This window comes from Streptomyces durhamensis (assembly GCF_000725475.1).
GTDB classification, from domain to species: Bacteria; Actinomycetota; Actinomycetes; order Streptomycetales; family Streptomycetaceae; genus Streptomyces; species Streptomyces filipinensis.
Window position 1 is genome coordinate 1 of the sequence record NZ_JNXR01000016.1, and the last position, 57,671, is coordinate 57,671.

42 protein-coding genes and 2 pseudogenes (1 of these 44 running past the window's edge) are annotated in these 57,671 nt (G+C 72.8%); 17 read left to right on the top strand and 27 right to left on the bottom strand.

Going from position 1 to position 57,671, the window contains the following annotated elements; translation table 11 throughout:
• Positions 1-263: 263 nt before the first annotated feature.
• From IO33_RS0124400 to IO33_RS0124410, 3 genes are all read left to right on the top strand, one after another.
• On the top strand, positions 264-701 hold the full coding sequence (locus tag IO33_RS0124400; protein WP_031168561.1) for a Fur family transcriptional regulator: 438 nt from the start codon (positions 264-266) through the stop codon (positions 699-701).
• Between the two features lie 33 nt (positions 702-734).
• Positions 735-2,960, top strand: coding sequence for a catalase/peroxidase HPI (gene katG, locus IO33_RS0124405; RefSeq protein ID WP_031168563.1), 2,226 nt, complete (start codon positions 735-737; stop codon positions 2,958-2,960).
• A 243-nt stretch (positions 2,961-3,203) separates the two neighbouring features.
• Positions 3,204-3,935: a DUF4232 domain-containing protein gene (locus tag IO33_RS0124410; RefSeq protein ID WP_031168566.1), complete on the top strand. Its 732-nt coding sequence runs from the start codon at positions 3,204-3,206 to the stop codon at positions 3,933-3,935.
• A gap of 205 nt (positions 3,936-4,140) precedes the next feature.
• Here the strand turns inward: IO33_RS0124410 and IO33_RS0124415 are convergent, their stop codons facing one another.
• Positions 4,141-4,623 (bottom strand): GlcG/HbpS family heme-binding protein, encoded by a 483-nt coding sequence (locus IO33_RS0124415; RefSeq protein ID WP_078963888.1) that lies wholly within the window; start codon positions 4,621-4,623, stop codon positions 4,141-4,143.
• Here IO33_RS0124415 and IO33_RS0124420 point away from each other — a divergent pair.
• Positions 4,582-4,881 (top strand): annotated as a pseudogene (locus IO33_RS0124420) (response regulator transcription factor); the annotation flags it as partial. The gene IO33_RS0124415 and the pseudogene IO33_RS0124420 sit on opposite strands and share 42 nt — an antisense overlap.
• Before the next feature lie 162 nt (positions 4,882-5,043).
• Here the strand turns inward: IO33_RS0124420 and IO33_RS0124425 are convergent.
• Together IO33_RS0124425 and IO33_RS0124430 are read right to left on the bottom strand one after the other, a co-directional pair.
• Positions 5,044-5,979 carry a serine hydrolase gene (locus IO33_RS0124425; protein ID WP_031168571.1) on the bottom strand — a complete coding sequence of 312 codons (936 nt, stop codon included), beginning with the start codon at positions 5,977-5,979 and terminating at the stop codon, positions 5,044-5,046.
• Complete coding sequence (locus IO33_RS0124430; protein WP_031168573.1) at positions 5,976-6,959, bottom strand: LysR family transcriptional regulator; 984 nt, start codon at positions 6,957-6,959, stop codon at positions 5,976-5,978. The genes IO33_RS0124425 and IO33_RS0124430 overlap by 4 nt, the downstream gene beginning before the upstream one ends.
• Positions 6,960-7,122: 163 nt before the next feature.
• On the opposite strand from IO33_RS0124430, the gene bla reads away from it, so the two are divergent.
• A complete protein-coding gene (gene bla / locus IO33_RS0124435) occupies positions 7,123-8,016 on the top strand; it encodes a class A beta-lactamase (RefSeq protein WP_063765781.1) in 894 nt (297 codons plus the stop codon).
• 149 nt (positions 8,017-8,165) lie between these two features.
• On the opposite strand, the pseudogene IO33_RS44445 reads toward bla, so the two are convergent.
• Together IO33_RS44445 and IO33_RS0124445 are read right to left on the bottom strand one after the other, a co-directional pair.
• A pseudogene (locus IO33_RS44445) lies at positions 8,166-9,736 on the bottom strand (amidohydrolase).
• Positions 9,737-9,771: 35 nt separating this feature from the next.
• Complete coding sequence (locus IO33_RS0124445; RefSeq protein ID WP_051926927.1) at positions 9,772-11,286, bottom strand: APC family permease; 1,515 nt, start codon at positions 11,284-11,286, stop codon at positions 9,772-9,774.
• Positions 11,287-11,510: 224 nt separating this feature from the next.
• Between IO33_RS0124445 and IO33_RS0124450 the strand changes: the two genes are divergently transcribed.
• The 3 genes from IO33_RS0124450 to IO33_RS0124460 all read left to right on the top strand — a co-directional run bounded on the left by IO33_RS0124450 (position 11,511) and on the right by IO33_RS0124460 (position 12,983).
• On the top strand, positions 11,511-12,137 hold the full coding sequence (locus tag IO33_RS0124450) for a TetR/AcrR family transcriptional regulator (RefSeq protein ID WP_031168579.1): 627 nt from the start codon (positions 11,511-11,513) through the stop codon (positions 12,135-12,137).
• A gap of 26 nt (positions 12,138-12,163) precedes the next feature.
• A complete protein-coding gene (locus tag IO33_RS0124455) occupies positions 12,164-12,691 on the top strand; it encodes a DinB family protein (RefSeq protein WP_031168581.1) in 528 nt (175 codons plus the stop codon).
• A gap of 109 nt (positions 12,692-12,800) precedes the next feature.
• Positions 12,801-12,983 (top strand): hypothetical protein, encoded by a 183-nt coding sequence (locus tag IO33_RS0124460; protein WP_031168583.1) that lies wholly within the window; start codon positions 12,801-12,803, stop codon positions 12,981-12,983.
• A 98-nt stretch (positions 12,984-13,081) separates the two neighbouring features.
• Here the strand turns inward: IO33_RS0124460 and IO33_RS0124465 are convergent, their stop codons facing one another.
• The 4 genes from IO33_RS0124465 to IO33_RS0124480 all read right to left on the bottom strand — a co-directional run bounded on the left by IO33_RS0124465 (position 13,082) and on the right by IO33_RS0124480 (position 18,267).
• A complete protein-coding gene (locus tag IO33_RS0124465; protein ID WP_245235872.1) occupies positions 13,082-14,641 on the bottom strand; it encodes a N,N-dimethylformamidase beta subunit family domain-containing protein in 1,560 nt (519 codons plus the stop codon).
• A 140-nt stretch (positions 14,642-14,781) separates the two neighbouring features.
• Positions 14,782-15,786: a hypothetical protein gene (locus tag IO33_RS49490; protein WP_078963877.1), complete on the bottom strand. Its 1,005-nt coding sequence runs from the start codon at positions 15,784-15,786 to the stop codon at positions 14,782-14,784.
• Between the two features lie 253 nt (positions 15,787-16,039).
• Positions 16,040-17,041, bottom strand: a complete 1,002-nt coding sequence (locus tag IO33_RS0124475; RefSeq protein WP_031168589.1) for an aminoglycoside phosphotransferase family protein — start codon at positions 17,039-17,041, stop codon at positions 16,040-16,042.
• A gap of 83 nt (positions 17,042-17,124) precedes the next feature.
• On the bottom strand, positions 17,125-18,267 hold the full coding sequence (locus tag IO33_RS0124480; protein WP_031168591.1) for an ROK family transcriptional regulator: 1,143 nt from the start codon (positions 18,265-18,267) through the stop codon (positions 17,125-17,127).
• Between the two features lie 89 nt (positions 18,268-18,356).
• Between IO33_RS0124480 and IO33_RS0124485 the strand changes: the two genes are divergently transcribed.
• A complete protein-coding gene (locus tag IO33_RS0124485; RefSeq protein WP_031168594.1) occupies positions 18,357-19,652 on the top strand; it encodes a DUF1479 domain-containing protein in 1,296 nt (431 codons plus the stop codon).
• A gap of 148 nt (positions 19,653-19,800) precedes the next feature.
• On the opposite strand, the gene IO33_RS0124490 is transcribed toward IO33_RS0124485, so the two are convergent.
• The 4 genes from IO33_RS0124490 to IO33_RS0124505 form a co-directional block, all read right to left on the bottom strand.
• Complete coding sequence (locus tag IO33_RS0124490) at positions 19,801-21,609, bottom strand: phospholipase C (protein ID WP_245235873.1); 1,809 nt, start codon at positions 21,607-21,609, stop codon at positions 19,801-19,803.
• 203 nt (positions 21,610-21,812) lie between these two features.
• Entirely contained in the window at positions 21,813-23,060 is a 1,248-nt protein-coding gene (efeB, locus tag IO33_RS0124495) for an iron uptake transporter deferrochelatase/peroxidase subunit (protein WP_107069378.1), read from the bottom strand.
• Positions 23,057-24,265 (bottom strand): EfeM/EfeO family lipoprotein, encoded by a 1,209-nt coding sequence (locus IO33_RS0124500; protein ID WP_031168601.1) that lies wholly within the window; start codon positions 24,263-24,265, stop codon positions 23,057-23,059. Before IO33_RS0124500 ends, efeB begins: the two co-directional genes overlap by 4 nt.
• Positions 24,266-24,422: 157 nt before the next feature.
• The gene (locus IO33_RS0124505; RefSeq protein ID WP_031168603.1) at positions 24,423-25,196 is read right to left on the bottom strand and encodes a polysaccharide deacetylase family protein; all 774 of its coding nucleotides are present in this window, start codon (positions 25,194-25,196) and stop codon (positions 24,423-24,425) included.
• A gap of 260 nt (positions 25,197-25,456) precedes the next feature.
• On the opposite strand from IO33_RS0124505, the gene IO33_RS0124510 reads away from it, so the two are divergent.
• The gene (locus IO33_RS0124510) at positions 25,457-26,167 is read left to right on the top strand and encodes an acetate uptake transporter family protein (RefSeq protein ID WP_051926957.1); all 711 of its coding nucleotides are present in this window, start codon (positions 25,457-25,459) and stop codon (positions 26,165-26,167) included.
• Positions 26,168-26,267: 100 nt separating this feature from the next.
• On the opposite strand, the gene IO33_RS0124515 is transcribed toward IO33_RS0124510, so the two are convergent.
• The gene (locus IO33_RS0124515; protein WP_031168607.1) at positions 26,268-27,683 is read right to left on the bottom strand and encodes a lipase/acyltransferase domain-containing protein; all 1,416 of its coding nucleotides are present in this window, start codon (positions 27,681-27,683) and stop codon (positions 26,268-26,270) included.
• Positions 27,684-27,770: 87 nt separating this feature from the next.
• Here IO33_RS0124515 and IO33_RS0124520 point away from each other — a divergent pair, with 87 nt between their 5' ends.
• A complete protein-coding gene (locus IO33_RS0124520; RefSeq protein ID WP_157857895.1) occupies positions 27,771-32,225 on the top strand; it encodes a hypothetical protein in 4,455 nt (1,484 codons plus the stop codon).
• Positions 32,222-32,653 (top strand): DUF4231 domain-containing protein, encoded by a 432-nt coding sequence (locus IO33_RS0124525; RefSeq protein ID WP_107069371.1) that lies wholly within the window; start codon positions 32,222-32,224, stop codon positions 32,651-32,653. The genes IO33_RS0124520 and IO33_RS0124525 overlap by 4 nt, the downstream gene beginning before the upstream one ends.
• Before the next feature lie 87 nt (positions 32,654-32,740).
• Here the strand turns inward: IO33_RS0124525 and IO33_RS0124530 are convergent, their stop codons facing one another.
• Complete coding sequence (locus IO33_RS0124530; RefSeq protein ID WP_031168614.1) at positions 32,741-33,340, bottom strand: TetR/AcrR family transcriptional regulator; 600 nt, start codon at positions 33,338-33,340, stop codon at positions 32,741-32,743.
• Positions 33,341-33,473: 133 nt separating this feature from the next.
• Here IO33_RS0124530 and IO33_RS0124535 point away from each other — a divergent pair, with 133 nt between their 5' ends.
• On the top strand, positions 33,474-34,322 hold the full coding sequence (locus tag IO33_RS0124535) for an alpha/beta fold hydrolase (RefSeq protein ID WP_031168616.1): 849 nt from the start codon (positions 33,474-33,476) through the stop codon (positions 34,320-34,322).
• Positions 34,323-34,367: 45 nt separating this feature from the next.
• Here the strand turns inward: IO33_RS0124535 and IO33_RS0124540 are convergent, their stop codons facing one another.
• Together IO33_RS0124540 and IO33_RS0124545 are read right to left on the bottom strand one after the other, a co-directional pair.
• On the bottom strand, positions 34,368-35,135 hold the full coding sequence (locus tag IO33_RS0124540) for a GNAT family N-acetyltransferase (protein ID WP_031168618.1): 768 nt from the start codon (positions 35,133-35,135) through the stop codon (positions 34,368-34,370).
• 430 nt (positions 35,136-35,565) lie between these two features.
• The gene (locus IO33_RS0124545; RefSeq protein WP_031168620.1) at positions 35,566-36,357 is read right to left on the bottom strand and encodes an SDR family NAD(P)-dependent oxidoreductase; all 792 of its coding nucleotides are present in this window, start codon (positions 36,355-36,357) and stop codon (positions 35,566-35,568) included.
• A 96-nt stretch (positions 36,358-36,453) separates the two neighbouring features.
• Here IO33_RS0124545 and IO33_RS0124550 point away from each other — a divergent pair, with 96 nt between their 5' ends.
• Positions 36,454-37,065: a TetR/AcrR family transcriptional regulator gene (locus IO33_RS0124550; RefSeq protein ID WP_037685918.1), complete on the top strand. Its 612-nt coding sequence runs from the start codon at positions 36,454-36,456 to the stop codon at positions 37,063-37,065.
• On the opposite strand, the gene IO33_RS0124555 is transcribed toward IO33_RS0124550, so the two are convergent.
• The gene (locus IO33_RS0124555; protein WP_031168626.1) at positions 37,042-38,961 is read right to left on the bottom strand and encodes a glycoside hydrolase family 5 protein; all 1,920 of its coding nucleotides are present in this window, start codon (positions 38,959-38,961) and stop codon (positions 37,042-37,044) included. The two genes, IO33_RS0124550 and IO33_RS0124555, sit on opposite strands and share 24 nt — an antisense overlap.
• Positions 38,962-39,055: 94 nt before the next feature.
• Positions 39,056-41,158, bottom strand: a complete 2,103-nt coding sequence (locus IO33_RS0124560) for a SpoIIE family protein phosphatase (protein WP_051926928.1) — start codon at positions 41,156-41,158, stop codon at positions 39,056-39,058.
• 164 nt (positions 41,159-41,322) lie between these two features.
• On the opposite strand from IO33_RS0124560, the gene IO33_RS0124565 reads away from it, so the two are divergent.
• Entirely contained in the window at positions 41,323-43,782 is a 2,460-nt protein-coding gene (locus tag IO33_RS0124565; protein ID WP_031168631.1) for a SpoIIE family protein phosphatase, read from the top strand.
• Positions 43,783-43,869: 87 nt separating this feature from the next.
• Positions 43,870-44,685: a maleylpyruvate isomerase family mycothiol-dependent enzyme gene (locus IO33_RS0124570; RefSeq protein WP_031168633.1), complete on the top strand. Its 816-nt coding sequence runs from the start codon at positions 43,870-43,872 to the stop codon at positions 44,683-44,685.
• A gap of 12 nt (positions 44,686-44,697) precedes the next feature.
• On the opposite strand, the gene IO33_RS0124575 is transcribed toward IO33_RS0124570, so the two are convergent.
• The 6 genes from IO33_RS0124575 to IO33_RS0124600 all read right to left on the bottom strand — a co-directional run bounded on the left by IO33_RS0124575 (position 44,698) and on the right by IO33_RS0124600 (position 54,063).
• Positions 44,698-45,870, bottom strand: coding sequence for a PP2C family protein-serine/threonine phosphatase (locus IO33_RS0124575; protein WP_245235874.1), 1,173 nt, complete (start codon positions 45,868-45,870; stop codon positions 44,698-44,700).
• Positions 45,871-45,955: 85 nt separating this feature from the next.
• On the bottom strand, positions 45,956-48,838 hold the full coding sequence (locus tag IO33_RS0124580; protein WP_078963889.1) for a lectin: 2,883 nt from the start codon (positions 48,836-48,838) through the stop codon (positions 45,956-45,958).
• Between the two features lie 233 nt (positions 48,839-49,071).
• Positions 49,072-50,475, bottom strand: coding sequence for a sensor histidine kinase (locus IO33_RS0124585; protein WP_031168640.1), 1,404 nt, complete (start codon positions 50,473-50,475; stop codon positions 49,072-49,074).
• Positions 50,472-51,191, bottom strand: a complete 720-nt coding sequence (locus tag IO33_RS0124590) for a response regulator transcription factor (RefSeq protein ID WP_051926930.1) — start codon at positions 51,189-51,191, stop codon at positions 50,472-50,474. The genes IO33_RS0124585 and IO33_RS0124590 overlap by 4 nt, the downstream gene beginning before the upstream one ends.
• Before the next feature lie 105 nt (positions 51,192-51,296).
• Positions 51,297-52,943 carry an APC family permease gene (locus tag IO33_RS0124595; RefSeq protein WP_031168642.1) on the bottom strand — a complete coding sequence of 549 codons (1,647 nt, stop codon included), beginning with the start codon at positions 52,941-52,943 and terminating at the stop codon, positions 51,297-51,299.
• A 130-nt stretch (positions 52,944-53,073) separates the two neighbouring features.
• Positions 53,074-54,063, bottom strand: a complete 990-nt coding sequence (locus IO33_RS0124600; RefSeq protein WP_037685893.1) for a trypsin-like serine peptidase — start codon at positions 54,061-54,063, stop codon at positions 53,074-53,076.
• 662 nt (positions 54,064-54,725) lie between these two features.
• Here IO33_RS0124600 and IO33_RS0124605 point away from each other — a divergent pair.
• Positions 54,726-55,034, top strand: a complete 309-nt coding sequence (locus tag IO33_RS0124605) for a hypothetical protein (protein WP_031168645.1) — start codon at positions 54,726-54,728, stop codon at positions 55,032-55,034.
• 40 nt (positions 55,035-55,074) lie between these two features.
• On the opposite strand, the gene IO33_RS0124610 is transcribed toward IO33_RS0124605, so the two are convergent.
• Positions 55,075-56,358 carry an alpha/beta hydrolase family protein gene (locus IO33_RS0124610; RefSeq protein WP_031168647.1) on the bottom strand — a complete coding sequence of 428 codons (1,284 nt, stop codon included), beginning with the start codon at positions 56,356-56,358 and terminating at the stop codon, positions 55,075-55,077.
• Between the two features lie 303 nt (positions 56,359-56,661).
• Positions 56,662-57,671, bottom strand: partial view of a glycoside hydrolase gene (locus IO33_RS0124615; RefSeq protein WP_245235875.1) — the 3' portion only. 985 nt of this gene lie beyond the right edge of the window; the window shows 1,010 of its 1,995 coding nt (coding positions 986-1,995); the start codon falls outside the window, past its right edge; the stop codon is at positions 56,662-56,664.

Here is a 57,671-nt window from a genome sequence, read left to right on the forward strand (position 1 = left end):
CGCCCACCCCCTCCGCGGCCGGCCGCCGTACCGCCCGCGCTCCCGCCACCTGTCAGCACCATGCGACGGCGCACCCCAGGCCGTGGGCGAAGAGCCGCAGGCCAGGCCGCGGGCGAAAGGGAACGCGAAGGCAAATGCGAAGGCAAACGTCCGGACGGGTACGGGTCAGGACGTGCGGATGGCCGGCGGGCGACGGCGCGCGCCCAAAATTGCATCGTTCGTTTTCTTGAAGCCTTCGTGTTTATGAGGGTAGGTTCGGCCGTATGACCGCCTCCCCGACCCCGACCACCGCGGAGGAGCTCCGCGGTGCCGGCCTGCGCGTGACGGCAGCCCGCGTCGCGCTGCTGGAGACCGTCCGGGCGGGCGACCACCTCGGCGTCGAGGCGATCGCCTCCGGGGTACGCGACCGCGTAGGCCACATCTCCCTGCAAGCCGTCTACGAGGCCCTTCACGCACTCACCGCGGCGGGCCTGGTCCGCCGTATCGAGCCGGCCGGTCACCCGGCCCGGTACGAGGGGCGCGTGGGGGACAACCACCACCACCTCGTGTGCCGGTCCTGCGGCGCCGTCGTCGACGTCGACTGCACGGTCGGCGACGCGCCGTGTCTGACCGCCTCCGACGACCGTGGCTTCGCCATCGACGAGGCCGAGGTCGTCTACTGGGGCATCTGCCCCGACTGTTCCACCGGCCGCAGTTCCTGAGCACCGAGTTCCGCACAGTTCGGAAGGATTGCCATGACTGAGAACCACGACGCGATCGTCACAGACGCGAAGGCGGAGGGGTCGAGCGGCGGCTGCCCCGTCGCCCACGACCGGGCCCTGCACCCGACCCAGGGCGGTGGCAACCGCCAGTGGTGGCCGGAGCGGCTCAACCTGCGGATCCTGGCCAAGAACCCGCCCGTGACGAACCCGCTCGGTGAGGAATTCGACTACGCCGAGGCCTTCCAGAGCCTCGACCTTCCGGCCGTGAAGCGGGACATCGCCGAGGTGCTCACCACATCCCAGGACTGGTGGCCGGCCGACTTCGGCCACTACGGCCCGCTGATCATCCGCATGGCCTGGCACAGCGCGGGCACCTACCGCATCAGCGACGGCCGCGGCGGTGCCGGCGCCGGCCAGCAGCGCTTCGCGCCGCTGAACAGCTGGCCGGACAACGCCAACCTGGACAAGGCCCGCCGCCTGCTGTGGCCGGTGAAGAAGAAGTACGGCCAGCGGATCTCCTGGGCCGACCTGATGATCCTCGCCGGCAACGTGGCCCTAGAGTCCATGGGCTTCTCCACCTTCGGCTTCGGCGGCGGCCGCGAGGACGTCTGGGAGGCGGAGGAGGACGTCTACTGGGGTCCCGAGACGACCTGGCTGGACGACAAGCGCTACACCGGCGACCGTGAGCTGGAGAACCCGCTCGGCGCCGTCCAGATGGGCCTGATCTACGTCAACCCCGAGGGCCCGAACGGCAACCCGGACCCGCTGGCCGCCGCCCGCGACATCCGCGAGACCTTCCGCCGCATGGCGATGAACGACGAGGAGACCGTCGCGCTGATCGCCGGCGGCCACACCTTCGGCAAGACCCACGGCGCCGGCCCCGCCGACGCGGTGGGCGCCGACCCCGAGGCCGCCGGCTTCGACGAGCAGGGACTCGGCTGGAAGAGCACCTACGGCACCGGCAAGGGCGCGGACGCCATCACCTCCGGTCTGGAGGTCACCTGGACCGCCACGCCGACCGAGTGGGACAACGGCTTCTTCGACATCCTCTTCGGCTACGAGTGGGAGCTGACCCAGTCCCCGGCCGGCGCCAACCAGTGGGTGGCCAAGGACGCCGAGGCTGTCATCCCCGACCCGCAGGACCCCACGAAGAAGCGTCTGCCCACGATGCTCACCACCGACCTGTCGCTGCGCTTCGACCCGATCTACGAGCCGATCTCCCGCCGGTTCCACGAGAACCCGCAGGAGTTCGCGGACGCCTTCGCCCGCGCCTGGTACAAGCTCACCCACCGTGACATGGGACCGAAGTCGCTGTACCTCGGCCCGGAGGTCCCCGGTGAGACCCTGATCTGGCAGGACCCGCTGCCGGAGCGCGAGGGCGAGCTGATCGACGACGCCGACATCGCGACGCTGAAGACCAAGCTGCTGGACTCCGGTCTCTCCGTCTCGCAGCTGGTCACCACCGCCTGGGCGTCCGCCTCCACCTTCCGCGGCAGCGACAAGCGCGGCGGCGCCAACGGCGCCCGCATCCGCCTGCAGCCGCAGCGCGGCTGGGAGGTCAACGAGCCCGACGAGCTGGCCCAGGTGCTGCGCGTCCTCGAGGGCGTCCGGCAGGACTTCAACGCCTCCTCCGGCGCCAAGAAGGTCTCTCTCGCCGACCTGATCGTGCTCGGCGGTGTCGCCGCGGTCGAGAAGGCCGCCAAGGAGGGCGGCTTCGAGGTGCGGGTCCCCTTCACGGCGGGCCGTGTGGACGCGACCGAGGAGCACACCGACGCCGAGTCCTTCGAGGCGCTGGAGCCGAGCGCGGACGGCTTCCGCAACTACCTCGGCAAGGGCAACCGCCTGCCGGCCGAGTACCTGCTCGTCGACAAGGCGAACCTGCTCAACCTGAGCGCCCCCGAGATGACGGTGCTCGTCGGTGGTCTGCGCGTGCTCGGCGCCAACCACCACCAGTCCCAGCTCGGCGTCCTCACCAAGACGCCCGGAGTCCTCACCCACGACTTCTTCGTCAACCTGCTCGACATGGGCACGGCGTGGAAGGCGACCTCCGAGGACCAGACCACGTTCGAGGGCCGGGACGCCGCCACGGGCGAGCTGAAGTGGGCCGGCAGCCGTGCCGACCTCGTCTTCGGCTCCAACTCCGAGCTGCGCGCGCTCGCCGAGGTCTACGCGAGCGACGACGCGAAGGAGAAGTTCGTCAAGGACTTCGTCGCCGCGTGGGACAAGGTCATGAACCTCGACCGGTTCGACCTGGTCTGAGCATCGCTTCGAGGGCGTCCGGGCCGACCTGCGCAGGTCGGCCCGGACGCCCTCGTCGTTCACCGGGACAGGGCCCTCCCCGTCGATCGCCCCCCACGGACCTGTGCCACAGAACCGTCACAGATGATCTACAACCGTCACAGGCGATCCACAGCGGAAACCCCGGGCCTCCCCGTCCTGTCTCCCCCGGTGAGCACCGGCGGGGAGCCGGTCGACCACATACACCGGACATCGGGGGACCCCATGCAGCACCGCAACACCATCCGCCTCGCCGCGTCGGCGACGGCCGTGATCGCCGCCGCGCTGTCGCTCACGGCCTGCGGGCCGGGAGGCGGCGACGGGGCGGGCGAGACGTCCTCCCCGGCCCCGGCCTCCGCCGCCCCCTCCCACGCCGCCTCCGCCCCCGCCACCCAGAACCCCGGCCCCGCGGCCTCGTCGGCCTCCTCGGGCTCGGGATCCTCCGGCGGCGGCACGGCGACCTCTTCCGGCGCGGCGTCCCCCTCTCCCGCGTCCGCCACCTCGGCCGCCACGACGCCGCAGTGCACGCTGTCGGCCGTCAAGGCGACGGCCTACCAGGCGGCCAACCGTCCGGTCGGCACCGGCACGGGCGCGGCGATCGTCGAGTTCACCAACGTCTCCGCCCATGCGTGCGCCCTCCACGGCCACCCGACCGTGGCCGCCGCGGGCAACGGTTCCCCCCAGCACAACATCCCGCTGACGGTGACCCCCACGGGCACGGCGTCGTCCGTGCGTCTCGCCCCGGGCGGCAAGGCATGGGTGAAGCTGACCTTCCACCAGGTCCAGGGCGAGGGCGACGGCTACTGCAAGTCCGGCGCGAAGCCCGCCGTCTACCCGACGCTCGTGGTCGGCCTGCCCGGCTCGGGTGCGCACCAGGTCGCGCTGACGGACGGTGAGTTCGCCGAGTGTGACAACACCGTCACCGCGACCGCGGTCACGTCGGTGAAGCCTGCCTGAGCGGCACTCCGTTCGGCGGCCGGCCCCGGAGCAGACGACGGCCCTGGGCATGGCGAGGCTACGCCGTGGGCGAGAGACCGGTGGCCACGGAGAGCTCTGCCGTGGGGGCGCGCGCCTTTCCGGCCGTGCTGGAAAGACGCGTAGGCACCCGTAGGGCCCTTCCCCGGTCCCCACGAGGGGCGCGGGGACCGGGGCGCTCCGCGGATCAGTGGTCCAGGGCCGCCGCCCCCGCCTGCGCGGAGCGCTCGTCCAGGTCGCCGGACGGGGCGCCCGCGACGCCGATGCCGGCGATGGGGGCGCCCTTGGCGGTCACCGGGGTGCCGCCCGCGAGGAACAGGGTGCCCTGGATGTCCTTCAGGGCCGGCGCCTGCTCCAGCCGCTTGGCCGGCTCCGAGGTGGGCGCGTTCCAGGACACCGCGGTGAACGCCTTGCGCTGCGCCGACTCGTACGACTGCGGGCCCGCCCCGTCCCCGCGCAGGGTGACCAGGGTGGTGCCGTTGCGGTCGACGACGGCCACGGAGACCTGCCGGCCCTCCTTCTCGGCGGCGACCACGGCGGCCCGCGCCGCCTTCTGCGCGGCGTCCAGCGTGAGATGCGTGCTCTGGGTGAGGTCACCGCCGTGGGCCGCGACCGCGACCGGGACCGGCGCGCGGAGGACCTCTTCACCGCGATCCACGCCGCCGCCCAGGGCCGCCCGGCCCTCTCCCCACCGGTCGCCGACCGCGTCATGTCCCGACTGCGCACCCCACGCCCCGCGCTCACCCCACGCGAACGCGACATCCTCGCCCACCTCTCCCAGGGCCTGCCCAACCACGCCATCGCCCGCGCCCTCCACATCAGCGAGGCCACGGTCAAGACCCACCTGCGCCGTATCTACGACAAGCTGGGAGTCGACACCCGGGCAGGGGCGGTGGCGGTGGCGAAGGAGCAACGACTGCTGCCCTGAGGGGTGCTTTCGCAGGCCGGCGAGCGGGCGCCGCGCGAGCAGCGAGCACAGCGCGCCCGCACCTGCACGACAGCCGTCAGCCGCGGAGCCTCACAGCCCGGCCATCGCCGGCCCCACGGCGCGACAGCCGTCAGCCTCACGCCGCCGACGCGAACGACGTCCTCACCTCCGCAGCGCTTCAAACGCCTCGCGCCCCGCGACCCCGATCGCGAGGTCGACATCCGGCGCCAGCCCCGCGCAGCGTCCCGCGCGCGTCAGCGCGGCCATCGCCACCCGGTCCCCCGACTCCGCCTCGACCACACCGATCTCGTGCCGCAGATGCAGGAAGGTCCCCGTCTTCCCGCTCCACCGCAGCGTGTCCGCCCGCAACTCGCTCGCCAGCCGGTGCGTGAAGACCTGCAGGCCCATCAGCCGCCGCAACTCGGCCGTCGCCCCGGGAACGGAGATCTCATCGCACCACACCCGCCGCACCAGTGCCACCAGCGCCGCGGCCGATCCCACGTTCGCGTACGCCGGATCCAGGGTCGCGATGGTGTGCCGCCCCGCCCGTTCGTCCCGCACGGCCAGCTCCAGAGCGAGCGAGAAGTCATGTGCCGCCGCACCGGCGGCGCACTCGTACATGTGGTTCAACCGGTGCCGCATCCGGATGTCCCCGCAGCCCCACGCACGCAGCCGCGCCTCCACGTCCGCCACCGGCACCAGATCCAGCAGTGCGTCCGCCGCCGCGTTGTCGCTCACCGCCAGCATCTGCAGGAGCAGGTCGCCGACGGCCACCGTGGCCGGGTACCGGAACGCCGCGAGCCCGGTGTGACCGACGCTGCTCCTCGCCGGGTCGAGCGTCACGGGGTGCGCCGGGTCGAGGGCCCCGGCCGCGATCCGGTCCAGTACGACGAGGGCGAGCGGGACCTTCACCACCGACGCGAGCGGCACCATCTCCTCGACGTCGAAACCGAGTTGTTCGCCCGTGTCGAGGTTCCGGGCGAGGAAGGAGCCGCGCACACCGAGGGCCGCCCAGTCCGCGGCGATCGCCTCGGCGACGTCCAGGAGGGCCCCGTCGCCGCCCACGTACACCGGGTGGCGCACCGGCGTCGCGCTCATCCGCGGGCCGCCAGACGCGCCGGGACGTCCCCGGCACCGCGGCGTGACGCGCCGGACCCGCGGACGACGGCTCCCACCGCCGACGCCAGCAGCGGCGCCAGCCAGTCCGGCACGACCGCCGCGCGGGCCCGGTCCGGGGCGGCGCTCACGTCGTACCCCCGATGCAGCGACCGGTCGCCCAGCGGCGTCCATCGTGCCCCGTGCTGCCGGGCGAACGGCTCGGCGCACAGCAGCAGCGCGCGCCCGGCCAGCGTCTCGGCGAGCGCGGTGGCCGCGGACCCGCCCGGCCGGAACCGGCCCGGGGGCAGCCCGGCCCGGGCTACGGCACGCTCCAGACGGTCCTCGCACACGGGCACGTGATCCTCCGGCAGGGTCAGCACCGTGACAGGGGAGGCGGGTTCGCCGGTGCGGCGACGACGGGGACGCAGGTCGTCCAGGTGGATCGCGCGCCGCGAGCCGCCCTGGCCCGAGAGCCGTTCGCCGTGGGCCGCCTCAGGCGCCGACGCGAGGCCCAGCGGCACCCGGAACGCGCCGCGCTCCGGCGGAACCCGCACCAGCGCGTAGGCGAGCGAACCGTCGGCCAGCCCGGAATCCCGTTCCAGAGGCGGCAGTTCACGTATGCCGAGGGTGATTCCGTGCTCGGTGCCGGCACGGATCGCGCGCGCCAGCGCCGCCGGGGCGCAGTGCGCCGGCACCCCGACGGCACGCACCCGCGACCGACCCGCGGCACCGGCGACCTGCCGCAGCCGCTGGGCCCGGTCCAGCACGTCCCGCGCGTACGGCAGGAGCAGCACCCCCAGCTCCGTGGTCGTGATCTGCCGCCGCGCACGGTCGAACAACGGGCCGCCGAAGTGCTCCTCCAGCGTCTTGATACGGCGGCTGAGCAGCGGCTGGGCGATGCCGAGCCGGTCGGCCGCCCGGGAGAAGCTCGCTTCGTCGGCCGTGGCGACGTACGCCTCAAGGTGGGCCAGGAGATCCATCCCGCACTCATATCAATAAGGCATGACACGTTCAAACTTCACTCTTGGACATGAGTGTGTTCCGCCTGTTTCCCTGGTCCCCGTCGAAGATCGACGACTCCGAACACGGACGACCAGGAGGACTGTTCCCATGACCGGCTCCCACCGCTCCGGCCCCCACCCGATGGCCCGCCGCGGACTGTTCAAGGCGGGCCTCGCGCTCACCACCGCGGCCGTGGCGGCCGGCGCGATCCCCGCGTCGGCGGCGGCTGACAGCGAACACCGCGGCGCCGAAGCCGAGTTGAGTGATCTGGAGCGCCGGCACGGTGCCCGGCTCGGCGTGTACGCGCGCAACCTCCGCACCGGCCGGACCGTGGCGCACCGGGCGGGAGAGCGGTTCGCGATGTGTTCGACCTTCAAGGCGTTCGCCGCGGCGGCGGTGCTGCGCGACCACGGCGACTGCGCGCCGCTGGACAAGGTCATCCACTATCCGCCGCACGACATCATCTCCAACTCGCAGCACACCGCGGAGCACGTGGACACCGGTATGACGGTGGCGGAGTTGTGTGCGGCGGCGATCCGGTACAGCGACAACGCGGCGGGCAACCTGCTGCTGCGTGAGATCGGCGGACCCGCCGGACTCACCCGCTTCTTCCGGTCGCTCGGCGACCAGGTGAGCCGGCTCGACCGGTGGGAGACGGACCTGGGCAGCGCGATCCCCGGAGACCTGCGCGACACCACGACCCCGCAGGCGCTCGGCCGCAGCTTCGAGCGGCTCACCCTGGGCCGGGCGCTCACCGGCGCCGACCGGGAACGGCTGGTCGGCTGGCTGAAGGGCAACACCACCAGCGCCGCACGGTTCCGCGCCGGCCTGCCGCGCGACTGGGTGCTGGCGGACAAGACCGGCACCGGTGACTACGGGTCCGCCAACGACATCGGCGTGGCCTGGACCACCCGGGGGACACCGGTCCTGCTGACCGTGCTGACGGCCAAGGGCGCCCAGCACGCACCGGCCGACGATGCGCTCGTCGAGGAGGCGGCGCGCCTCCTGGCCCGGGTCCTCGCACCAGGCGAGTAGCAACTCATTCACCCGTCTGAATATGAATCATGTCCCGCTCTTGACGTGTACATGCCCATCAGTGTGTCTGGACGGGATCCAGGGTGAGGTCCGCCCGGCGGCCGGGCTCGCGGGTGCGGTGCCGGTGCGGCCCGCACGGGTGATCGCCGTCAGGTGCCCCGGTGTGCCACGTGCCCGCCGGTGACCGTCAACGCGACCGGCGACGCGGCGAGTTCGTCCTCGGGTGCGTGCACGGGATCCACGGTCAGCGCGGTGAGGTCGGCCCGGTAGCCGGGCGCGATCCGGCCGGCGAAGCGGGACTCGCCGGCGGCGGCCGCCGCATGGCTGGTGCAGCCCTCCAGTGCCTGCAGCGGCGTCAGGCCCGGCCGGTGGGCCGCGGCGCCCTTCGGCCGGCGGGCCGTCGCCAGCACGGCCCGGACGTCGTGGTGCGCGATGGGCCAGTCCGAGCCCAGGGCGAGCGTGGCGCCCGCCTCCCGCAGATCGCGCAGCCGCCAGGCACGCGCGGCCCGGTCGCCGCCCAGCCGGCGGGACCACTCGTCGCTGCCGTCGTCGCGCGTGTAACCGGTGTGCGGTGGCTGCAGCGACGCCGCGACCCCCAACTTTGCAAAAGGGGCAGGAGTTCGTCCGGAGCGGTCTCGATGTGCTCGATCCGGTGGGCCCCGTGCCCGCTCGGCCCGAGGGAGGCGACGGTGTCCAGGACATGCCGTACGGCCGCGTCGCCGATGGCGTGCGTGGCGGTGCGGACCCCGGCCGCGTGCAGGGCGCGGACGGCCTCGGCGTAGGCGCGCGGGTCCGGCCAGAACGCGGCGGTGCCCTGACCATGGCAGTCGGGACGCTCCAGCCAGGCCGTGCCGCCCTCGACGGTGCCGTCCATGAAGAACTTGACCCCACCGACCAGCCAGTGCCGCCCGCCGCTGCCCTGGAGCCGCACCAGCTCCCGCAGCGCGTCCTCGTCGGCGCCCGGCATGCACCACGGCGCGAACCGCAGCCGCACCGGCAGGACCGTCTCCCGCGCCACCGCCGCCACCAGCTCCGGATCGCCGCCGTCCATCACATGGGCTCCGGTGAGCCCGGTCGCGGCCATGGCGGACAGCAGCCGAAGCAGCCGGCCGCGCCGTTCGGCGTACGACGGCCGGGGCGCGACGGCCGCCACCAGGTCCATCGCGGCGTGCTCGACCAGATGACCGGTGGGCCGGCCGGAGGCGTCGCACACCACCTCCGCGTGCTGGGCGAAGGCGCGCGGACCGGTCACTTCGGCGGCGGCCAGGGCGGCCGCGCTGGCGAGGGCGGAGTGGCCGTCGTACAGCCGCAGGAAGGCCGGGGTGTCGCCGAGCACGTCCGCCACCAGGTCGTGGTGGACGGGCCGGCCCCCGAACACGTTGTGGTCCAGGCCGTGGCCGACCACCCAGCCCTCGATCCGTTCGGCGCCGGCGAGCGCCGCACGCAGCCCGGCCGGATCGGTCACGCCCGACAGGTCGGTGCCCGTCGTCAGGTCCAGCCCCCACACCGGATGGCTGTGCGCGTCGACCAGGCCGGGCACGAGGTGCGCGCCGTGCAGGTCGAGGACCTCGGTGCCGGGGCCGCGCCAGCCCCGTACGTCGGCCGCCTCGCCGACCGCCGTGATCACCCCGTCGCGCACGGCGACGGCGCAGGCGGTGGGGCGGGCGGGGTCGAGGGTGCGGACCCGGGCGCCGGTGAGGACGAGGTCGGCAGCGGTCATGGGCTCAACTCCTGCACGTGGAGGTCCGGTTCGGATCAGTCGCCGGGTGCGGCGAGCGCGGCCGGTGCGGTGTCCTGGCCGCAAGGCGCCTGCGCACCGGCTTCGGTGGCGAACCCGGCGTAGACCTCCGGACGCGCACGGCGCAGCCACCACGCCAGCGGCAGGCCCAGCACGAAGACGGCCGGTGCCACGGCGACGAGGAGGACGTTCACGGCCGGGGAGGCGCCGGTGAACAGGTCGATGTGGGTCACGACCAGCGCGATCGCGGTCGTCAGCAGGACGGCGGCGAGCACCGGCGCCACCACGGTGCGCACCGCGCCCTCCGTGTGACGCACCCGCCGGAACCAGCACGGCACGGCGATCGCGGCGAGCAGCTGCAGCAGCAACAGGCCGATCATTCCCGGGGTGTTCACCCACAGCAGCAGCTGCTGGTACGGGTCCGCGCGTGCCGCCCAGAACGCGAGGACGACCACCGCGCCGAGGACGGTCTGGGCGGCGCCGGCGAGGTACGGGGAGCGGTGGCGCGGGTGGATCCGGCCGAGCCGGCGGGGCAGTACGCCCTCCTCGGCCAGGGCGAGGACGTAGCGGTTGATGGCGTTGTGGAAGGCCAGGAGGGAGGCGATGACGCTGGTCACGATGAAGAGGTGCATCAGATCGGCGGCCCAGCCGCCCACATAGGTGGCGATCGCCGTGAAGAACAGGCCGGCCGGGTCCGCGCCGGCCGCGCGTACGACCTGGTCGTCGCCGAAGGCCTGCACGGCGATCCACACGGTGAACGCGTAGAACACGCCGAGGAATCCGACGGCCAGATAGGTGGCGCGCGGGACGGTGCGCCCCGGATCGCGGGCCTCGCGGCGGTAGATGACGGTCGATTCGAAGCCGGTGAACGCCGCGAAGGCGAAGGACAGGACGGCCGCCATGCCGGGCACGAGCACATGTGCCGGAGCCAGGGAGGCCAGGGACAGCCCGTGCGCGCCGCCCCGCACCAGCACCCCGCCGGCGAGCAGCACGAGTATGCCGGTCTCGGCGACGAGCAGCACGCCGAGGACCTTGGCGCCGAAGTCGATCGAGCGGTATCCGCCGTAGCCGATCAGCAGCAGGCCCGCCAGCGAGACGGGCAGCCAGGGCACGTCGATGCCGGCGAGGGTGTGCAGGGTGTCGCGGGCGGTGGTGGCGAGCAGGCCGTAGACCCCGATCTCCATGCCGTTGTAGCCGATCAGCGCCAGCAGCGCGGCGCCGATGCCGACCGGGCGGCCGAGGCCGCGGGTGACGTAGGCGTAGAAGGCGCCGCCGCTGGTCACATGGCGGCTCATGGTGGTGAAGCCGACGGCGAAGACGGCGAGGGTCAGGCCGGCGAGGAGATAGCCGACGGGCGCGCCGATGCCGCCGAGCAGGATCGCGAGCGGAGCGACCCCGGCCATGACGGTCAGGGGAGCGGCGGCGGAGACGACGAAGAAGGCGATGTCGGCGGTGCCGAGGGAACCGGACCGGAGGCCGGCAGCGCCGGACGGCGCTCTCTCCTCCGGGGGTTCGGTGGTGGACACGGACATACGGGGGGAGCCCTTCTGGCGGCGGAGGGAACGGGGCCCGGCGGTGGGGCGGCCGGGGCCGCGGGCGCCGGCGGACCAGGGCCGGGATGGGCCGTCCGTACCGGTGTTCTGCGGGCGCGCGCAGGGGGTGGCGGGCGCCCGGAGCCATAAACCTAAAGGCTTTCGGTTTCCGCAATGTAACCTGCCGTTGGGCATCCGGGAAGACCTCAGGGAGAACGCTGACCATGGGACGGCCGCGCACACCGCTCCTCGACCGCGAGCGCATCACCACCACCGCGCTCCGACTGGTCGACGAGACCGGTGACTTCAGCGTCCCGCAGATCGCCCGGCGGCTCGGCGCGCAGACCGGCTCGGTGTACCACCACGTGGAGGGCCGCGACGGCATAGTGGAGCTGCTGCGCGAGCGCGTCTGCTCGGCGATCGACCCCGGCACCCTCGAACTGGCCCCGTGGGACACGGCCCTGGAGGCCTGGGCCCGCTCCTACCGCGCCGCGTTCGCGGCCCATCCCCGGGCCGTCCCGCTGCTGATGACCTCGCCGGTCCGTGCCCCCCGGGTCCTGGAGCAGTACGAACGCGCGGTGGGCGTCCTGCTCGACGCCGGCTGCGACCGCACCGCGACCATGCCGCTGATCATGGCGCTGGAGAACCTGGTGCTGGGCTCCGCCCTGGACCTCGCCGCCCCGGAGATGATGTGGGAGCTGACGGAGCACACGCCCACCCCGCGTCTCGCGGACGCGCTCGCCGCCGTGGGTCACGGTCGCGCCGACCGCGCCTTCGAGGTGGGCCTCACCGCCTTCATGAACCACGCGCGGGCACTTCTGAACGGCGACCTGAATGAGGGCAGTTCCTGACCTGGATGCCGTCTAGGGTCGGGACCATGGACACTTCTTCGGAGCACCACGCGTCCCTGCCGTGCGACGAGCACACCGAGCTGCTGGGAGCCCTGGCCGAGCAGCGGGCGTTGCTGCTGATCACTGTGCGCGGCCTGACCGACGCCGAGGCCGCCCGCCGGACCACGGTGAGCGAGCTGACGCTGGGCGGGATCGTCAAGCACCTGGCGCGCGGTGAACGGGTGTGGGCCCAGATCATGACGAAGGGCGACGGCGAGGTGCCCGAAGGCATGCTCGAACTCGGCCAGTACCGCATGGCCGACGGCGACACGCTCGCCGGGCTGCTGGAGGAGTACGCGGCCGGGACCCGCGCGATCGAGGCGGCCGCGGCCGCCGTCCCCGGCCTGGAGCGGACCGTGCCGCTGCCCCGGACCCCCTGGTCCCCGCCCGAGACCGTGTACTGGTCCGCCCGGCGCATCCTGCTGCACCTGATCCGCGAGACGGCCCAGCACGCCGGGCACGCGGACATCATCCGGGAGGCGCTGGACGGGGCGAACACCACCGCGCAGCGGTGACCGCCGGCGCGGTTTCCCAGTACCGCAAGTAACATGATCACCTTGGCTCCGGGTATACCAGTCAGTCAACTTTTACGCGTCCCAGGACGCGCCCTGCCCGGAGAAGTCCATGTCTTCTGTCAACGACGCGTTGGAGAACGCGCGCCTCACCTACGACCAGCACATGCGCACGTGCCGGCAGTGCCACGCGGACCGCGCGGCCTGTGCCGTGGCCAAGCACCTCCTGCGGATCTACAACAACGCCCGCAGGGACCACATGCGCGCGGGAGGGCAGCACCCGGTGACGGACTGACCGGGCTTTCCGGCGTCCCCCTCGGCCTCGCCCCAGGCGGGACACATCACCGCCGGGATCCTCGCCGCGACCGGCGAGCACACACCGCTGCCCTGTGCTCAGGCCCCGCCGTACAACGCCGCCGTGTCGGGCTCGGGCGGCGGGGCGTGCCGGGCCGCGGGGCCCTTGGCGAACGTCCGCAGAAGGTTCTCCGTGGTGCGGGTGACGAAGGCGCGGGTACGGGCGTCCATGCCGTGGTCGCGCCCCAGCATGCCCGTCCCGGCCACCAGGCCCTCCACCCAGCGCATGGTGCCGGTCGCGAACACCCCCGCGCCGCCGGCGGCCGTGTAGTACGCCGAGTCGCTGTGGCTGGGCCGCCCGCCGCAGACCAGCGGGGAGTGGGCGGTGATCTCCAGGGGCCCCGGGGTGGGGGCGCCGGGGGTGACGCGGTCGTACTCGACGCCCACGAGATGCGCGAAGGCGTCGCCGGGGCGCGCGCCGGTGCCGTCGTAGAGCCAGTGACCGGCGGCCCGGACGACGTAGGGCGCGTCGACCGGATAGCCCTCGTAGAGCACCCCGGTCAGTGAGGACTCGGGATCCGCGGCGGGCGGCAGACGGTAGTCGGTGGTGACCAGGGCCGGCTGTGAGCCGTAGCAGGGGTCGGCGCGGTAGTCGGTCTTGTAGCAGACCACCGTACGGTCGTCCGCGGCTTCCCCGGCCTCCAGCCGGACACGGCGGAAGCAGGTGTTCGCGCCGAGGAAGGCGATGTTCGTACCGGCGTCACGGGCAGCGGTCACATGGGCCCGCTGCCGCGGTGTCCAGTACTCGTCGTGCCCCAGGCAGACCACGGCGTGCGCGCCCCGCAGCACCCCGGGATCCCGGTGGACGTCGACACCCGTGCTGTAGGCGAGCGGGATGCCCAGGCGCTCGGCCAGCACCACCAGCGCCCACTCGTACACCAGGAACTTCCCGTCTCCGTCGCCGTCGTAGGGGCGGTCGAAGCTCACCGCGAGGGAGCGGGTGGCGTACGCCCCGGAGGCACCGGCGTACAGGCTGCTGCCGCCCCAGCGGTTGTACGCCTGCCAGGTCGCCGGAGCGTGCAACAGGACGGTACGGCCCGCGCCGTCGGCGGAGCGGACGATCAGCGGGACGTACCGCTGGTGGCCGGTGTCCGCCTCCAGCCGAAGCAGATAGGCGCCCTCCGGCCAGCCGGAGGTGTCCACGGACAGCGTCCTCGGCCAGTCGGCCCGCACGGTGCGGGTCGTGGGCAGCAGGTGCGGGGCCGGCCGGACGCGGCCGGGTATGCGCTCCGACGCCCAGACCCGGCGGGCCTGCCGGCCGCCGTACCAGCCGACCCGGAAAGCGGAGACGCGAAAGGACGCGGCGGTCGTCGACACGTGCAGCCCGAAGGCCTCGCCCGGAGTCACGCTCACCCGGTCCGGGTAGCCGGCCACGGCGTCCGGCGGCCCGGTGGACGCCAGACGCCAGGCGGCGGTGCCCGGCGCGTCCCGCTCCGCCTCGGGCCGCAGCCGCCGCGCGTCCCGGCCGGTCGTGTCGTGCGGGTGCGGCGGGGCGGCCGTGCACGCGGCGGCCGTGCCGAGGCCCAGGCCGGTGCACAGGGTGAGGAAACGCCGGCGGCCGAGGCCGTCCGACGGCGCGGTGTCGTGTCCCGGAGCCACATGACCTCCCGGATGCGTGTCCGCTCCAGCGTCCCGAGGCCCGCCCGGTCGCCGCAACCGCGGCGGCGGGAGGGAGCCCGGCGGCGCGGCACGCGGGGCGGGAGCGTACGGCCCAACGGGTGACGGGTTCCGCACCGGCCTCACGTGCGGAAGCCGACGTGCACGTGGTCGTGGTGGGTGGCGTCGCTGAAGAACTGGCCGGCGGCGCCGCCCGTCAGCGGCAGGGGACCGCCCACGTTGTACGACCCCGCGGCCGCCGCGTCCCGCATGAACCGTTCGACCAGGCCGCGGGGGGTCGCCGGGTCGACGACCGCGTGGCCGTCGACCCGCCACACGTCGAAGGCCCGGCCGCGCGGATGGTCGCTGGGCCGGCTGGTGCCGAACACGTCCAGCGGATGCCCGGAGCGGACGACGCTCACCTCCAGCCGGTACGTCCGGGCCAGCGCGAGCATCGCCCTGGCCACGCTGGTGTGCACCTGGCCGCTGCGCAGGTCCGCCGCGGCGGCGGGCGGCAGCACGATCCGGTCCTCGGCCAGCACCGCCCGGTTCTCGGGCGCGAGCGGCCGGACAGCCGGTCCGGGGTGCGCCGGATGCAGGGCGCCGACCGTCCAGCCACGGCCCGACCGGGACAGGCGTACGTCGACGGTCGTCCCGCCGGCGCTCACCGCGGCACCGCGCCGGGTCCACTGCCGGCACACCACCAGCACACTGGCCGACCGGGACAGGATCCCGCCGTACTGCGCGTCCACCACCTGCAGCGCCGCCTGGTCGGCCGTCGGCAGCAGCGGACCGGCCTGCCCGGCGAGGGCCGGGGGCAGCCCGAGCGCCGCCACCCGCGCCCGCGCCGCCGCCACTCCGCCGCGCCCGGCGTCCCATGCCCCGATCGCCTCCACCAGCCGCACGGCGCGCAGCTTCGCCGCGGGCTGGACCTCGGCGGCGGTGGGCCGCCAGGGTGAGGTGCGGGGCAGACCGGGGGAGGCGGACGGCGACCCACCGCGGGGAACGGACCTCTGCGGCGGGCGGGCGGCCGGGGCCGAACCCGTACGGCCGGAGCAGCTCGCGGCACCGAGCGCGACACCGGCCAGGCCGGCCAGCACGGTACGGCGGCCGGGCGGGGCAGCGACGGGCGCACGAGGTCCGTTCATACGGCCCAGTCTCCGCCGTGCGGCAGCGGACCGGCGACCGCGATCGCGGTGCCCTGCTCCGGGCATCCGGAACGGCGCCTCAGGATGCCTCCGGCGTCCGCCCGAGCCTCCTGGGTCCGGCTACCGCGGCGAGGGGAGTGTGCCGGGACGCCGTGCCCGGTGCCGCACCGACCGCCGTGGTCGAGGAGTGCCCGGCGCCCCGAATTGCCGCGCCGGGACGGAGCCGTGCGCCCCGACCCCCTCAGAAACCCCCTCAGAACGGTGGATCGTCGAAGAGTTCGAGGAGAGACGTCGCGCTGTGCTCGGATCCCGCGGCGGTGCCCGACGGGGCGGGGAAGGTGCGGCCCCAGGACGCGGCGCGGCCCAGGGCGCTCAGACGCCAGGCGAGACGTGCGGCACGGCGCAGCTCCGCCGCCGTGCGGCCGGTGTCCGTCCAGGGCTCCAGGTAGGCGTCGAGGAGCCGGGCCAGGACCTGCGGCCCGTACCGCGGGCGAGCCTTCTCGGCGGGGACCCGCAGGCTGCAGAAGGGGTGCGAGACGGCGGCGTCGCCCCAGTCGAAGAAGACGAACCGGCCCGGTGCCGGACGGAAGAGCTGGCCGTCGTGCAGGTCCGCGTGGTCGAGGGTGTCCGCGACGCCGACGGAGGCGAGTTCGGCGCACCAGTGGGCGAGGCGGGGCCGCAGCCGCTCCAGCCGGGCGCGGTCCTCCGGGCGCAGCGCGGTGTTGCGCGCGAGCAGCCGGTCGAACTCCGCGGGCAGGCCGAGGGTACGGGCGGCGGGCACGCCCAGGTGCTCGATGTCCCGCGCGTACCGGGTCAGCGACCGCTGCAGGTGCGCGTACTGACGCAGCAGCTCCTCCCAGTCGCGCGGCTCCGCCGGCTCCCGGGCGAGCACGTCGCGGAAGAGCTCCCCGCCGTCGGGCAGCAGGGCCCACGCGCGGTCGGCGTCCACGGCCAGCGGTCGGAGCACCTGCTCCGGCACCCAGCGGGCCAGCGCCGCGGTCAGCGGCCCCTCGAAGGCACTGGCCGGCGGGTTCGCCTTGAACCAGACGGCGTCCCGCCCCTCCACGGGCACCCGAACCAGCACGGACCACGGCCGCAGCCGCACCCTGAGGACCCCGTTCACGCGCAGGCCGCGTGCCGCGAGCCGCCCCGCCACCCAGTCGAGGGCCTCGGCCCGCCAGCGGTCCTGCTCCCATGGGGTCGGGGCGTACAGGTAGGTACCGCGGTCCACGGCGATGGAAATCTCACTCCGCATCGCGCCATCCCACCACCGCGGCCCGGGGCCGGTCAGCCGGTTTTCCGGGCGGCCCCGGTTTTCCGAGCGGCCTCGGTGCGGTCTCATCCGCCGGGATGCGCGGAACGGACGATCAGGGAACGCAGCTCGTCCACCGCGCGGCTGCGCGCGGCCGTCAGTTCCGGTGCGGTGACGCTCGCCGCGGCGATGCGGACGGGGCGCGGGCCGCGGGCGAAGTGCGCGTCGATCGCGGCGGTCACGCCGGGGTGGCGGCCCCACTCCCCGCCGATGACGATCAGCTCCGGGTCGGTGAGGGAGACGACCGCGGTCAGGACCCCGCCGACGGCGCGGGCGAGGGCGTCCCGGACCTCGCGCGCCCGTTCGCCGTCGCCCTCGACGGCCGTCGCCAGCGCCGCCGCGTCGACGGCCGTCGAGCCGGGCCGGCGCAGCCCGAGCACGGAGAACACCTCCGTCAGCGGCATGGCCGTACCGTCCGGTCCCGCCGTGGACACATGGGCGATCTCCCCGGCGAGGCCCCGACGACCGCGCCGGACGGCGCCGTCGGTGACCACGGCACAGCCCAGCCCCTCGCCGAGGTGGACGTAGACGAAGTCGTCGACGCCGGAGGCGCATCCGGTATGACGCTCGGCGCGTGCGGCCCAGTTGACGTCGTTGTCCACCAGGACAGGCCCGGCGACGTACGGATCGAGGACGGCCGGGGGATCGAGCTCACCGACCAGGAACGGCGCGTCCGGCAGCTGCACGAGCCGTCCGGTGGCCCGGTCGACGGGGTCGGCGGCGCTGACGACCGCGGTGCGCAGCCCGCCCGGCGCCGTCTGCCCGAGCCGGCCGGCGACCTGGGCCAGGGCGTCGGCCGCGCGGTGCTCGCCCGCGTTCCGGTCCAGGTCGGCCCGGGCCTCGCCGAGGGTCTGGCCGTGGACGTCCACGGCCTGGGCCGACACGCCGTACGGCGAGATGCTCGCGACCAGCGCGAGCCCGAGCCGTGGTGCCAGGGAGTGGTAGGAGCCCGCCCGGCCGCGTCCCGTCGTGCGCTCCCCGGTGTCGACCACCAGGCCGGCCCGGACCAGGCGCTGCACGCCGTCGGAGATGGTCGGCTTCGAGATGCCCGTCAGGGCCGCGATCTCCGCGCGGGTCAGCCGCGGGTGGTCCATCAGGGTGCGCAGCACGTGCTCGTCCGTCAGGTCGCGCAGCATCTCCAGCGAGGGTTTGGGCTTGGCCGACGTCATGCCGGCCATTCTAGTTAGGACTGTTGCCTGAATAGGGGAGCGGGGTTACGTTGGTTTTGGTAAGGAGTCCTAATCAAAGGAGCGGTGCCATGACACTCGCCGCCGGCCGGCAGCGGACGACCGCGGACCTGCCCCACTGGGAGACCGTCCCCGACGACCTGGAAGCCGCGATCCGCGCGTTCAAGACGGCCCTGCGGACCCGGATCGAGACCTTCGGCCGCAGCGTCGAGGAGGTGTACGCCGCCGCCGAGCGGCGCGTGGCCGCCCGGGTCGCCGAGATCAGGGCGGAGAAGGAGGCCGGCGAGAGCGTCTGGCCGGTGATCGACTACACCGACATCGCCCACGGAAGCGTGAGCCCCGCGCAGACCGCGAAGCTGAGGAAGCGCGGCTGTCTCGTCGTACGCGGCCACTTCCCGCGCGAGCAGGCCCTCGCCTGGGACGCCGGGATCGTCGACTACGTCGAGCGCAACCGGTTCTTCGAGACCTACACGGGCCCCGGCGACGACTTCTTCGGCAGTGTCGGCTCCAGGCCCGAGATCTATCCGGTCTACTGGTCCGAGGCGCAGATGCAGGCCCGGCAGAGCGACCGCATGGCCCGCGTGCAGTCGTTCCTGAACGCCTTCTGGAAGCACACCTCCGACGGCGTGCGGTGGTTCGACCCCGACCGCGACGCGCTCTACCCCGACCGCATCCGCCGCCGCCCACCGGGCACCGACTCCCGCGGCCTCGGTGCCCACTGCGACCCCGGCACCCTCGACCTGTGGCTGACCCGGGCCTACCAGCAGGCGTTCCGGCACCTGTTCGACGGCACGGTCGAGGAGTACGACCCCTGGGACGCCGCCCACCGCACCGCGGGCCCCCAGTACCCGGGCTCCACCATGTGCTCGGCGTTCCGCACGTTCCAGGGCTGGACCGCGCTGTCCGACATGGACCACGACCAGGGCGTGCTGCATACCGTGCCGGTCCCCGAGGCCATGGCCTGCCTGATGCTGCGCCCCCTGCTGCCGGACGTCCCCGAGGACGACATGTGCGGGGTCACCGTCAACCAGGTCTTCCCCGCGAGCGAGAAGTGGCACCCGCTGCTCCTGGAGGCCCTCACCGGCATCCCGGACGTCCGGGCCGGCGACTCCGTGTGGTGGCACTGCGACATGATCCACAGCGTGGCGCCGGTGACGGACCAGCGGGGCTGGGGCAACGTCATGTACATCCCCGCCGCGCCCTGGTGCCCGCGCAACGAGCGGTACGCGGCCTCCGTGCGCGAGGCCTTCCTCTCCGGATCCAGCCCGAGCGACTTCCCGGAAGAGCACTACGAGCGCTCCTGGTCCGGCCGTTTCCCCGCCGACCGGCTCGACACCACCGGCCGCAGGGGCCTCGGCCTGGAGTGACCCGCACGTCAGCAGGGCGGCCGGCCGGCGCGGCAGGGCGGCCGGGCCGCGGCCTGCCGGAGAGGCATATGAGTTCGCGTCCCCGCCGGAAGGACGACCGCGCCCCCGGACGACGTCCGGGGGCGCGGTCCTCTGGGGTGGTGCGGGATCAGACGGTGCCGTGCTGCCTGCGGCGCAGCGTCAGGTACGTGCCGGTCGCACCCGCGGCCAGCAGGGCGCCCACGCCGAGGCCGACCGGCAGGACCGGGAAGCCGGAGGCATCGGTCGACGCGGCCGTGTTCTCCATCGCCGGGCCCGGCGTGATGCTCGTGGCCACCGGGGCGACGTGCCGGACCGGACCGACGTGCCGCACGGAGCCGTCGGAGTTCAGCAGCACCTGCTTGTTGTTCGGGTGCCGGAAGTCGAACATGCCCGTGAGCGAGCCGGCGGTGGCGTCGAAGGAGTGGTCACCGATGCGGCCGGTGCGCCAGTTGTCCTCGATGAACCGGGTGATGGACGCCTGGTTCGTCAGGACGTGGTCGACCTTGTTCACCTCGCTGTACGGCGAGACGACGAGCAGCGGCTGCCGGGTTCCGGGACCGCAGCGGTCCGCGTAGCCGCCGGCCGCCTTCGGGCCCTTCTGGCAGGCCGGGCTGTCGGTGGCCTTGCCGTTGGAGCCGACCGAGGTGTCCGTGGAGCCGTTCCTCGGGACGACGTAGGCGTGGTCGTACCAGCCGTCGGAGTCGTCGTAGGCGACCACGATCGCGGTGGACTTCCACTGCGGCGAGCTCTGGATCGCGTTGATCTGCTTGACCAGGAAGTGCTGCTCGTCGACCGGGTCGGAGTAACCGGCGTGGCCGTCCTGGTACGCACCGGCCTTGACGAAGCTGACGGCCGGCAGCTTGCCCGCCTTCAGCGCGGCGGAGAGGTCGGTCAGGTCGTAGTTGTGGTTGGCCCGGCCGGCGTGGCCGATCTCCGAGACGCTCTTCGGCGCCAGGTGGTGCGGGTTCGCCGTCGACTTGTAGTACGCGAACGGGTTGTGGTGCGGGCTGTAGTCGACCACGGCCGCGCCGCCCACGTTGGTGTGCGTGGTGTCGCACTTGGCGTACGAGCCGGACGCGCCGTTCCACGCGGCCGACGGACGGAAGCCGCCCTGGAACCAGCCCCAGCTCACCTTCTTGGCGTTGAGCAGGTCACCGATGTTCTTGCCCTGCATCGACGCCAGCGCGTCGGTGCTGGTGTGGTCCTTGCCGGAGCAGTCGTCCCAGGCCGGGTCGGGATCGTTGATCACCGTGCCGACACCCTTGGCGTCGGGCGACTGGACGGCGTACGGGTCCGGCTTCGCCGTCTGCTTGCCGGTGGCCGGGTCGACGGAGATGACGCCGTGCGTGTTGCCGGAGATCAGGTTGAGCGCGCCGGGCGTGGACGGGCCGTAGTTCGAGCTGTAGGAGCGGTCGCTCAGGGCGTAGTGCTGGGCGTAGTTCCACAGCGCGGTGACGGTGTTGCCGTCGTAGTAGTCCATCGCCAGGCCGGGCTCGCCGAACAGGCCGCCGCTGCACTTGTCGACCTCGGTGTTCTGCACGAACTGGTCGGCCTTGCCGCCGTTGTAGGCGTACTGCTCGGCGCCGTAGGAGTGGTTCTGGTCGCAGGTCATCGCCTGGGACGGGGACAGCCGCTTCGGCGCGTACTGGTTCGGGTTCTTCGTCAGCAGCCCGGCGTGCGCGAGGGTGTCGATGTTCTTCGGGGTGTTCTTCGACGCGGTGAACTTCGTGCCGTCGGTGTTGGCGGCCTTCGGGTACGTGGCGAAGTAGTGGTCGAAGGAGATGTTCTCGTCGAAGAGCACGACGACGTGCTTGATCGGTGTCGCGGTCGAGGGATGGCCGCTCTGCGCTCCGGAGGGCGCTGCCGCCCAGCCCGGCGTGTTGCCGCCGAGCATCGTGAGCGCGGCGGCTCCCGCGAGCGCACCGATACTGCGCATCGCGGTTCTTCTTCCCCTGCTGGCCATGGTGGTCTACCCCTCCGGACAGAACGTCTGTGCGTGGTACGAGGACGCATGCTGCGCCCGTTGCCGGGCGCGCCGGCGGAGCCATGATGACGCGTGGGTGAACACCGGGTCAGGGATGCTGGGACCAATTTTGACGATGTGTTGACTCTTTTGGTCCCTGACTTGTTCGGACAGGATCAGGTGAACAGGGCGCGCCCGTACCAGTCCGAGGCGTCCCGCACCCCGGGCAGCGCGAAGAAGTAGCCGCCGCCGAACGGGCTGATGTAGTCCGTCAGCGGCTCACCCGCCAGCCGGTGCTGCACGGTCTCGAACTGCCGCTTCAGGTCCTGCTGGTAGCAGCAGAACAGCAGGCCCATGTCGAGGTTGCCGTTGCTGTCCATGCCCCGGTCGTAGTTGTAGGCGCGGCGCAGCAGACGCTGGCCGGCGGTGGCCGGCGTGCGCGGGTTGGCGAGGCGGATGTGCGCGTCCAGCGGGATGACGTCACCCTTGGGGTCGTCGGCGTACTTCGGCGTGTCGTGCTCGTGGTCGCCGTCCAGCGGCGCGCCGGAGACACGGGCGCGGCCGAACATCCGCTCCTGCTCGCTGAGCGAGACCCGGTCCCAGAACTCCACCAGCATCCGGATCAGCCGCACGACCTGGTAACTGCCGCCGACCGCCCAGTCCGGCTCGTCCATGCCCTTGCCCACCCACACCAGACGGTCCATCTCGCGGGCGTTCGAGGCGTCGGGGTTGGCGGTGCCGTCCTTGAAGCCCATCAGGTTCCGCGGGGTGCCGGAGGGCCGGGGCGGGCTGGAGAAGCCGTCCAGCCGCCAGCGGACCTGCAGGGCGCCCCGGGTGTGCCGGGCGATGTCGCGCAGCGCGTGCAGCACGGTGTCCGGCTCGTCGGCGTGCAGTTGGAGGCTGAGGTCGCCGTGGCACCAGTCGGCGCGGAGGTCGTCGTCGGGGAAGGCGGGCATGGCGGTCAGGCGCCGGGGCCTCAGCGCGGCCAGCCCGAACCGGTCGTCGAAGAGCGAGGCGCCGACGCCGACGGTGACGGCCAGTTGACCGGAGGGCAGCCGGTCGCCGAGCACGCCGGAGTCGGCGGGCGGAGCGGTGATGCCGGCCGGGGAGGGCGTTCCGCCCGAGGTGAGGAAGCGGGCCCGGCCGGTCAGCGTGCGCAGCACGTCGGTGAGTTCGGCGCGGCTCGCGGCGGTCACGTCGAGGGAGGCGAACACACAGGTCCGGCGCGGGGCCGCGACGGCCGACGCCTGGTGGACGCCGTGGAAGGCGGTGAGGGCGGGGCCGGCACCGGCCGTGCCGTCCGGGGCGGCCGCGCTCGTGGCCAGGCCGGCGCCCGCGAGGGCCGCGCCGCGCAGGAAACGGCGCCGGCCCAGGCCGTCGGGCCGTCCGGCGCTGCTGTCACGGCCGCTGGGACGGGCGTTCACACGGTCCTCCGCGGGTCGCACAGGGTGGCCACCGACGCCAGCCGCTCCACCAGGTCGCCGAGGTCCGCGTCGACCTGTTCCCGCCGGGCGCGGCCCAGGCCGTCGAGCGGGGTCCAGCGGTCGCCGTGCCGGAAGGCGTCGAGGGTGTGCCGGGCGCGGTCCAGTCCCCTGTCCAGCTCCGGCAGACCGGCGTACCGGGTGGCGAGCAGCGGGCGCAGCCAGGACAGCACCTCGCGGGTGCCGTCGAGGTTGGCGCGGGCGGTGGCGAGGTTGCTGCCGCTGCCGTAGTCGGTGCGGCCGGTCAGCTCGAACTGCACGGTGTTCTCCAGGATCTCGTGCGCGCGCAGACCCAGTTGGGCGGGGTCCATCCGGGTCTGCGACCAGCCGTCCCGCAGCCCGGTCAACGCCTTCACCAGCGCCGCCGCCGGGGCGCGCAGCCCGTCGGCCGACTCACCGTGCCACAGGCCGTACTCGACGCGGTGGAACCCGGCGAAGTGCGCGTCGTGCACCCCGCCGGGCAGGCCGGCGTCGGTGCCGTTGACCTCCGAGTCCGCGTCCCCGAAGGCGTCGTACGCCGCCCCCAGCCGCTCGTACTGCAGATGCGCCGGCAGCCACGCCGACCGGGCGCCGGCGAGGTCGCCCCGGTCGATCGCGTCCCGGAGCCTCGTGGTCAGCCGGACGACGTCGTCGAGGCCGCCGCCGACCCACTTCTGGTAGGCGAGGGCGGGCGGGATCAGGTCGTGCTGCGTCACCGGCGCGGCACCCGGGCCGCGCTGCCCGCCGGTGATGCGCACGGTGGGCCCGGTGACGGCGTCGGCGTCGTCCGGCACGCACTTGAAGGCGTACGTCCCCTTGCCCAGCCGGACGGTCAACTCACGTGTGGTACCGGGCCCTACGCCCTCCACCTCGCCGTACACCGCCTGGCTGCCCGGGTCCTCCAGATAGACCTCGGCGGTGCCGTCGGAGGAGTTGTGCAGGTCGAAGGTCCGCAGACCGGGCTCGGGGCGGGTCCAGCCGCGGCCGCAGCGGCTCTGCGACACGTCGATGACGATGTGCCCCGACGGGGCGGCGCCGGACGGTTCGTGCCGCGGCCCGCCCAGTGAGAATGCGAGCAGCGTGCCCGCGAGGGCCACGGCGAGGACCACGAACACGGCGGGAGCCGTCCGGAGCCGGACGGACCGCGTGCCGAGGCGGGGCAACGGCATGGCGAGCCTTTCCGGACGTCGTACGCAGAGGGATCATCGTAGACATCCCTCCCGATCCGAACACCCGTCCCAGCGCTTCGATGACCAAGATTTCTCCCGGGGTTCACCGGCGCGTGGCCGTGCGCGGCCGTGGACGCATGCCTCGCGGCAGGCCGGTTCAGCGCACCGGGAAGCCGAAGGAGTAGCCCTGCTGCTTCAGCCACGGCAGCAGGACGCGCAGCGCGGCCACGGTCTGGGAGCGGTCGCCGCCCGCGTCGTGGAAGAGGATCGTCGGCCCGTTCGGCAGCTCACGCTTGACGGTGGCCACGATGGCGTCGGCACCCGGCCGCTCGAAGTCCTTGGAGTCCACGTTCCAGCCCAGCGGCCGCATGCCGTGCGAGGCCGCCAGACGCCGGCTGTACGGGGTGAAGGCGCCGCCCGGAGCCCGGTAGTACATCGGCCGTACACCACCGGACGCCTGGGTGATCTGCCGCTCGGCACCCAGGATCTGCTGCGACTGGTAGGCCTCGGACTTCTTGTCCATCGTCGTGTCGTGCGACACCGTGTGGTCGCACAGCCGGTGCCCGGCCGCCACCACCTGCCGCACCAGCTCCGGATGCGCCTGGGCCTGCGGGCCGACCATGCAGAACGTGGCCTTCACGCCGTTGGCGCGCAGCAGTTGCAGCACCTGCGGGGTCCAGGCCGGGTCCGGGCCGTCGTCGATGGTGATGTTGACCGCGTGCGCGCCCCCGTCCGAGGCGTGGGCGATGTCGGGGGACACGGCCGCCGCCTTGGGAGCGGTGTGCCCGGACGAGGCGCCCGCCCGCGGCGCACCGCCGGCCGGCTGTCCGGCCTGCGCGGTCCACACCGATGTGACGGCCGCGACCGCCGTGACCCCGACCGCCGCCGCGATCATCCGGCCGTGCCATCCCCGCCCGCCATGCCGCGCCATGCCCCGCCCCGTTCCTGCCGTGTCCCTGTGTTGTTGTGCACCTGGTCCCTGTGCACCTGTCAGGACGGGCGGGGTTGAGCACGGGATCCGGCTGTTACAAATCACGGACAATTCCGGGGCGCTTCCGCGACAGAACGCTCCGTTCCGTGGCCGGGGGCGCGGGGACGGAGGGACAGCGCGCACATCGGGGTACCCCTTGTCATACGACCAACGCAGTACCGCAGGAGTACGGCTCAGGCCCGAGGGACGGGGTGATCCGGATGCCGCCACCAGCAGCGCGGACGTACGACACGGCCCCCGGGCCGCCGCGGCCCGAGGCCCTGACGAGGATCATGCTCAGGCCGCTGGCCAGCAGCCTGCCCCTGGGCTTCTTCGCCTTCGGCACCGGAAGCATCCTGCTCACCGCCGCGCAGTTGCAGTGGGTGCCCCTGGCGCAGACCCGGCCGCTGATGCTGCTGGTCCTGGTGTTCGTCGTGCCCCTGCAACTGCTCTCCGCGGTGTTCGCCTTCCCCGCCCGTGACAGCGGCGCGGCCTGCGGCCTGTCCGTGCTCGGCTGCGCCTGGGCGGGCACCGCACTGGTCACCCTGTCCGGGCCGCCGGGACGGCCCAGCCCCGCGCTGGCGGTGTTCCTGCTGAGCCTCACCCCGCTGATGCTCGTCCTCGGCGCCGCCGCGGTCCTCGGCAAGCCGCTGTTCTCCGTGCTGCTCCTGATCGGAGCGTGCCGTTTCGCACTGACCGGCGTGTACGAGGCCGGCGGTGCGGTCGTCCTGCGCACCGCGGCCGGCTGGACCGGCGTGGCTCTGGCGGTCTTCGCCCTCTACGCCGGCTTCGCCCTGCTGCTGGAGGACTCCGCCCAGCGCACCGTCCTCCCGCTGGGCCGCCGCGGCCGCGCCCGCACGTCCCTGCAGGGCGACCTGGGCCGCCAGCTGGATCAGGCGGAACGGGAGGCCGGCGTACGACGACAACTGTGACCTGCGGCAACGCCGCCCTGCGGAGCGGACCGGCAGCCGGGCCCCGCACAAGCCGCTGCTGCTCATGTACGCCCTCGACGCTGCCTGACCAACCCCACGATCACGGCAATGTCACCACGATGAGGTCCTCCACCCGGCTCGCGGGGGACTCCTTCGCCGTCTCCACGGTGATGTGCCACATGCCGGGCGGCAGGGTGAGATCGGCTGTGTAGTTTCCGGCGCCGTCGGGGCGGAGGGGGAGGGGGCGTCCGTAGCCGGTTCCGTCGGCGTTGCGCAGGTGGGCGTCGAGGGTGAGGTGGGGGCTGTCCGCGTGAACCTGGAGGGGCACGGTCCGGCCGGCCGGCGCCACGGGAGGCAGGTGCAGGGACAGCGGGCGGGCCGGCGTCAGCACCGCTCCGGAGGAGACCGGGGCGATCTTCTCGTTGAGGTTGCTCAACAGGTCCTCGTGGCGGGTCAGGCCGACGTGTGACGCCGGATAGAACGTCGCGGGGGCATCGTCCTCCCAGTGCGGAGGGACACTGCTGAACCGTGGCACCGTTCCGTCGCCGCCGTAGTCGAAGCCACGCTGCCGACGGACAAAGCGCAGCTCCGACGGGTCGACCGCGACAGTCTGCTCCGTCGGCTGCCGGCCTCCCGCGAACACATGCACCATCCTGTCCGACGTCTCGTCCTCCTTTTCTCTGATCGCGGTGTGGAACTCGGTCGAGTGCTCGACAGCCTGCCGGCTGAGGCCGGGGATGTGGCAGTCCCTCAGGGGGAGGGTGTCGCCGCCGCGCACGTCCCCGGCGCCGTACCCCGTCTCCGTGACACACGCGTAGGTGGGGAGGAGCTCCGCGACCGACGGGAAGGTCTCCGCGACAGCGCGCAGCCGCTCGTTGAACTGGCTCGTTCTGATGGGCCACGGCAACAGATGACCTGTCAGGACGCGTACCGCTTTCACGGACCCCCGGTACGGGGTACCGATGGTGTACGCCCGCCGGGTCATGTCCGCACCGCCGAGGACGTGCAGGAAGTACCGGCCGATCAGGCCCCCCATGGAGTGGCAGACGAGTTGCAGCCGTGCGTCGGGGTCGCCTCGTTCGCGACGCCACTCGGGCAGTCGCCGTTTCGCCCAGTTCAGGAGCCGGAGCGCGTTGTACCGGTTCGACAGCCTCCAGTCGTACGGGAAGAGTCTCAGCTGTCGCTCGGGGTCTTTCAGGCACGTGCCCAGGGACCTCACGAGGGCCGGGTATCCGGCGCCCGACCAGAATCCCGGCCAGACCTGCCAGCCCGGCATCAACCCCTCGGGCTCCAGGGCGTATCGAGCGGGCGGTGGTCCGTCACCCAGGCCGGGCGGGAGCGCGAGGGCCTCCAGGGTTCCACAGAAGTCACGCAGGAACTGCGCGCCCATGGCGAGCGAGGCGTCCCACGCGTACCGGCCGTCCGTCCTGCGCAGCACACTGCCGAGAATCCCCGGCACCACCACGACGAGATCCCGCTCCTGACGGAGCCCCTTTTCCTGACGCTGCGTGAACACGACACCGCCTCAGCTGCCGTGACGGGAAGCCCGTCGCATCCGTGTGACGACCTGGCGACGCAGGCCCGAGGCGACCAAGATAGAGGTGTGCACAACGCAGTGGGGGACGAACGGGGAACGGTCCTGGACATCGTCATGGACGAGTACGACGCCCCGTCGATGGAAAAACTGGAGTATCTGCGCAGCCAGGTCGACGCGGTGGTCGACCTGTTGGCCGCCGGGGGCTTCCGCCGCCACCTCGGCAACAGAAGACGCCCCGAAGAGCTGCGACAACGGCAGATCCAGGACATCTTCCGGGATCTGCGCTTCCCTTCCGGTACCGAGAGGCTGCTGGTCTACTGGGCCGGGCACGGCCGTCATCTGCGGCACAGCGGTTTCTTCCTGCTGTGCTCCGACTCGCCCGACGACGACGAGTCGATCAGCATGGCCAATGCGATCACGCCCGCCTATCTGGGATCGCAGTTGGCGCTGTGCGGTGCCCGCGAAATCGTCCTCGTCATGGACGCGTGCAGTTCGGGAAGCGGTGCCGGTGAGGCGTCCGAGGCGTTCACCAAAGTGGTGGCCGACCACAGCTTCGTCCGGCCGCCCAAGCTGGTGGTCCTGTGCTCGGCGTCCTCCGGCGCGCGCGCCGACGAGCGAGCTCTCAGCGAGGCCATGCGGGCGCTCCTGCAGGACCCGGACGACACGGTGGGGACGCAACGGTCGTGGGGGCCGCATGACCAGTCGATCAGGATCGAGGAAATGATCGCCGCGCTGGATGCCCGGCTCGGCCCGGACCGGCGCCTCGAGAAGCGGATCACCGACGTCTTCTCCACCCCCTTCTTCCCCAACCCGCGCTACGACCCGGAACTCCCGGAGACCGACCTCGAAAGCCGCCGCCGTGTCCGGCCGGCCGCCCTGCGGCGCGCCGACGTCCGCGAGCACTTCATGCTCAAGTTCTGCGGTGTCGACGCCGTCGGTGACCAGGGCTACTTCTTCCGTGGGCGTACCCGCGCCCTCCGGTCGATCGTGACGTGGCTGGACACGGAGGACTCCGGCATGTTCGTCGTCACGGGGCCGCCGGGCAGCGGAAAGTCGGCGTTGCTCGGCCGACTCGCCGTGCTGTCCGACGCGTCGTACCGGAGGGACGTCGTCGCGGTCGACCCGCAGGCGCTCGACGGTGCGGACCCCGGCACTCTGCCCGACATCGGTGCCATCGACGCGGGCATCCACGCGCGCGGCAAGGACGTACTGGACTGCGTCGAGGCGTTGGCGCAGCCCCTGGGACTGCAAGCCCCTCGCGGCGGCTGGCGCGGCCCGGAGCAGCTCGTCTCCGCCGTCGAGCGGACGAAGCGCAGGTTCACCGTGCTCGTCGACGCGCTGGACGAGGCGCTGCCGGGGGCGGTGGGCACCCTTGCCGGACGTCTGCTGCGTCCGCTCGCCGACCTGCCCGGGGTCAAGGTTCTCGTCGGCACGCGCTGCCGCGCCGTCGAGGCCAGGGATGCCGCCGCTCGTGACCTGCTCCGGATCCTCGCCCCGGAACAGCGGCACCGCGTCGATCTCGACCAGGACACGGACGCCACCGAGGACATCGAGGCGTACGCCTACAAACGCCTCACCGACCTCACAGGCTCCCCGTACGCACTTCTCGACACCGAGCGCACCCGGCAGGCGGCCCGACGCGTCGCGCGGGAAAGCGAGTCGGTGTTCCTGATGGCCCGCCTGTTCACCCGGGCGCTGGTACGCCGGAACATCCTGGACCTGGACAGCCCCGAGGCGCACGAGATTTTCCGCAGCCGTGACGTGGCCGAGGTCTTCGCGGCCGATCTGGCCCGGTACGGCCCGCTGCGACAGCAGATCACCGACCTGCTCGCCCCTCTGGCCTGGGCGCTCGGCCCCGGCCTGCCCAAGCGTACGGTCTGGGCCACCGCGGCGACGGCTCTCGCCGGCGGGGCGCGGACGTACACCGAGGACGACGTGGCCTGGGTACTGGACAACGCCGGTGCTCACCTGATCGAGGCCGGCGAGGAAGGCCAGAGCGTCTATCGGCTCTACCACCAGGCGTACGCCGACTACCTGCGCCAGACCGTCGCGACGGCGGACCGCGCGCCCGTCCTCCTCTACGAGGCCGTCCTGGGCACTGTGCCCCGCGGCGAGGGCCGGCCGGACTGGGTCCGCGCCACCCCGTACGCCCTCAGACACCTGCCTGCCTACGCCCTTGCCGCGGGCCGGCTGGATCACCTCGTCCAGGACACCGGCATCCTGCCGTACGCGGACCCGACCCGGATGATGCGCGTCCTCAACACGCCCGCACAGCAACGCCGTTCCCTGCCGCGTCTGTATCTGCGGGTCTGGGACGAGCTACGGGACCTGGCCCCCGAGGACCGGGCCGCCGCACTGCAGTTACGGGCCGGCATCGACGAACCGGACGCGCTGCCCCAGCTGAGGACGGAGGCGCTGCTGGGCTGGCGGGTCCTGTGGGGCGACGGCCGCAGAACGAACTTGCACGGCGTGCTCGACGGCGGGCCCACCAGCGCGGTGGGTGCCGTCGCGATCGACCTCGACCCGTACGGCAGGCTCACGGTGGCCGCCGTCGACGACCAGGGAGTGATCCATCTGTGGGACGGCGCCTCGGGTGAACTGCTGCATGCGCTGCCCGCAGTCCACGCCCCCGTCATGGCGGTGGAACTCACCCGCATCAGGGGCCGGCTCCTGCTCGCTGCCGCCTCGGACCGCGACGTCTGTCTGTGGGACGTCTCCGAGGGCCTGCCGACGGGGGCACCCTGCGCCCACCGCCGGAAGGTGACCGCCATGGCCTTCGGCACCACCGCGGACGGTGAACCGCTGCTCGTGACGAGTGCCCGGGACGGCCGTATCCGCCTCTGGGACACCGACCGCGGCGAACCGCTGCAGACGTGGTCCGGCGGCGGTCTCGGCACGCTCTCGCTGGCCCTCACTTCGCTGCCGGGGATCGGCGACGTCCTGGTCGCCGCCCATACCACCGGCGGGGTCAGCACCTGGAGGATCGCACCTTCGTCAGGCGTCTCCGTTCCGCGCCTGTGGTGGCGCAAACGGCCTGGCCAGCTGTACGCCCGCTACGGCGTCGCCCTGGCGGAACTTGACGGCCGTGCCGTCGTGGTGGGGCGTGGTGGAAGGTTCGTCCACGGAGTACGCCGCCTGGATCTCAGAACCGGGGAAGTGCTCGACGACGAGGGCGCGGGCGGCGACGACGCATTCACACCCGAGTCCCTCGCTGGTGTCAAGCATGATCCGGCCGCTTTCGTGACCGGCGGATCAGAGGGAAGGGTCCGCCTCAGACGCGGACGCAGCCACGCCGGTGGATGGACCGGTCACTCCGACGACGTCCGGGCGGTGGCGGGCGTGCGGAACCCCAGTGGTGACACCTTCATCGTCAGCGGAAGCCAGGACGGAAGCGTGCGGCTGTGGAACACGGCCGTCTCGACCGCCGGTGAGCGCCGACAGCACGGCCAGGTCCACCAGCACCCCGTCACCAGCTCGGACCTCGTCTCGCTTCCCGACGGCCGGATGCTGCTCGCCATCGGCACGGCCGATGGAACGGTCTCGATCTGGAACGCGAGAACGGGACGGCGGATCGCTCGGTGCGAGGTCGTCGCAGAGAACCAGTACGTCGAACCCGACCACGAAGCTCCCCATCACACCGGCACAGTCATGCGCGTGGTCACGGCGGGGCATGACGAAAGCGTCAGCGTGGTCTCCTGGGTACCGGCCACCGGCAAGCATCACGCGACCCTGGCTTCGGGCAGTCAGGAGGGATCCGTCCAGTTCTGGAGCACCCGCGGTACCCCGCTCACCAGAGACACGGGAAGAGGGCCGGTGGTGTCGCTGACGGCGGCCGTCCTCGGCGAAGACGGTGACGACGCACGCGTGGCGGTCGGCCGCCACCGCACCATCGCTCTGCACGACAGCGTCGGCAACTGGGTGCGCGCCCGGCTCGCCTCCCGGATCCCGTTGCTGCGCGGCCATCGCCGCGGTGTCAGCGCCGTCACCTTCGTCCCGCGGGCCGACGGGACGATGTGGCTGGCGAGCGGCGACAAGGGCGGAAAGATCACACTCTGGGAGCACCCCTCCGGCAGGCCGCTCGGACAGCTGCGCGGCCCCGGCGACGGCGGGAAGGCCCACCGGCGGCCCGTACACAGCCTCGTCCCCGTATGCGGCACCGAGGGCCCGACGCTGGTCAGCGCCGACGCGCACGTCGTACGCGTATGGGACCTGACGTCCCGGTCGATCCGGGCCGAGCTCGGCTCTGAACCGGTCTGCGAAGTGGCCGCGGTCGCTACGGCCGACGGGCGGACGCTGGTGGCCGTGCCGACCGCCGACCGCACCGTGGAGATCTGGGACGTGGGGGCCCAGGTGCGGCTCGCTGTCGTCCGCGGCCTTCCTCACCCCGCGTCGACGGTCAGCATGATCCGAGACCTGCACGGCTCCGACACGGTGATTCTCGCGGTGGGCCATGGCCGGGTCGTCCATCTCGTGGAGCTGTTGGAGTTCACCGACGGCCGGCGCCGGAAGGACACGCCATGACCGCGACGCCGCAGGAGCGGCCCAGTTCCCCGCCCGACGGTCTCGGGGGGCTGCCGCCCGTCCTCCGCCGCGAGCTGCGCCGGGAGCTCCGTCGTTGGAGAGTGGGGACGAACGCGTACGGCGGTACCTACTACGGCCTGCGTATCGTGTTGATCGTGACGAGTGCCGTCGTCGCCGCCGACCAGAACCTCGGCCATGCGAAAGGAAGTTGGCTGCTGTCCTGGATACCGGCCCTGTCCCTGGTCGTCGCGATCATGACGGCGGTCGACACCTGGCTCAAGCCGCAGCAGAAATGGCGGGGCTTCATGGAGTCGCGCGACGCGCTGGCCGACCTCCTGGTGCAGGCGGAGGGTGGTCTGCCCGCCGAAGAGGTACGGGCCCGGTTCCTGAAACTCCGCCAGCGGCACCGGGAGCGGAACATCTTCTGACCGTTCTCCGGCATCACGCAACAGCCCGAAGCACCCCTGACGGCCGCGGCCGTACCGGCGGGCGGGCAGGCCTGGGGCGGGGCCGGCTCACTGTCCGGCCAGCGCCGCTCGTACGATCGCCGCGGCCGCCGTGCCCGCGGCCCGCACCGGTTCGGTGCTGCGCGCGGCCCGGCCCAGCATGAAGGCGCCCTCCAGCAGGGCGATGACCGAGCCGGCCGTCTCCCGCGCGGCGGACCCGGGAACGCCGCCCTCGGCGTAGTACGCCGCCAGGTACTCGATCCAGCTGTCGAACACCTCCGAAGTGGCCTGCCGCAGCGCCTCGTTGGTGCTCGCGACCTCCATCGCGACCGTGGCGATGGGACACGGGTCGGCGAAGTCCAGCTCGGCGAGCGTGCCGGCCGCGGCGGCGAAGGCGTCGGCGGTGGCCGCGACCCGGTCCTCGTACGGCGCCATCAGCGCGGTGACGAGCTCCAGGTAGACGGCGCCGGAGGTGCGGATCACCTCCTCGCCCAGCTGGGCCTTCCCACCGGGGAAGAAGTGGTAGATCGAGCCGAAGGGCGCACCGGCGGCCTCGGCGATCTGCTTCATCCCGGTACCGGTGTAGCCCGAGCGACGGAACAGCTCCGTGCCGGCCTTCACGATCCGCTGCCGGGTCTCATGGGTGCTGATGGCCTTGCCGTCGCTCATGGGATCGCCCCTCCGGATGCAGACGCTGTTGCCATAGTGCGGCCGGCGCCTATTCTGTCACTAGAACGATCTATCAAGAGTGATGCCGAGAGGTGCCGTCACATCAGTGGCCGAGCGGGGCGGAGGCGTGGGCATGCCGGAGATCGAGCTGAGCGCGGGAACCATCGAGTACGAGGACACCGGGGGCGACGGTCCCGCAGTCCTCCTCGCCCACGGCCTCTGCTTCGACGAGTCGGTCTGGGCGGAGGTCGTGTCCGCCCTGCGGCCCGACTTCCGCGTCCTGGTCCCGGTCCTGCCCCTGGGCAGCCACCGGCGTCCGATGCGGCCTGACGCGGACCTGTCCGCGCACGGCGTCGCCCGTCTGCTGGCGGAGTTCATGGACCGCCTGGACCTGCGGGACGTCACCCTCGTCCAGAACGACACCGGCACGGCCCAGCTCCTCGTCGGTGTACGCGACGAGCGCATCGCCCGGCTCGTCCTGACCTCCTGCGAGGCACTGGACAACTACCCGCCCGGCATCCAGGGCCGGATCCTGTACGCGGCCAGCAGGTTCCCCGGCGGTCTCTACCTCCTCCTGCAGTCCTTCCGCTTCCCGTTCCTGGCCCGCATGCAGACCTCGCTCGGCGGAATGGCGAAGAAGCGGCTGCCGGACGAGCTCATCGCACGCTGGTACCGACCCGTGCTGACGAACCGTCATATCCGCCGGGACCTGACCAAGTTCTGCCGTGCGACCCGGAAGGACTGCTACCGGGAAGCGGCCCGGAACCTCCCGCGGTTCACCCGCCCGGCACTGGTCGCCTGGGGTGCCGAGGACCGCATGATGCCGCCCGAGACGGGCCGCCGCCTGGCCGGGCTGCTGCCGAACGCCCGCTATACGGAGATCCCCGACGCCCGCACCCTGGTCCAGCTGGACAACCCGGCCGCCCTCACGGAGGAGATCCGCCGTTTCGTCAAGGACCACCCGCTGCCCGGGGAGGGATGACGCGGCGCCGGCGGGGACGGGCCCCGTCCCCGCCGGCCCGGGAGGTCACCCTTCGAGCGAGACGTACAGCCGTGTGCCGCCGGGCCGGAAGCCGACCCTCTCGTACACGCGGCGGGAGCCTTCGCCGGAGTACTCCAGCCACACCGACCGCGCTCCGCGGCCGAACAGGGTCCCGGCCAGGGCCGAGGTGACCGCGGCGGCGATGCCGCGGCCCCGGTACGCGGGAAGGGTGCCCACGCCCGCCAGTTCCGCGGTGTCCTCGGCGGGCGCCGAGCAGAGGGCACCGCCGGCGCAGCCGCCGTCGGGCGTGCGCACGAACCGGACGGCTCCGCCGCCCTCCTCGGTGCGCCGCAACCGGGCCGCGCCTTCCGGGGAGGGCTCCCACTCGCCGCCGAAGGCCTCGGCCAGGGCGATGTCGAGCGCGGTGTAGTCGGCCTCCGTGGCCGGGGCCTCCACATGGACCGGGCCCGCCGGGCCGACTCCGGCGCGGGGCACGGCCAGCGTTTCCGGCGTGCAGACCAGGTACTCGTGCACCGCCTCCGTGGCGAAACCGGCCCGGCGCAGCGCGGGTTCGACGGCGGGCGCGGCTTCCGGGGCGAACTCCAGGCGGGGCCGGAGCCCGCGCTCGCGGAACGCGCCGATCAGCTCGGCGACGTCCCGGTCGGTGGGCTCGGCACCGGGAAGAGGCGTGGCGTAGTTGACGTACGGGCTGGTCGTCGAGGGATCGAATCCCACGACGAAACCGCCGACCGCACGCGCCGCCGGGCGGCGCAGCAGGTGGGCGACGGCAAAGCGCTGGACATCGGTGCGCATGGTGAAGACCTCACGGTGAAGGTGGCCACGGACCGCTGAGGGCCGCGGGTGGCCGGGCATGGGAGGGGACGACCTCTGCGAGGAGGTGGGCGGTGTGCTGGACACCGCGTCGTCGGGCCGCCGTGAGGGGAACGCGGGGATACCGGAGAACGCTGCCTCGGGGCAGACGGCTCAGTATCGACGGCGGCCGCTTCGGGACGCCGAAACCATGGACTTCAGTCCTTCATGACGTGTGGTCGGATGCGCTTTCGAACGGGATGGATCTTGCCACAGCCCGAGCGGGCAGGACAACGGGTAAGAACGCCGGGCAAGAAGAAGTCCCCCGGCGCTGTACCGCCTTCGAGCCCGCGCCGACGGACAGCCGTCGGCGCTGGCCGGACCTCGACGTGTTGGTGCTCGGCGCCCACCGCCCGGCCGGCACCGCTGACCGTCAGCGGCTCGCTCGCTGCGCGGCCACGATCGCCTTGATGGTCTGCTCGGCCCCCGCCAGCCGCTGCACCCGCTCCGCGAACCCCGGGAACTGCGACGCGACCTTGGTGAGGAACCGCAGCTCGGGCGGCGCCACGTTGACCTCGGCGACATCGCGTTCGATCGCCCGCGTCACGCCCCTGCAGACCTGCTCCGGGGAGACGGTACGGACGCCGCCGGGCGTCGACGAGCCCGTCTTCGCGAACATGCCCAGCTCGCGGACGAAACCCGGCTGGACGATCGAGACGCCGACGCCCGTGCCGTGCAGATCCTGGCGGAAGGCCAGCGAGAAGCCGCGCAGCCCGAACTTCGTCGCGTTGTACAGGGACGAGGACCTGGTGGCCGCCATGCCGGACAGCGACCCGACGAAGCAGATGTGACCGCGTCCGGCGGCCACCATGCCGGGGGCCAGCAACCGGGCGAGCACCGCGGGAGCGCGCAGGTTCACCGCGAGGGCGCGGTCGATCTGCTCCGGGGTGTAGTCGAGGACGTCGCCGCTGGAGGGCAGGGCCGCGTTGGCGATCAGGATGTCCGTGCCGGCGGCCACCTCGGCCAGCCTCCGCACATCGTCGGGGTCGGCCAGATCGGCCGGGATCGTGCGGGCGCCGTAGCGCTCGGCGAGCGGCTCCAGCGCCTCGGGCCGTCGCCCGGTGAGCACGAGGCGGGCGCCGCGAGCGGACAACTCGGCGGCGAGCGCGCCCCCGATGCCGCCGGTGACGCCGGTGAGCAGAACGGTTGACCCGGCAATGCGCACGACTACCCTCCAGTCCTGTTCGTTCGAACGAACAATAGGGAGCCCGGGCGGCCCTGTCCAGCAGGGCGGGAGACCGGAGGTGGAAGAATGCACGCCATGCCACACGCCGCCCACTCCGCGCCGACGCGCCAGCGCATCATCACCGCCGTCCTGCAGATCATCGGCGAGGACGGAGTAGCGGCGGTCACCAACCGGCGGATCGCCAAGGAAGCGGGCGTGTCCCTCGGCTCGGTCACCTACCACTTCGAGACCCAGCACGAGCTGTTGCGGGAGAGCCTGCTGCACTTCGTGCGCGAGGAGGCGCGGCACTTCACGGAGCTGGCCGAGCAGTGCCAGACGGAGGGCCTGGACGTCGAGGACGCGGCGTTGCTGGCCGGTCAGGTCGCCTGCGGCTCCGCACTGGACAGCGCCCATCTCGCACCCTTCGAGCTGTATCTCCAGGCCGGACGCGACGAGCGCCTGCGGGAGGCGGCGGCCGAGGCGTTCCGGGCCTACGACCTGCTCGCCGCCCGGATCCTCAGCGCGCTCGGCGTCCCGGACGCCGAACGCCTCGCCGCCACGACGGTCGCCCTCGTGATGGGCCTGCAGCTGCGCCGACTGGCCACGGGCAGCCCCGCCGAGGACCTGGTCGACGCCCTGCTGCTGCTCGTGCGCGGGGGCGTCGACCGGCCGGTCGCGAAAGCCTCAGGAGAGCCGGCGGCACAGTAGCGCGTCGGGCCCCGGGCGGCTGCCCACCCGGGTGGTGAAGGCGATGCCGGCGGCGTACTCGCCGTCGGCGCACTGGCCCTTGTGGTCGCCGTACGCGAAATCGCCGCCGGAGGCGTCGCCGGGACGGTTGTCGGACCGGTCGAACCACACCGTGCGGCCCGCTCCCGCGAGGGGGTGCTCCGCGGGCGCGCACAGGGCCGCCGACACCCGCTCCCCGCGGACGCTGTACCCGATGAGGAAACCGCCCTCGGGGCACTGCAGCTTGGTGTACCCCGACGCCCAGTCGCCGCCGGCCGGGACGTACCGCTCGTCCGTGACGACCGTCTGCCCGGCGGCGGTCGCCCGCAGATCGCCCGGAGCGCCGGCCGTGCCATCGGTGCACAGACCGCGGCCGCCGGTGTGGCCGAGGCCGATCAGCCGCAGCCCGTCCGGGCACGTGGCCTTGTACGCCCCCGGGTCCCAGTCGCCCGTGGCCCGCACCCGCAGCGACTCCACCGCGTCGCCGTGGTCCACGGAGAGCATCCGCCACACGGGGACGGCCGCCACCGGACCGGTCAGGCTCGGCGCGGTCATGAGGTGCTGCCACGCCGCGGCGCGCCAGTCGCCCGCCTCCAGGATGCCGGAGCGGCGCCCCGCCGCGTCGTACCGCAGCAGCGCCCAGTCGTCGTGGCCGGTGAAGCCGACCAGCGGCCAGAACGCGAAGTCGGTGTCGTGGTCGGCGAAGTAGTCGGTGACATCGCCGAACCAGGCACGCGCGGCGGGGCCGGTCTCGCCCGCGCCGATGCCGAACTCGCTGACCCAGACGGGGGCGGTGTAGTGCCGGCCCGTCTCCTCGGCGAAGAACGCCTCGTCCTGGAGCGCCGCGTACAGATCGTCACGCGACAGGTCCTGGTAACGGGCGTCGTGCGTCTCGCCGACGCCGGTCGCGCCGCTGTGGTGCGGGCCGGTGTAGCCGTAGAAGTGCGCGGAGTACACCAGTTTGCGGGCGTCGACGAGGGTGTGGGAAAGGGTGCGGGCGGGCGTGAGGACGGGCCGGCCGTGGGGGAGTCCGTCCGCCGGGATGCCCGTCCAGTTGATGCCCTCGACGACGATGAGCAGACGCGGGTCGGCCTCCGTGAGAATGCGGTCGGCGGCGAGCTGGGCCGCGGCGTACCAGTCGTGGCCGTCGCCCATGCCCCAGTTGGGGTCGTCCAGCACATCGCGCCGCACCTCGTTGTACAGGTCCGCGCCCACCACGCGGGGCACGCCGGCGTAGCGGCGGGCCATGAAGACCCAGTCGTCGGTCCACTGCCGCGTCGTCTGCGAGCTGTTCCAGCGCTCGTTGCCGTCGACGCCGCAGCACCAGCGCGAGGTGTTCGTGTGGTTGTTCAGGATCACGGCGAACCCGCTCGCGCTGAGCGCGTCGACCACGGCGTCGTAGACCCCCAGCGGTGTCCTGCCGCGCAGCCCGGGATTGGCGGCGACGGCGCTGTCGGGGACCGGGGTGGTGCTGTGGACCATCTCGTTCGAGAACGGCAGCCGGACGGTGTTGACGCCCAACTGGTGGAAGTCGTCCATCAGTTGGGGCAGCGGTACGCGGTCGAGGCCGAGCGGGATGCCGTGGGAGTCCTGTCCTGCGTGGTGGTCGGCGGGATCGGTGATGTCACCGCTGCCCGTCCATGAGCCCTGCGCCCCGTCCCAGTTGGCGCCCCTGAGCCGGAAGCGGTGCCCCTGGCTGTCCACGATGAAGCGGCCCCGGGTCGACAGGGGAGCGGACCAGGAGGCCGGTGCCGTGGTGTCAGCCTCCGCCACCGCACGGGCCGTTGGCGCGGCGGACACCGCGGGGGAGGTGGCGGAGGCGAGCAGGAAGCCCGCGACTGCGGCGGTCAGGCGCAGGACGGCAGGGGCGATCGGCATCTGGGGAGCCCTTGACTGTAGGGGGTCGGGGGAGTGGGGCTACCAGGGGGACGACGTCGGTCTGGTGGGCGGAGTGTCCACCAGGAGACACGGTTCAGGGAAGAGGCGGAACAGGTGGAAGAGGCCCGGCCTGCAGGGCCCGGGCGACGAGCAGGGCCACGTCGTCGTGGTCGTCGGGGTGGCGCAGCCCGTACAGCAGCACGTCGCAGGTCTCCTCCAGCGGTCTGCGCGGCTCGTCGAGGAGGCCCAGCAGGGCGTTCAGCCGGTCGTCGATGGAGTGCTGCCGGGTCTCCACGAGCCCGTCGGTGTAGAGGACCAGCACATCGCCGGGGCGCAGCGCGACGGTCGTCGTCTCGAACCGTACGCCGCCGACACCGAGAGGTGCCCCGGCCGGCAGCTCCAGGAGCCTCGACGCGTCGCCGGGCCGCGCGAGCGCGGGCGGCATGTGTCCGGCGTTGGCGATGCTGCACCGCCCCGTGCCGGGGTCGTACGCCGCGTACAGGCACGTGACGATGTAGTGCTCCAGATCGCAGGTGATCTTGTCCAGGTGCTGGAGGACCGCGCCCGGGTCGAGATCGAGATCGGCGTAGGCGCAGGTGGCGGTACGCAGCCGGCCCATGGTGGCGGCCGCGTCGATGCCGTTGCCCATCACGTCGCCCACCACCAGCGCGGTCTTGTCGTCGGCCAGCGGAATGACGTCGTACCAGTCGCCGCCGACCTCGCTGGTGGCCTGCGCGGGCTGGTAGCGGGAGGCGAGCTCCAGGCCTGTGTGGTGCGCCGAGTGCTCGGGCAGCAGACTGCGCTGCAGGGTGAGGGCGGTGTTGCGGACGCTCTGGAACCAGCGGGCGTTGTCGATGGCCACGGCGGCCCGGCCGGCGAGCTCGGCGGCCAGGACGACGTCGTCCTCGTCGAACGGCGCCGGATTGCGCGTCCGCTTGAGGTCCAGGGCGCCGAGCACCTCGCCGTGGGCGACCAGCGGCACGGCGAGATACGAGTGGACGCCGGCCCGCCCCAGCAGCTCACCGGCCGCCGCGTCCCGGGCGATGCGCGGCAGGTCCCGCGGCCCCACATGGCGCACCAGGACCGGCCGCGCCGTGTGGACGCACAGGGTGACCAGCCGGTCGCCCTCGTACGCGGCGAGGTCGCCCGGCGGGTCGGCGGCGCGCAGCGCGACCGTGGGATGGGCCGCTTTCAGGGCCAGCGCCCGGAAGATCTCCGGGCCGTTGCCCCGTCTGCGCATACGACCGCAGGACAGCGCGGAGTCGAGGACGTCCACGGCGACCACGTCGGCCAGCGCGGGCGCGGCGATCTCGGCCAGTTCACGGGCCGTCTGCTCCACGTCCAGCGCGGTGCCGACCCGCGCGGAGGCGTCCGCGATGAGTGCCAGGCGCCGCCGCGCCCGGTCGGCCTCGGCCGCCGCGCGGTGCCGCTCGGTGACGTCGACGACCGAGGCGGCCGCGCCCAGGACCCGCCCGCCGGGATCCTCCAGCCGGTAGAAGGACAGCGACCAGGCGTGCTCGCGGCCGGGATCGGCCGAGGGGCGGCCGACGTGGTACTGGTCCAGCAGGGGCGTACCGGTGGTGAGCACCTGACGCAGCGCGGACTCGACGGTGGCGACGTCCGGGAAGGGCAGGGTCTCCCGCAGATGGCGGCCGATGTGATCCTCGGCGGGAATGCCGTCGATCCGCTCCAGCGCCGGATTGACCAGCAGATACTTCAGGTCCGGGTCGAGGAGGGCCAGACCGATCGGGGACTGGTTGATCAGCTGCTCGCACAGCGCCAGATCCGTCTCGACGCGCTGGAGCAGGGTGTGGTCGGCCGCGATGCCGAGGGCGTAGACGTCCCCGAGGTCGTCCAGCAGCCGCATGGCCCGGAACTCCGTCAGCCGGCTGCCGCCGTCCTTGTGCCGGACCGGAAAGGCCCCGGCCCAGCCCCGGCCGGTCTCCAGCACCTCCGTGAACAGACTCACCACGGCCTGCAGATGGTCCGGATGGATGAGCAGGCGCGCGGCGTGCTTGCCGAGGGCCTCCTCCGCGGAGTAGCCGAACAGTTCCTCGGCCTGCGGGGTCCAGAACACGATCCGGCCCCGGGTGTCCAGGGCCACCGCGGCCACGCTCAGCACGTCGAGCAGCCCGGTCGGCCGGGGCAGCCCGGTGCGCTGCTCCTCGTGGCCGGCTTCGAAGGAGTCCACCGCCATGCCTCACCTCCACCGGCCGGGCGGGCACGCACAGGCGCTGACGACCGGTACCCCCATGGTCCCTCCGGCCTCGGCCTGGGCCCAACCGCAGGGCGGGGGCGTGGACCGTCCGGCCCTGCACATCCACCGCCGAACTGACTCATAGTGGTCTACGGGTGTAACTGATGGAACCTGCGCGCAAGGGCTTCTCCGCGGCGGCCGCACCCGGGGGACCGGGTGATCTCTTCGACGCGTCCACCGACGCGGCCGCGGTGATCTCGGAACACGGCGTGGTGGTCGGCTGGACCCGCGGCGCCGCGGCACTCCTCGGCTACGCGGCCCCGGACGTCATGGGCGCGCGCGCCGCGGGCCTGCTGGCCATGCCCGGGGACCCCGTACGGCTCGCCGGCGTCGTGGAGCGCTGCCGCGGGGGCCACGGCTGGAGCGGGCAGATCGCCGTACGGCACCGCGACGGCCGCCGCCTCGACATCCAGTTGCGGGTCTCGGCGTCGTTCCCCATGGGCGACACCGAGTGCTTCCTGGTGTCCGCCCGTGATGAGCGGCAGCGGTGGACCATGGGGCAGACCGTCCTGGACGGGTTCCTGACCCGCTCACCGGTCGGCATGGCGGTCATGGACACCGAGCTGCGGTACGTCTGGCTGAACGACACCCTGGAGCGGTTCGGCGGGGTCCCCCGGGACGAGCGGCTCGGGCGCCGGCTCAGCGAACTGCTGCCCGGCCTGCAGGCGGAGGCCCTGGAGAGCCTCATGCGCAAGGTGCTCGCGACGGGCCTGCCGGTGACCGACTACGAGTACGTGGGCTGGAGCTGGGCCGACCCGCACCGCCCGCACGCCTACTCGACCTCGTTCTTCCCCCTGGTGGACGCCGACGGCACCGCCACCGGCGTCTGCTACCTGGTCCAGGACGTCACCGAGCGATGGACCGCCCGCCAGCTGCTGACCATGGTCAACGAAGCCGGCACCAGCATCGGCACGACACTCGACGTGCTGCGGACCGCCCAGGAACTCGCCGACTTCGCCGTCCCGCGCTTCGCCGACTTCGTCATCGTCGACCTGCTGGAAGCCGTGCTCAGCACCGAGGGCCACGGAACCTGGCTGACCGACGCCGGACCCGCGCCCGCCCGGCCGGCGATGCGCCGCGCCGCGCTGCGGTCGGTGCGCGACGGCTGCCCCGAGGCCGTCGCACAGGTCGGCGACCGGGTCGACTTCCTCCCGCCGCCCCACGACGGCAGCCTCCTCACGGAGGGCGAGCCGCTGCTCATCCCGGTCCTCGACCCCTCCGACGAGCTGTGGCTCACCCGGGAGCCCCTGCGCACGGAACGCATCCGCGAGTTCGGCCTGCACTCGCTCATCGCCGTGCCCATGCGGGCCCGGAACACCGTCCTCGGCCTCACCACGTTCGCCCGGTCCCTCAACCCCGTCTCCTTCGCCACCGACGACGTCCTGCTGGCCCGGGAGCTGGTGGCCCGAGCGGCGGTGTGCGTCGACAACGCCCGCCGCTACACCAGGGAGCACACGGCGGCGCTCACCCTGCAGCGCAGCCTGCTGCCCCCCGCCGTGACGGGCGGTACCGCGCTGGAGGTGGCCTCCTCCTATCTCCCGGCGGACCCCTCGGACGGTGTCGGAGGCGACTGGTTCGACGTGATCCCGCTGTCCGGCGCACGGGTGGGACTCGTCGTCGGCGACGTGGTGGGCCACGGCATCACCGCGGCGGCGAGCATGGGCCGGCTGCGCACGGCGGTGCAGACCCTCGCCGCCATGGAGATGCCGCCCGACGAACTGCTCGCCCATCTCGACGACCTCGTGCTCCTGCTGAGCGACGAGGAGACCGCCGCCGGCACCACCGCGCGAAGCACCTTCATCGGCGCGACCTGCGTCTACGCCGTCTACGACCCGGTCAGCAGACGGTGCACGATGGCCCGGGCCGGACACCCGCCGCCCGTCGTCGTCGCCCCCGACGGACACGTCCGCTTCGCCGACATCCCCGCCGGGCCCCCGCTCGGGCTGGGCGGCATGGCCTTCGAGGCCACCGAGATCGAACTGGCCGAGAACACCGTCTTCGGCCTCTACACCAACGGTCTGATCGAAGGCCGGGACCGTGACGTGGAGCGCGGCATGGCCCGGCTCGGCGAGGTACTCGCCCACGGCGGGAAGGACCTCGACTCGCTGTGCACGTCAGCCGTGCGGCAGCTCCTGACCGTGCCCCAGCCCGACGACATCGCCCTCCTCCTGACACGCACCCACGCCCTCGGGGCCGACCGGGTCGCCTCCTGGGACGTCCCCCCCGACCCCGCCTCCGTCGGCATCCTGCGCGCCCAGGCCACCCGCCAGGTCGAGGCCTGGGGCCTGGGCGAACTGGCCATCACGACGGAACTCGTGGTGAGCGAACTCGTCACCAACGCCATCCGCTACGCCACACCGCCCATCCGGCTACGACTCCTCCGCGACGCCCGCCTCACCTGCGAGGTCGCCGACTCCAGCAGTACCGCCCCCCGGCTCAGACACGCCCGGATCACGGACGAAGGCGGGCGCGGGCTCTTCCTGGTGGCCCAGCTCACCCAGCGCTGGGGCGCCCGGTACAGCGGCGACGGAAAGGTCATCTGGGCCGAACAGGAGATTCCCTGAGCCCGGATTTGCCTTCGAGTGGACTCCAGCATCCAGACTGTCGGTGACGGAACCCCTGCCGAGAACAGAACAGGACGGCGGCAGCCGATGGCAACCACCAGCAAGGCGGAGCATCCTCTGCCGTACGACACCTACCGCGAGGCCGTCGCCCGCGAGACCCTGCGCTTCGCCGAGGTGGTCAGGGGCGCCGACCCGGCCGCCGCCGTACCCTCCTGCCCCGACTGGACCCTGGCCGACCTCACCCGGCACGTGGGTTCCCTGCAGCGCTGGTTCTGCACCCTGCTGACCCGGCTGGTGCAGGAGCCTCCCCGCAGCCGCGACGTCGAGCTGGGGCTGCCGGAGAACCCGCGGGACTATCCCGACTGGGTGGCGGCCGGGGTGCCCGGTGTGGCGGCGGTCCTGCGGGACACCGACCCCGAGGCGCCGATGTGGGTCTGGGGCGAGGACCGGCACGCGCGGTTCTGGGCCCGCCGGATGCTCTTCGAGACCCTGGTGCACCGGGTGGACGCCGAGCGTGCCGTCGGCCTGGAGCCGGACCTCGACCCGGTGCTCGCCGCGGACGGCGTGGACGAGTTCCTCGTCAACCTGCCATACGCCGGTCTCTTCGCTCCCGGCGTGACCAAGCTGCGCGGCGACGGCGAGACCCTCGCGTTCCGGTGCACGGACCTCGGCGAGGGGCCCGGCGAGGAGTGGCGGGTGCGGCTGGACCCGGACGGCTTCCGCCTGGTGCCGCGGGAAGAGCGCGAGGCCGGTGCGGCCGAGCCGGTCACGGCGGCGGTGCGCGGACAGGCAGGGGACCTGCTGCTCCTCCTCTACGGACGGCGGTCGTACCAGGACTCCGCCTTCGAGGTCTGCGGACGGACCACGGTCCTGGACACCTGGTTCGCCCACACGGCCTTCTGACACGGGCCGCGTTCACCGGGCCGGTGACCCGACCGGCGGCTGCTCGGGATGCAGGCAGACCGCGAGGGCCGCGGTGTCGTCCTGCAGACCGTTGTGGCTGTAGTCCAGCAGGTCGTCATGGAGCCGTTCGAGCAGCTCCTTCGGCGGGAGCGGCCCCCAGGAGCGGAGGCGCTGGAGCAGCGGATAGAAGGTGCCGGCCGCGTCCCGCGTCTCCGTGACGCCGTCGGTGTACAGGAGCAGCTGATCGCCGGGCCCGAAGGGATACACCTCCAGGCGGAACGGGTCCTCGACCAGCATGCCGAGGTTCAGGGGCGGTGCCGGCCGCCCGCTCTCCAGTTCGCGCACCTCGTCGGCCCGGAGCGAGATCGGCGGCGGGTGACCGCAGTTGACGAGGCGGACGAGCCGGCCGTCGGCGGGGATCTCGACGAAGACCGCGGTGACGAACCGCTCGCTCGTCTCGGTCCCCCCGAGCTGTGTCGCCCGGCGGCTCATGCTCGTGTCCACCCGGTCGGCGAGGGCGGGCAGTTCCGGTTCGTCGTAGACCGCCTCGCGGAACGCCCCGAGCAGCGCGGCGGCGGTCTCGACCGCGAGCAGTCCCTTGCCGCGGACGTCGCCGATGACCAGGCGGACCCCGAAACGGGTGGGCACGGCCTCGTACAGGTCGCCGCCGATGCGGGCCTCCGCCGCCGCCGAGAGGTACAGGCTCTCCAGACGGAGGTGGCCGATCCGGTGCGGCACGGGTCGCAGCAGGACGCGCTGCGCGATCTCGGCCACGAACCGCACGTCGGCGAGGGTGCGTTCGCGCCGGATCCGGTGGGCGGCCAGGATCGTGCCGAGGGCGCCCACGAGGGCCGTACAGACATAGGACGCCACGTAGTGACGGTCCCACAGATAGCCGACGGACCGGCCCGCACAGCACGGGGTGCCGGCCAGCACCCCTTCGAGGACCAGGGCGAACATCGTGGCCGCGGCGACGACCCCGGGGCCGTGCGCGAACGCCGTGACCAGGGGTACGGCGATCAGCACGAAGCTCACCGGCCAGTCCACGGGCGTGACGGGCTCCAGCAGCAGTACGGCGGCGACGTACAGGAGCGGAAGCCAGCGCAGCCACGCCGGAGGCGCCGGCAGCCGGGGCCGGGGCATCGAACCGTCCTCCGGCTCCCGGCCGGTCCGTTCGTACGTCACCCGACCAGCCTGATGGCCGGTGCCTCCGTACCCCGGTATTGCTCCACTCAACGGCATGTTCCGGCACCGGCTCACCGCCGCCGGGTCAGCCGGTGCCGAAGCCGACCGCGAAGACGTGCAGACCCCCGGCGGCGACATCGGACGGCAGGCGCACGCTGCTGACCGTCTTGCCCGGACTCAGTGCCACGGGCGTCGTCGCGAACACGTACGTCCGGGTGCTGTCGGACGCGGTCCCCGCGTGGTTGCGGTACGGCAGGGTCACCGCGACGGTGTTGTCGGCGCGCGGTGGGGCGGTGCCCGCGCTCAGCGTCCAGTCGGACAGGCCCACCGGGACCGACTGGGTCGTGCCGTCCGTGTAGATGACGGTCGCCGTGCCGGTCGCCGGACCGTTGTTGGCGGCACCCAGGAAGGAGATGCTGCCCGAGCCCGATGTCCGTACCGTCTGCCCGTTCGCCTCGTAGTTGTCCGGTGCGCCGGGTGCCACGTCGGGCCAGGTGAACGGCACGCCGTTGACGGTGACCTTCGAGCCGGGCGTGACGCCCGCGCCGGCCAGCGCGTGCGCGGAGTAGCTGTAGCCCGCACCGTCGAAGTTCGCCGAGGCCGCGGCGGTGTCCCCGGACGTCCCCACGTCGCTGTAGGAGGGCGCGCCCGGATAGGAGCGCGGGGCGGCGGACGGGTCCGAGGCCCAGGACGTGTCGGGGGAGGTGCCCAGGACGTAGCCGAGGGTGCCGCCGTCGGTCAGGGCGCCGTCGGGCGCGTGTGCCGCGTTCCAGGCCGTGCCGTTCCATGTGGCCGACTGGACGTACGGGGCGTCGTCCGCCGCGCCCTTGCCGTCGATCGTGAGGACGTGCCCGGACGGGAGGGTGATCAGCGCCTGGGTGAACAGCGGGCTGCCCAGGGCCAGGTCGGCGGTGCCGGGGGTCTCGGGATACATGCCGAGGGCGGACCACACGTACCACGAGCTCATCTCGCCCAGGTCGTCGTTGCCCGCCAGTCCGGACGGGCCGGCGGTCCAGATCTGGTCCTGGACCTGCCGGACGACCTTCTGCGTCTGGTACGGGCGGCCGATGTAGTCGTACTCCCAGGGGATGTTGAGGCTGGGCTCGTTGCCCAGGTCGGTGTATCCGCCGGCGCCGGTCAGCGAGGACAGGTCCGTGTCCAGGTACGTGGCCATGGCCGCGTCACCGCCCATGGCGGTCGCCAGCCCGTGCAGGTCGAACGGCACCATCGGCGTGTACTGCCAGGAGTCACCCTCGACGAAGTTCCTGCCCGAGGTCGGTGAGAAGCCCGCCGTCCACGAACCCGAGGCGTCGCGCGGCTGGACGAATCCGCTGCCGTGGTGGAACAGGTTCTGCCAGCCCTGCGCGCGGTCCGCGAACCGCCGCTGATCGGCGGTGTGGCCGAGGGCGCCGGCGAGGGCCGAGACGGCGAAGTCCGCCGAGTCGTACTCGAGCGTGGTGGAGGCCGCGCCGTAGAAGTTGCAGCAGCCGTACTTGCCGTTGCTCGGCAGCCAGCCCAGCTGCTCCAGGTAGGCGAGCCCGGGCCGGTTGTCGTTGGGGACGGTGGCGTCCGCGATCATGCCCTTGAGTGCGGTGGCGGTGTCGAAGTTCCGGGCTCCGAAGGCGTAGTAGTCGGCGAGGATCTCGTCCGCCGGGTCGCCCACCATGACGTGCGTCTCGCCGTTGTTCTCCGACCACTTGGGGAACAGGCCGGTCTGGCGGTAGTCGTCGACCATCGACTGGGCGGTGTCCGAGGCGACCTGAGGCGCGACGAGGGCCTCCAGCTGGGCCTGCGAGCGGTAGACGTCCCAGCCCGAGTAGTTGGCGTAGGCGGCGCCGTGGCCCTGGTCGACGGTGTGGGTCCTGCCGTCGAAGCCGGGATAGCGGCGGTTGGTGTCGCTGATCACGTTCGGATGCAGCAGCGCGTGGTAGAGCGCTGTGTAGAAGACGCTCTGCTGAGCGGGCGTACCGCCGGCGATCCGCACCCGGCCGAGGAGGGACTTCCAGGCGTTGTGCGCCGCGCCGCGGACCTTGGCCAGGTCCCAGCCGGGGTTCTCCGCCTGCCGGTTCCCCGCCGCGTCGGCCGCCGACACGTAGGAGATGCCGACCTTGGCCTGAACGGCCCGGTGGGTGGTGGTGTCGAAGGTGACGTAGCCGTCGGAGCCGCTCGCCAGGGGAGCGAAGGCGTGGGGTGTACGGGGCACGGAACCGTGCAGCACCGGCTTGTTCGGTGCCTCGGGGGCGCTGGGCGGGGCAACCGTTCTCGGCGTGGTGGGTGTGGCGGCGGCCAGCGCGGTACCGCTGTGGCGGAACGGCTGGTCGAAGACCATGTCGTAGTAGACGGTGTAGGAGTTGCCCTCGCCGCAGAAGTTCCCGCTGCTGACCTTCCCGCGCACCTCCTTGTCGTTGACCACATCGAACTGCGCGGCGGTGTCACCGTTCTCGCTGCCCGTCAGTTTGAACAGGAGGTTCGCCTGGGTGCTGGACGGGAAGGTGAAACGGGCCATCCCGCTGCGGGTGGTGGCGGTCAGTTCCGTCGTGACGCCGTTGTCCAGGGACACCGTGTACGAGCCGGGGCCGGCGGACTCGTTCGCGTGCGAGAAGCCGACCGTGGCGGCGGTGTCCACCGCGCCGACGGTCGGCAGTACCGGGATGTCACCGGCGGCCCGGCAGCCCGGTCCCGCGATATGGGTCAGGCCGAAGCCGGTGACGGCGGAGTCGCCGTACTCGTAGCCGCCTCCGTCCGGGCGGTGGGGGCTGGTGTCGGGGCTCCACTGGACCATCCCGAACGGGGTGTCGGCCCCCGGGAAGTCGTCGGCGGCGTGCGTGGTCCCGATGAAGGGGTTCACCAGCAGGGCCGGATCGGACACCGGGGCCAGCCGGACGGGATCGGCCTGGGCGGGAGCGTAGGCGGCACCCACGACCAGGGCGCCGGCGGCGAGCACGGACAGGAGGCGGAACGGCACCATCGTGACCATGTCCCTTCGACAACGTTGTCCCGAAAACTGGCCCCTTTGGCCCCTGCTGTCAAGCACACGCGGTACAGAACCAGCCGTTCGCCTGACGTGACGTCATATTCCGGCAGGGCCGGACCGGTTGGCGCGGGAGAACACATCCCACAGGGCCAAAGCGGCGTGTCTTACGGCCGTACGGCGCTCCGACAGCGGCTCGGTGGCCCGGAGATTGCGGCCGAGCCGACGGCTCAGGGTGCCACGCCTGTGTCCGTCGGCAGTCGCAGCCGGAACAGGGCGCCGCCTCCCGGGGCCTGGTGGGCGGTGAGTTCGGCGTGGTGGGTGTGGGCGATCTGCCGGGCCATGGCCAGGCCGAGGCCCGAGCCGGGAAGGGCACGCGCGGTGCGGGCCCGGTAGAAGCGGTCGAACACATGAGGAAGGTCGGCCGAGTCGATGCCGGGACCGTGGTCGCGGACGGTGATCTCCAGCCCTTCGCCGTCCGCCGGCCGGTGCGCCGCCACCTCGACGGGGCCGCCGGGCGGAGAGAACTTCGCGGCGTTGTCCAGCAGGTTGGAGAACAGCCGCGTCAGCCGGCTCGGCACCGCGGCGGTCAGGGCGGATGCCGCCGAGGGACCGCTGTCGAGGGTGAAGGGGACATGGGGCCAGTGATCGCGGGCGGCCGCCACCGCGTGCTCCAGCAGTGCCGTCGGCCGCACCAACTCCAGGGCCTGCTCCGGCTCTTCGCCGCGCGCCAGGTCGATCAGGTCGTTGACCAGCGTGGTCACCTCCCGCAGCTGGCGGGTGAGGGCGCCGGTCGCCCGCTCCCGCTGGCGCGCGGTCAGCTGCTCGGCCCGCAGCAGGATCTCCGCGTTGGCGCGCAACGCCGTCAGCGGCGTCCGCAATTCGTGCGAGGCGTCGGCGACCAGGCGCCGCTGCGCGGCGAGCGACTCCTCCAGGGCGTCGAGCATGGTGTTGAAGGAGACGGCGAGCCGGCCGATCTCGTCCTCGCTGCCTCGTGACTCGGGGGGCAGCTCGATACGGAGTCCCGCGTCACGCGTGGCGGTGATCCGCTCCGCGGTCGACGTCAGCCGGCTCACCGGAGCCAGACCCGACCGGGACACCCAGTAGCCCAGCAGCGCCGCGACCGGCACCCCCGCCCCGCCGATCACGGCGAGCAGTCCGGCGGCCTGCCGCTCGGCGTGCCGCACCCCGTCCGAGCGGAGCGCGACCTGCATGGCCAGCCCTCGGCGGGCCGGCGTGGTCAGCACCCGCACCGGATGACCGTCCACCGAGGCCGTACTGAAGTACGGGGCCCGGCGGCGGCCGGCGACCTCGCGCACCGCGCCGGTGACGGGCAGCAGATAGGCCCGGCGAGGGTCGGCGGCGGAAGACTCGGAGACCAGTTGGGCACAGGCGGGCGCGGCCAGGTACCGGCACTCCCCGGCCTGCACCCCGGGGCCTTCCTGCCGGTGCTGCTGCAGAGCCAGCGTGGCCGCCTGCGTCAGCTGCAGGTCGAACTGCCGGTGCAGGGTGTAGACGGTGACGGCGTACGCGCCCGCGCACACCGCCAGCGCCACGCCCGCCACCGCTGCCGACGCGGTCAGCGCGAGCCGGCGGCGCAGCGGAGGGCGCCGGTGCCGGCGGAGCCGCGTCACCGCTCGTCCAGCCGGTAGCCGACGCCGTGCACGGTGTGCACGAGCCGCGAGGCGCCGTCGGCCTCCAGTTTCCGGCGCAGGTAGCCGATGTAGACGGCGAGGGAATTGGAGTCGGGACCGAGGTCCCGGCCCCACACCCAGCGCGTGATCGTCTCCCGCTCCAGCACCTGCCCGGGGTGGCGCAGCAGCAGGTCCAGCAGGCTCCATTCGGTGCGGGTGAACTCCAGCCGCCGCCCGCCGCGCTGCCCTGTGCGGCTCTGCGGGTCCACCACCAGGTCGGCGAAGCGCAGCTGCGCGGACGGAGCCGGCGTGGCCGGGCCGGCGCGGCGCAGCAGGGCGCGCAGCCGGGCCGCCAGCTCGTCCAGCGCGAACGGCTTGACCAGGTAGTCGTCCGCTCCCGCGTCCAGTCCGTCGACGCGGTCGCTGACCGCGTCGAGCGCGGTCAGCACCAGGATCGGCGTACGGTCGCCGAGGGCCCGCAGCTGCCGGCACACCGCGAGCCCGTCCACCACCGGCATCATCACGTCCAGCACCAGTGCGTCCGGCTCCCAGCGCGCCACGGCCGCCAGGGCCGCGTGTCCGTCCGCCGCCCCCTGGACGGTGAAGCCCTCCAGGGCGAGGCCGTCCTCCAGGGCGGCGCGTACCTCGGGGTCGTCGTCCACGACCAGCACGCGTGAGTCACCGGCGGGGGACACGTCCTGAGCAGCGTCGTTCATGGGGTCCAGCCTGCCAAAGGGTGCTCTTAAGAGCTTCTTAGAACAGGCCGCGACCTGCCGGGCGGACTCCCCCTCCCCCGAGCCGCCACGCCTTCTGGCGGGACGTCAGAGGATCTCCTCCTCCTCCGGAACGACGACCTGGTCGATCAGCCGCTGGATCTGTTCGCTGGGCAGGGCGACCGCCATGGCCCAGTAGTAGACGAGGAGACTGAACACGGACACGACACCGATGTCCCACCACAGCGGGAACCAGGGGTGCTTGAGCGGACCGAAGTCGCTGAGGTAGACGATGAGCCCCATGCCCACCAGGTAGACCGGCAGCCACTGCGCGGCCCGCAGGTCGAGCTGGGGGGTGATGGGGTTCATCTTGAACACCCGGTTGGCGATCAGGATGACGTAGCCGAGCAGGATGGCGACGCCGAGTTTCCAGTCGGTAGTCCAACCCGACCACAGGATCAGCAGGTTGGCGACGATGAAGGCGAGCGGCGAGAGCCAGCCGCCGCCGGGCAGCCGGTAGGGACGGTGGGCCTCGGGCAGCCGGTTGCGGAACACCCCGAAGGAGAGCGGGGCACCGGCGTACATCAGCACACTGGCACTGGTGATCAGGCCGACGAGGGAACGCCAGCTGGGGAACGGCAGGAAGCAGACGCAGCCGATCACGAAGGCGGTGATCAGACCGACCCAGGGAACACCGCGCCGGTTGGTGGTCTCGAAGGCGGAGGGCACGTAACCGTTGCGGCTGAGGCCGTAGGAGACCCGGGAGGAACCGGTGATGTAGATGAGACCGGTGCCGGCGGGGGAGACCACGGCGTCGAGATAGAGGACCGTGGCCAGCCAGCCCAGGCTGATGAGCGTGGCGACCTGCGCGAACGGCCCGCTGAGCGCGGTGAACGCGGAGTTGGCCCAGTGGCTGCCGATCTGGGAGGCGGGCAGCGCGGCGAGGAAGGTGACCTGCAGGAGGATGTAGATCACGATGCCCAGGATGATCGACCCGATCACCGCGCGCGGGATGTCCCGCTTGGGGTTGGCGCTCTCGCCGGCCAGCTGGTCGGCCTGTTCGAAGCCCAGCAGCGCGAAGATGATGCCGCTGGTGGAGACGGCCGACAGGATGCCCTTGGCCCCGTACGGGTTGAAGCCGTCGGCCGCGGTGAAGTTGCCGGTGTGGAACTGGGCGATGGCGAACACGAAGATCGTCAGCAGCGGAATGCCGACCTTCCACCAGGTCGCGGCGCTGTTGGTACGGGCCAGCAGCCGGATGCTGAGGAAGTTGATGGCCGTGATGACCGCCATCAGACCGACCGCGACGGCGATGCCGGGCGGGGTCAGCACGTGCTCGCCGCCCTCCACCTTCTCCCAGCCGCTCGCCCAGGAGTAGTGCTGGCCGTAGGTGATCATCGCGAGCACCTCGATGGGTGCCACGGTGGCCGCCTGCAGCCAGGAGAACCAGCCGAACGACGCGCCCGCGGCGCCGCCGAAGGCGTAGTGCGGGAAGCGGGCGGTGCCGCCCGAGACCGGGTACATGCCGCCGAGTTCCGCGTGTACCAGCGCCAGGATCAGGATCGCCAGGCCGCCGATGGCCCAGGAGATGATCGCGGCCGGACCGGCGGCCGCCAGGGCGCCCTGTGCGCCGAAGAGCCACCCGGAACCGATGATGGAGCCTTCCGAGGCCCAGATGAGACCGACGAAGCCGATCTCACGCCGGAGACCGGGCTTGTGGGTCTTCGGACCGGGTGCAGTCTCTGACACGGCCATGGTCCACACCCTCTCGATGGGGTGATATTCACCCCTATCGTGCCACGGTGACCTTGTCTTGGCAGTGGACGTGCAGGCACGAACTTTCGGGACACGGGCAGGCGCGGACTTCCCCGGTGCGTCGGTTCATCTATGAGCCGGAGGCGGGGCCGGGGCCGGCCGGCGGGTCCCCGCCGACCGCCGCGCGGTACAGGGCCTGGGTGGCGGTGCCGAAGTACGCGCTGTAGGAGACCTGAGGGGTGTTGCCGCCGGTGTGGTAGCCGCCGATCACCCCGACGACCGCCCAGCCGTCGGGCTCGGGTACGAGCATCGGGCCGCCGCTCGTGCCGCCCACGAAGGCGTCGCAGGCGATGCGGGGGAACGTACCGGGGTCGGCCGGGTCGTCACTGTCCCATCTGGTGGTCCAGCTCCAGCACTCCAAGGGCTTCTCCGCCCCCGCCGGATAGCCGATCATCCGGACCGGGGCGTGGAAGTAGCCCGTCCCGGTGAGCAGCCGCACCCCGCCGACCGCGTCCTCGACGCGGGTGCCGTCCTGGTTGGCCTCGGTGACCGCGAAGGCGAAGTCGTAGCGGGCGCCCGCGTGTTCACCCAGGTCGTAGTACTCCTGCGGGACGTAGACGCCGTCGGTGCGCACCGGGAAGACCCCGAAGGGTTTGCGGGCGTCGTGGTACTGCGGCACGAAGGCCAGATGACGCTCGGAGCCGCCGGCATAGCCCTTCAGACAATGGCCGGCGCTCAGGACCAGGTCGCGGCCGGGGCTGCGTACGACGGACCCGCTGCAGGTGCGGCCGGTGCCGGTGGCGTCCGTCCAGAAGAAGGTGCCGGCCTGGGGGATGCCGTCGAAGCTCGCACTCGGCGGGATGTACTCGCCCGGCCGGGGCCCGTCCACCGCGGGGGACCCGTCGCGCGCCGCCGCACCCCCCTTGCTCCCCTTGACGAGGTCGGCGGGCAGCGCGGCCGCCATGCGGGCCGGGGTCCAGTAGGCGTCGAGCCGGGCGGCGAGCGGGTCCGGGCCGTCCGTGGTGCCGTCGGCGGATGCCGTGCTGGTGAGGCCGGCACAGAGCAGCAGGGCTGCCGTACCGACGGCGGCGAATCGCGCGATCCTGGTCCCGGGTCCCATCAGTTCCCCTCACAGCAGCCGCAAGTGACGGCCCACCATAAGCCCGCGGCAGCGGGCGGCACAGCGTCCGCCCCCGCGATTCGCGTACGGCGCGGCGGTACGGCTTCCGTCGACGGGGGCGTTCAAGCCATCGGGCGCGGCGGGGGTACGGTCGGCACCTCGTCGGCAGCGGGCGGCGGTCATGGCCGGGGTTGCTGGGTGGGGCGTCGGTGGCGGCGCGTCCGGCGCGCCGTCGAGCACGACCACGGCCGGCCCCCGCGTCGAGGACTGTCCCCATGCCCTCGGCCAAGGGTGTGCACCCTTCGCCGCGCCGACCGCTCGGGAAGTCGGTACCGGAGCCGAGGCCCAAGGCCATCGACGACCGTCCCGCGGCAGGCACCGCGATTGCTGGGGCACGCACACCGGCCTGCCGTCGTCGACGGCCCGCTTCCCCGGCGCCGGCCACTTCTAACCGGCTTCTTCCGTCGGCGCACCGGCGGGCCCCGGCCGCTTCCGGCCACAGGCATGGGCACGGGCATGGGCACGGGAGACGAGTGGAGCGTGTCCTCCTGGGTAGACGCCCCTACCAGCCATGGAGACGGTCCGCCGGCCACGGCGGAACGGGACCGTCGGCCAGGGACCGCACACGCACGGTCATGGGCCCTACCGGAAGGAGAAGGCCGATGAAGAAGCTGATACGGAGCGCCGGGGCGGCCGGCGCGGCCACCGCGATGGCCGCAGGTGCCCTCCTCGCCGCCGGCGGCACCGCTGCGGCGGCCACCGCGGGGCCGAGCGGACACGGCACCGTCGGTACCACGGCCGCGCTGCCCACCGCGCAGGGGACGCCCTGCCGAAGCGGCCCCGAACAACGGATCGACCCGTGGGTCGCCGGCCAGCTGGAGTGGTTCGCCCCTGCCGCTCGGCATCGCCTGGCAGTGTACGACCCGTGGGTCAAGGACCAGCTGACACGCTTCGCCTCTCCCTCCTGTTAGCCCTCGTACCGCTTCCGCTCGCACCCGCGAACCGCCGCGATCACTTCACGAACACCATGTCCGGGTACTTCGCGGACGGGCGTTCCAACAGCCGTCCGCTGCGGCCGCGCAGCCAGTGGTCGAAGTAGGCGGACACATAGGCCTCGTTGGTGCGTATCGCGGTGGCCGGATCGATGGTGCCGATGTCGTCGGTCCGGTCGCAGGGCGACAGATGCAGCTGCGGCACGAGGGCCTCGGCGTCGGTGAACGAGGCGTGCTCCGAGCCGAGCAGGGTCAGCTGGCGGTTCCACCCCGGGGTGTGGGCGCGGAACGCCTGCCAGCCGGGTCCGGTGTCGGTGTCGCCGTCCTTGCCCATGAGCAGCAGGGGGCGGTCGAGGCCGTGCTCGGCGACCGGCATCAGCGAGCCGTCGTAGTTCGTCAGGTTGCCGTCCATGTCGATGCCCGCGGTGATCCGGTGGTCGGCGTCCATCGCCAGTGCGGCGGCTGTGCCGCCCATCGAATGGCCGAACATGCCGACCTCGGCCACATCCAGCGCCCCGGTCAGGCCGTGGGGCAGCGGCTGTCCGTCCGCGTCGGGGTTCCGGCCGCTGTTCAGCTCCCGGAGCTGGTCCAGGACGAAGCGGGTGTCGGTGACCCGGACGGCCAGCGCCTTGCGCAGGAAGGAGTCGGTACCGTCCGAGGGCAGCGACAGGGTGGCCAGGGAGCCGTTCGGGAACTGGACCTCGGGCGACTCGTAGGTGTTGTCGATGGTGACGACCACGTAACCGCGGCTGGCCAGATCGGTCGCCGACGTCGTGCCCCAGGTGCGCGGTTCGCCCAGTCCCGGGGAGTAGAGCACCACCGGGAGCCGCCCGTGCCGCCCGGCGGCCACCGGGGCACTCCGGGTCACATGGGTGACGGTGCGCGCCCAGTCCGCCCGGCCGGCCGGGACATGCAGCCCGAGGTACCCGTCAGCCGTGACGTCGTCGAAGTGGGCGGCCGCCGCGGGCAGCATGTACGGCGCGGCCGGACGACCGGCCGTGTGTGTCGCGGGGTAGTACACGCTGACCATCAACTCGCGCGTGTCCTGCCCGGACCGCCAGGGATCGGGCCGTGAGCGGTCCACCAGGTGCAGGTCGACCTCCCCGACCCGGTACGGGCCGGTCGGGGCGGGGAGGGCGAGCGGACGGGAGGACGACGACGTGGTCGGACCGGCGGGGGCGGCACGGGCTGACGCGGCGGCGGGGAGAGCGGCGGTCAGCGTGCACAGCGCGGCGACCGCGCAGGCGGCGAGCGCTCGTCGCGGGGTGCCCCTGCGACGAGGGCGCGGGAGATGATTCGTCATGGACCAAGCCTGACGGCCCGTCGGCTCCCCACACATCCGGGGAAGCCCCCGATCTTGTCTCTCGGGGTATCCGTAGGGGTTCCCCCGGGAGCCCCTGTCCCGCCCCGGGAGCCCGTGGCCCGTGCCGGCAGCCCTGGCCCGTGCCGGGAGCCCTGGCCCGTGCCGGCAACCCTGGCCCGTGCCGGGAGCCGGTGGTCCGTGCGAGCGTTCGATGGGCCGCTCCGAGGGGTGGGTGGCCCGCTTCGCGGAGTCGGTGGCCGGCTCCGATGAGCCCGTGGTCCGCCGCGAGGAGCCGGACGCGCCTCACAGACCCGTGGGGCACAACCGGTGCTTCTCACCACCCTTGACCACCGCGTCGACGCACCCGGCGGGCAGTCCGTCATGGGACCTGGTGGAGAAGTTGGCCGTCATGGTCAGCACCCCCTTGCCGAACGTGGTGCGCTGGACGAGACCGTCGTGCGTCAGCCGCCGGAAGTCGGTCATCGGCTGTGTGGCCGCCGCCTTGTGCAGCGGCTCGAAGTACCGTTGCAGCTGGGCGATCCGTGTGCCGTGGCGGTCGAGTTCGGACTGGTCGAGGACCAGGTTGAGGGGCACGTTGTACAGCATCGCCAGCAGGGCGCGGGTGCGGCTCTGGTCCGGCAGCTTCGACCACGACAGCTCCCAGCGCTCGGTGCTGATCACCGAGTCGTGCAGGACCGTCTGGTAGAGCGGCACCCGGTACCTCGGGTCGTACATCGCCTTCGCGAGGTCGGCCGGCAGGTGCGCGGGCTGGAAGAACACCCCCGGCGCGGCGGCGGGGGCGTAACGGCCCCAGGCCGCGCGGTCCCGCTCCAGCTTCCACAGCCGGTCGTCGACCGGTGTGCCGGAGCCGTGGCTGAAGGCCAGCACTCCGTTGGCCCAGGAACCCGCGCTCTCCGAACCGAGCACCAGGCGGCGGTCGCCGGACAGCCACGCCATGCGCGAGAGCCGGTTCCGGCGGTCCTGGGCCTTGGTCATCGGGTGCGCCGGAGAGTGATCGGCGAACAGTTCACCCGCGGCGTCGACGTCGAGGAAGTAGCTGTTCGCACCGTCCGCGGTCATCTTCCTGGTGCGGTCGGACAGGTAGTGCCGGGAGGGCTCGGCGCGCCGGAGCGCTTCGGAGCTCACATAACAACCGCGGTCGCCGAATCCGGTGACGATCGTGCCGTCCGCGTGGCGTACACAGGTGGCCTGCCACACCGGGACGGGCCAGGCGGACACGGGGGTGTCGGCCGACGACGGGTCCTGCGCGTTGGCCCAGGAGTCGTAGGGGCCGACGAGATATCCGGCCTGCC

Coding starts and splice junctions, on each gene's coding strand:
- IO33_RS0124400 (WP_031168561.1), top strand. CDS start 264: ATGACCGCCTCCCCGACCCCGACCACCGCGGAGGAGCTCCGCGGTGCC.
- katG (WP_031168563.1), top strand. CDS start 735: ATGACTGAGAACCACGACGCGATCGTCACAGACGCGAAGGCGGAGGGG.
- IO33_RS0124410 (WP_031168566.1), top strand. CDS start 3,204: ATGCAGCACCGCAACACCATCCGCCTCGCCGCGTCGGCGACGGCCGTG.
- IO33_RS0124425 (WP_031168571.1), bottom strand. CDS start 5,979: ATGAGCGCGACGCCGGTGCGCCACCCGGTGTACGTGGGCGGCGACGGG.
- IO33_RS0124430 (WP_031168573.1), bottom strand. CDS start 6,959: ATGGATCTCCTGGCCCACCTTGAGGCGTACGTCGCCACGGCCGACGAA.
- bla (WP_063765781.1), top strand. CDS start 7,123: ATGGCCCGCCGCGGACTGTTCAAGGCGGGCCTCGCGCTCACCACCGCG.
- IO33_RS0124445 (WP_051926927.1), bottom strand. CDS start 11,286: ATGTCCGTGTCCACCACCGAACCCCCGGAGGAGAGAGCGCCGTCCGGC.
- IO33_RS0124450 (WP_031168579.1), top strand. CDS start 11,511: ATGGGACGGCCGCGCACACCGCTCCTCGACCGCGAGCGCATCACCACC.
- IO33_RS0124455 (WP_031168581.1), top strand. CDS start 12,164: ATGGACACTTCTTCGGAGCACCACGCGTCCCTGCCGTGCGACGAGCAC.
- IO33_RS0124460 (WP_031168583.1), top strand. CDS start 12,801: ATGTCTTCTGTCAACGACGCGTTGGAGAACGCGCGCCTCACCTACGAC.
- IO33_RS49490 (WP_078963877.1), bottom strand. CDS start 15,786: ATGAACGGACCTCGTGCGCCCGTCGCTGCCCCGCCCGGCCGCCGTACC.
- IO33_RS0124475 (WP_031168589.1), bottom strand. CDS start 17,041: ATGCGGAGTGAGATTTCCATCGCCGTGGACCGCGGTACCTACCTGTAC.
- IO33_RS0124480 (WP_031168591.1), bottom strand. CDS start 18,267: ATGACGTCGGCCAAGCCCAAACCCTCGCTGGAGATGCTGCGCGACCTG.
- IO33_RS0124485 (WP_031168594.1), top strand. CDS start 18,357: ATGACACTCGCCGCCGGCCGGCAGCGGACGACCGCGGACCTGCCCCAC.
- IO33_RS0124490 (WP_245235873.1), bottom strand. CDS start 21,609: ATGCGCAGTATCGGTGCGCTCGCGGGAGCCGCCGCGCTCACGATGCTC.
- IO33_RS0124500 (WP_031168601.1), bottom strand. CDS start 24,265: ATGCCGTTGCCCCGCCTCGGCACGCGGTCCGTCCGGCTCCGGACGGCT.
- IO33_RS0124505 (WP_031168603.1), bottom strand. CDS start 25,196: ATGGCGCGGCATGGCGGGCGGGGATGGCACGGCCGGATGATCGCGGCG.
- IO33_RS0124510 (WP_051926957.1), top strand. CDS start 25,457: ATGCCGCCACCAGCAGCGCGGACGTACGACACGGCCCCCGGGCCGCCG.
- IO33_RS0124525 (WP_107069371.1), top strand. CDS start 32,222: ATGACCGCGACGCCGCAGGAGCGGCCCAGTTCCCCGCCCGACGGTCTC.
- IO33_RS0124530 (WP_031168614.1), bottom strand. CDS start 33,340: ATGAGCGACGGCAAGGCCATCAGCACCCATGAGACCCGGCAGCGGATC.
- IO33_RS0124535 (WP_031168616.1), top strand. CDS start 33,474: ATGCCGGAGATCGAGCTGAGCGCGGGAACCATCGAGTACGAGGACACC.
- IO33_RS0124540 (WP_031168618.1), bottom strand. CDS start 35,135: ATGCGCACCGATGTCCAGCGCTTTGCCGTCGCCCACCTGCTGCGCCGC.
- IO33_RS0124550 (WP_037685918.1), top strand. CDS start 36,454: ATGCCACACGCCGCCCACTCCGCGCCGACGCGCCAGCGCATCATCACC.
- IO33_RS0124555 (WP_031168626.1), bottom strand. CDS start 38,961: ATGCCGATCGCCCCTGCCGTCCTGCGCCTGACCGCCGCAGTCGCGGGC.
- IO33_RS0124560 (WP_051926928.1), bottom strand. CDS start 41,158: ATGGCGGTGGACTCCTTCGAAGCCGGCCACGAGGAGCAGCGCACCGGG.
- IO33_RS0124565 (WP_031168631.1), top strand. CDS start 41,323: ATGGAACCTGCGCGCAAGGGCTTCTCCGCGGCGGCCGCACCCGGGGGA.
- IO33_RS0124570 (WP_031168633.1), top strand. CDS start 43,870: ATGGCAACCACCAGCAAGGCGGAGCATCCTCTGCCGTACGACACCTAC.
- IO33_RS0124580 (WP_078963889.1), bottom strand. CDS start 48,838: ATGGTGCCGTTCCGCCTCCTGTCCGTGCTCGCCGCCGGCGCCCTGGTC.
- IO33_RS0124590 (WP_051926930.1), bottom strand. CDS start 51,191: ATGAACGACGCTGCTCAGGACGTGTCCCCCGCCGGTGACTCACGCGTG.
- IO33_RS0124595 (WP_031168642.1), bottom strand. CDS start 52,943: ATGGCCGTGTCAGAGACTGCACCCGGTCCGAAGACCCACAAGCCCGGT.
- IO33_RS0124600 (WP_037685893.1), bottom strand. CDS start 54,063: ATGGGACCCGGGACCAGGATCGCGCGATTCGCCGCCGTCGGTACGGCA.
- IO33_RS0124605 (WP_031168645.1), top strand. CDS start 54,726: ATGAAGAAGCTGATACGGAGCGCCGGGGCGGCCGGCGCGGCCACCGCG.
- IO33_RS0124610 (WP_031168647.1), bottom strand. CDS start 56,358: ATGACGAATCATCTCCCGCGCCCTCGTCGCAGGGGCACCCCGCGACGA.